Source organism: Rhizobium sp. S152 (assembly GCF_030380735.1).
Taxonomy (GTDB): Bacteria; Pseudomonadota; Alphaproteobacteria; order Rhizobiales; family Rhizobiaceae; genus Rhizobium.
Map to the genome: position 1 here is coordinate 1 of NZ_JAUDRZ010000012.1, position 45,477 is coordinate 45,477.

Annotated in this window: 41 protein-coding genes; 26 read left to right on the top strand and 15 right to left on the bottom strand. The window is 63.9% G+C overall.

All coding sequences use genetic code 11. The annotated features are described in order from the left end of the window. Positions 1 to 259 precede the first annotated feature (259 nt). Entirely contained in the window at positions 260 to 1,177 is a 918-nt protein-coding gene (locus QTL95_RS15625) for a DMT family transporter (RefSeq protein WP_289720873.1), read from the bottom strand. 190 nt (positions 1,178 to 1,367) lie between these two features. Here QTL95_RS15625 and gcvA point away from each other — a divergent pair, with 190 nt between their 5' ends. Then, on the top strand, positions 1,368 to 2,252 hold the full coding sequence (gcvA, locus tag QTL95_RS15630; protein ID WP_289720874.1) for a transcriptional regulator GcvA: 885 nt from the start codon (positions 1,368 to 1,370) through the stop codon (positions 2,250 to 2,252). A gap of 61 nt (positions 2,253 to 2,313) precedes the next feature. Here gcvA and QTL95_RS15635 read toward each other — a convergent pair whose 3' ends face one another. The 5 genes from QTL95_RS15635 to mutM form a co-directional block, all read right to left on the bottom strand. Further along, positions 2,314 to 3,396 (bottom strand): saccharopine dehydrogenase family protein, encoded by a 1,083-nt coding sequence (locus QTL95_RS15635; RefSeq protein WP_289720875.1) that lies wholly within the window; start codon positions 3,394 to 3,396, stop codon positions 2,314 to 2,316. Positions 3,397 to 3,582: 186 nt separating this feature from the next. Then, positions 3,583 to 5,133 (bottom strand): chromosomal replication initiator protein DnaA, encoded by a 1,551-nt coding sequence (gene dnaA, locus QTL95_RS15640; RefSeq protein ID WP_289720876.1) that lies wholly within the window; start codon positions 5,131 to 5,133, stop codon positions 3,583 to 3,585. Between the two features lie 842 nt (positions 5,134 to 5,975). After that, positions 5,976 to 6,254 carry a 30S ribosomal protein S20 gene (gene rpsT, locus QTL95_RS15645; RefSeq protein WP_037188004.1) on the bottom strand — a complete coding sequence of 93 codons (279 nt, stop codon included), beginning with the start codon at positions 6,252 to 6,254 and terminating at the stop codon, positions 5,976 to 5,978. Positions 6,255 to 6,455: 201 nt separating this feature from the next. Continuing rightward, entirely contained in the window at positions 6,456 to 7,229 is a 774-nt protein-coding gene (locus QTL95_RS15650) for an enoyl-CoA hydratase (protein ID WP_289720877.1), read from the bottom strand. 62 nt (positions 7,230 to 7,291) lie between these two features. Continuing rightward, the gene (gene mutM / locus QTL95_RS15655) at positions 7,292 to 8,197 is read right to left on the bottom strand and encodes a bifunctional DNA-formamidopyrimidine glycosylase/DNA-(apurinic or apyrimidinic site) lyase (RefSeq protein WP_289720878.1); all 906 of its coding nucleotides are present in this window, start codon (positions 8,195 to 8,197) and stop codon (positions 7,292 to 7,294) included. A 151-nt stretch (positions 8,198 to 8,348) separates the two neighbouring features. Between mutM and ubiE the strand changes: the two genes are divergently transcribed. From ubiE to QTL95_RS15690, 7 genes are all read left to right on the top strand, one after another. Then, positions 8,349 to 9,125: a bifunctional demethylmenaquinone methyltransferase/2-methoxy-6-polyprenyl-1,4-benzoquinol methylase UbiE gene (gene ubiE / locus QTL95_RS15660; protein ID WP_289720879.1), complete on the top strand. Its 777-nt coding sequence runs from the start codon at positions 8,349 to 8,351 to the stop codon at positions 9,123 to 9,125. A 47-nt stretch (positions 9,126 to 9,172) separates the two neighbouring features. Beyond that, positions 9,173 to 10,747 carry a 2-polyprenylphenol 6-hydroxylase gene (gene ubiB / locus QTL95_RS15665; protein WP_289720880.1) on the top strand — a complete coding sequence of 525 codons (1,575 nt, stop codon included), beginning with the start codon at positions 9,173 to 9,175 and terminating at the stop codon, positions 10,745 to 10,747. A 95-nt stretch (positions 10,748 to 10,842) separates the two neighbouring features. Next, a complete protein-coding gene (locus tag QTL95_RS15670) occupies positions 10,843 to 12,426 on the top strand; it encodes an aromatic amino acid lyase (RefSeq protein WP_289720881.1) in 1,584 nt (527 codons plus the stop codon). A 24-nt stretch (positions 12,427 to 12,450) separates the two neighbouring features. Then, positions 12,451 to 13,833 carry a dihydroorotase gene (locus tag QTL95_RS15675; protein ID WP_289720882.1) on the top strand — a complete coding sequence of 461 codons (1,383 nt, stop codon included), beginning with the start codon at positions 12,451 to 12,453 and terminating at the stop codon, positions 13,831 to 13,833. Next, positions 13,830 to 15,092 carry a Zn-dependent hydrolase gene (locus QTL95_RS15680; protein ID WP_289720883.1) on the top strand — a complete coding sequence of 421 codons (1,263 nt, stop codon included), beginning with the start codon at positions 13,830 to 13,832 and terminating at the stop codon, positions 15,090 to 15,092. The genes QTL95_RS15675 and QTL95_RS15680 overlap by 4 nt, the downstream gene beginning before the upstream one ends. Further along, on the top strand, positions 15,092 to 16,189 hold the full coding sequence (locus tag QTL95_RS15685; RefSeq protein WP_289720884.1) for a DUF917 domain-containing protein: 1,098 nt from the start codon (positions 15,092 to 15,094) through the stop codon (positions 16,187 to 16,189). Before QTL95_RS15680 ends, QTL95_RS15685 begins: the two co-directional genes overlap by 1 nt. 207 nt (positions 16,190 to 16,396) lie before the next feature. Beyond that, positions 16,397 to 18,058, top strand: a complete 1,662-nt coding sequence (locus tag QTL95_RS15690; RefSeq protein ID WP_289720885.1) for a urocanate hydratase — start codon at positions 16,397 to 16,399, stop codon at positions 18,056 to 18,058. 24 nt (positions 18,059 to 18,082) lie between these two features. On the opposite strand, the gene QTL95_RS15695 is transcribed toward QTL95_RS15690, so the two are convergent. Further along, positions 18,083 to 18,469, bottom strand: coding sequence for an ester cyclase (locus QTL95_RS15695; protein WP_289720886.1), 387 nt, complete (start codon positions 18,467 to 18,469; stop codon positions 18,083 to 18,085). A gap of 206 nt (positions 18,470 to 18,675) precedes the next feature. Between QTL95_RS15695 and QTL95_RS15700 the strand changes: the two genes are divergently transcribed. Further along, positions 18,676 to 19,554: a DMT family transporter gene (locus tag QTL95_RS15700; RefSeq protein WP_289720887.1), complete on the top strand. Its 879-nt coding sequence runs from the start codon at positions 18,676 to 18,678 to the stop codon at positions 19,552 to 19,554. A 1-nt stretch (position 19,555) separates the two neighbouring features. Here the strand turns inward: QTL95_RS15700 and QTL95_RS15705 are convergent, their stop codons facing one another. Further along, complete coding sequence (locus tag QTL95_RS15705) at positions 19,556 to 20,854, bottom strand: MFS transporter (RefSeq protein ID WP_289720888.1); 1,299 nt, start codon at positions 20,852 to 20,854, stop codon at positions 19,556 to 19,558. 95 nt (positions 20,855 to 20,949) lie between these two features. Between QTL95_RS15705 and QTL95_RS15710 the strand changes: the two genes are divergently transcribed. Then, positions 20,950 to 21,822: a LysR family transcriptional regulator gene (locus tag QTL95_RS15710; protein WP_289720889.1), complete on the top strand. Its 873-nt coding sequence runs from the start codon at positions 20,950 to 20,952 to the stop codon at positions 21,820 to 21,822. Between the two features lie 4 nt (positions 21,823 to 21,826). On the opposite strand, the gene QTL95_RS15715 is transcribed toward QTL95_RS15710, so the two are convergent. Next, on the bottom strand, positions 21,827 to 22,732 hold the full coding sequence (locus QTL95_RS15715) for a LysR family transcriptional regulator (RefSeq protein WP_289720890.1): 906 nt from the start codon (positions 22,730 to 22,732) through the stop codon (positions 21,827 to 21,829). Between the two features lie 124 nt (positions 22,733 to 22,856). Between QTL95_RS15715 and QTL95_RS15720 the strand changes: the two genes are divergently transcribed. The 3 genes from QTL95_RS15720 (at position 22,857) to coaBC (ending at position 25,878) form a co-directional block, all read left to right on the top strand. Beyond that, positions 22,857 to 23,621, top strand: a complete 765-nt coding sequence (locus QTL95_RS15720; RefSeq protein WP_289720891.1) for an SDR family oxidoreductase — start codon at positions 22,857 to 22,859, stop codon at positions 23,619 to 23,621. A 128-nt stretch (positions 23,622 to 23,749) separates the two neighbouring features. Beyond that, the gene (locus QTL95_RS15725; protein ID WP_289720892.1) at positions 23,750 to 24,499 is read left to right on the top strand and encodes an SDR family oxidoreductase; all 750 of its coding nucleotides are present in this window, start codon (positions 23,750 to 23,752) and stop codon (positions 24,497 to 24,499) included. Positions 24,500 to 24,666: 167 nt separating this feature from the next. Beyond that, positions 24,667 to 25,878 (top strand): bifunctional phosphopantothenoylcysteine decarboxylase/phosphopantothenate--cysteine ligase CoaBC, encoded by a 1,212-nt coding sequence (gene coaBC / locus QTL95_RS15730; RefSeq protein ID WP_289720893.1) that lies wholly within the window; start codon positions 24,667 to 24,669, stop codon positions 25,876 to 25,878. Here the strand turns inward: coaBC and QTL95_RS15735 are convergent. Next, entirely contained in the window at positions 25,865 to 26,674 is an 810-nt protein-coding gene (locus tag QTL95_RS15735; protein WP_289720894.1) for a class II glutamine amidotransferase, read from the bottom strand. The genes coaBC and QTL95_RS15735 overlap by 14 nt on opposite strands. 826 nt (positions 26,675 to 27,500) lie before the next feature. Here QTL95_RS15735 and QTL95_RS15740 point away from each other — a divergent pair. The 7 genes from QTL95_RS15740 to QTL95_RS15770 all read left to right on the top strand — a co-directional run bounded on the left by QTL95_RS15740 (position 27,501) and on the right by QTL95_RS15770 (position 35,275). Next, positions 27,501 to 28,178 (top strand): FadR/GntR family transcriptional regulator, encoded by a 678-nt coding sequence (locus tag QTL95_RS15740; protein WP_289720895.1) that lies wholly within the window; start codon positions 27,501 to 27,503, stop codon positions 28,176 to 28,178. Then, positions 28,175 to 29,467: a CynX/NimT family MFS transporter gene (locus tag QTL95_RS15745; protein WP_289720896.1), complete on the top strand. Its 1,293-nt coding sequence runs from the start codon at positions 28,175 to 28,177 to the stop codon at positions 29,465 to 29,467. The genes QTL95_RS15740 and QTL95_RS15745 overlap by 4 nt, the downstream gene beginning before the upstream one ends. A 79-nt stretch (positions 29,468 to 29,546) precedes the next feature. Next, a complete protein-coding gene (locus tag QTL95_RS15750) occupies positions 29,547 to 31,043 on the top strand; it encodes a S10 family peptidase (protein WP_289720897.1) in 1,497 nt (498 codons plus the stop codon). Positions 31,044 to 31,145: 102 nt separating this feature from the next. Next, positions 31,146 to 31,943, top strand: coding sequence for a trehalose-phosphatase (gene otsB, locus QTL95_RS15755; protein ID WP_289720898.1), 798 nt, complete (start codon positions 31,146 to 31,148; stop codon positions 31,941 to 31,943). Positions 31,944 to 31,982: 39 nt separating this feature from the next. After that, positions 31,983 to 33,356: an alpha,alpha-trehalose-phosphate synthase (UDP-forming) gene (otsA, locus tag QTL95_RS15760; RefSeq protein WP_289720899.1), complete on the top strand. Its 1,374-nt coding sequence runs from the start codon at positions 31,983 to 31,985 to the stop codon at positions 33,354 to 33,356. Positions 33,357 to 33,493: 137 nt separating this feature from the next. After that, positions 33,494 to 35,008 (top strand): choline-sulfatase, encoded by a 1,515-nt coding sequence (gene betC / locus QTL95_RS15765; protein ID WP_289720900.1) that lies wholly within the window; start codon positions 33,494 to 33,496, stop codon positions 35,006 to 35,008. A 57-nt stretch (positions 35,009 to 35,065) separates the two neighbouring features. Further along, complete coding sequence (locus QTL95_RS15770; RefSeq protein ID WP_018898137.1) at positions 35,066 to 35,275, top strand: TOBE domain-containing protein; 210 nt, start codon at positions 35,066 to 35,068, stop codon at positions 35,273 to 35,275. Here the strand turns inward: QTL95_RS15770 and tsaA are convergent, their stop codons facing one another. Continuing rightward, positions 35,276 to 35,800, bottom strand: coding sequence for a tRNA (N6-threonylcarbamoyladenosine(37)-N6)-methyltransferase TrmO (gene tsaA / locus QTL95_RS15775; protein WP_289720901.1), 525 nt, complete (start codon positions 35,798 to 35,800; stop codon positions 35,276 to 35,278). Between the two features lie 54 nt (positions 35,801 to 35,854). Beyond that, a complete protein-coding gene (locus QTL95_RS15780; protein ID WP_289720902.1) occupies positions 35,855 to 37,438 on the bottom strand; it encodes a peptide chain release factor 3 in 1,584 nt (527 codons plus the stop codon). Positions 37,439 to 37,528: 90 nt separating this feature from the next. On the opposite strand from QTL95_RS15780, the gene dut reads away from it, so the two are divergent. Together dut and QTL95_RS15790 are read left to right on the top strand one after the other, a co-directional pair. Then, complete coding sequence (gene dut, locus QTL95_RS15785) at positions 37,529 to 37,999, top strand: dUTP diphosphatase (RefSeq protein WP_289720903.1); 471 nt, start codon at positions 37,529 to 37,531, stop codon at positions 37,997 to 37,999. Next, positions 37,999 to 38,898 carry a GNAT family N-acetyltransferase gene (locus QTL95_RS15790; protein ID WP_289720904.1) on the top strand — a complete coding sequence of 300 codons (900 nt, stop codon included), beginning with the start codon at positions 37,999 to 38,001 and terminating at the stop codon, positions 38,896 to 38,898. The genes dut and QTL95_RS15790 overlap by 1 nt, the downstream gene beginning before the upstream one ends. 4 nt (positions 38,899 to 38,902) lie before the next feature. On the opposite strand, the gene QTL95_RS15795 is transcribed toward QTL95_RS15790, so the two are convergent. Continuing rightward, positions 38,903 to 39,361: an Lrp/AsnC family transcriptional regulator gene (locus QTL95_RS15795; protein ID WP_112945211.1), complete on the bottom strand. Its 459-nt coding sequence runs from the start codon at positions 39,359 to 39,361 to the stop codon at positions 38,903 to 38,905. A gap of 102 nt (positions 39,362 to 39,463) precedes the next feature. Between QTL95_RS15795 and QTL95_RS15800 the strand changes: the two genes are divergently transcribed. Next, positions 39,464 to 40,369: a DMT family transporter gene (locus QTL95_RS15800; RefSeq protein ID WP_289720905.1), complete on the top strand. Its 906-nt coding sequence runs from the start codon at positions 39,464 to 39,466 to the stop codon at positions 40,367 to 40,369. Between the two features lie 9 nt (positions 40,370 to 40,378). On the opposite strand, the gene QTL95_RS15805 is transcribed toward QTL95_RS15800, so the two are convergent. Next, positions 40,379 to 40,894, bottom strand: a complete 516-nt coding sequence (locus QTL95_RS15805; RefSeq protein ID WP_112535764.1) for a Dps family protein — start codon at positions 40,892 to 40,894, stop codon at positions 40,379 to 40,381. A gap of 256 nt (positions 40,895 to 41,150) precedes the next feature. Here QTL95_RS15805 and QTL95_RS15810 point away from each other — a divergent pair, with 256 nt between their 5' ends. The 3 genes from QTL95_RS15810 to QTL95_RS15820 all read left to right on the top strand — a co-directional run bounded on the left by QTL95_RS15810 (position 41,151) and on the right by QTL95_RS15820 (position 43,284). Continuing rightward, positions 41,151 to 41,768, top strand: a complete 618-nt coding sequence (locus tag QTL95_RS15810) for a LysE family translocator (protein WP_112535763.1) — start codon at positions 41,151 to 41,153, stop codon at positions 41,766 to 41,768. A 132-nt stretch (positions 41,769 to 41,900) separates the two neighbouring features. Further along, positions 41,901 to 42,863 carry a cysteine synthase A gene (cysK, locus tag QTL95_RS15815; protein WP_289720906.1) on the top strand — a complete coding sequence of 321 codons (963 nt, stop codon included), beginning with the start codon at positions 41,901 to 41,903 and terminating at the stop codon, positions 42,861 to 42,863. Positions 42,864 to 42,984: 121 nt separating this feature from the next. Next, positions 42,985 to 43,284: a putative quinol monooxygenase gene (locus tag QTL95_RS15820; protein WP_289720907.1), complete on the top strand. Its 300-nt coding sequence runs from the start codon at positions 42,985 to 42,987 to the stop codon at positions 43,282 to 43,284. 48 nt (positions 43,285 to 43,332) lie between these two features. On the opposite strand, the gene QTL95_RS15825 is transcribed toward QTL95_RS15820, so the two are convergent. Further along, complete coding sequence (locus QTL95_RS15825; RefSeq protein ID WP_289720908.1) at positions 43,333 to 44,862, bottom strand: YifB family Mg chelatase-like AAA ATPase; 1,530 nt, start codon at positions 44,860 to 44,862, stop codon at positions 43,333 to 43,335. Positions 44,863 to 45,477: the final 615 nt, after the last annotated feature.

The following is a 45,477-nucleotide window of genomic DNA, read 5'->3' on the forward strand; positions in this document are numbered from 1 at the left end:
CCGTCGCCCGCAAACTCATCATTCTCGCCAATGCCATCCTCATCCGCAAAGCCGAATGGACGCCGGAATATTGCAGAGAATGAGACATGGTTGCTCCCCGTTGGGGAGAAGAGACCTAGGAGTAGGCCCCTCGTTCCAACCTCCCCTTCTCCCCAACGGGGAGAAGGTGGCCCGAAGGGTTCAGGTGCAACTAGTTGCACCGGGGATGAGGGGGCTCCGGGCTCTATGCTATCCTCTTTTTTCTGAATAACTCCCGCACTCAAACTTCCCTCCTCCGCACCCGCGCAAACAACCGCCCGTCGATCGCAGCCAACCCGATCGCGATCATCGCCATGCCGATTAGGTGCTTGGCCTGCAGCTGCTCGCCGAGGATGGCGGCGCCCAAGAGGATGGCGCTGACGGGGATGAGAAAGGTGACGAGCATGAGGTTGGTGGCGCCTGACGTGGCGAGGATGCGGAAGAAGAGGACGTAGGCGACCGCCGTCGACAGCAGCGCCAGGCCGAGGAGCGCCATCCAGGTCTCGGCCGAGGGGGCAGCGAGCGTCCAGGGCTGGTCGACGATGAGGGCGATCGGGAGCATCAGGATGGTGGAGGCGGTGACCTGGCCGGCGGCGGGGATCAGCGGCGCCATGCCCATCTGGCGAAAGCGGCGGCCGAAGATGCCGGCGAAGGAATAGGAGAGTGCGGCGCCGAGAACGGCGAGCTGCGCCAGCACGTTGGCGCCGAGATCGCGCAGCACGTCGAAGCCGATCATGTAGGCGACGCCTGCGAAGCCTACCAGGACGCCGAGCAGGCGGTTGCCGGTCATCTTTTCATCCGCCGTCAACAGATGCGCGACGACGACGCCGAAGAGCGGCGTGGTGGCATTGAGGATCGAGGCGAGGCCGCTGGCGATATGGGTCTGGCCCCAGACGATCAGGCAGAACGGGATCATGTTGTTGAGCAGGCCCATGCCGAAGAAGGCTGCCCAAGCCTTGCCATCGCGCGGCATGGCGTGGCCGGTGGCGCGGACGATAAGGTTGAGCGCGACGGCGGCGATCAGGACGCGGCCGGTGACGATGGTAAACGGCGGCAGGCTCTTGACCAGGATGCCGTTGAAGAGGAAGGAGCCTCCCCACAGGAGCGAGAGCACCAGCAGCATTCCCCATTCGGCAAGGCCCATCTGTTTCTGTTGCACGGTCTTCCTCCTATCAACACCACCTGCCTAGAGCGTCCCGCGCGGTGCAGCCACCCGATCCTTGCGCAGCCGTTCAACTTTCGCAAAGCGAAGGATGCTTATCCCTCCGGCTTTCACGATTGATATTATTTCGATATCATCACCTCATCAAACGAGCATTTTTCGATGTATGCTTTAGCTGGACTAAATCATGAGCGATTATCTTCCCTCGCTTTCGGCACTGCGCGCCTTCGAGGCGGCGGCACGGCATCTCAGCATGACACTGGCGGCCCACGAGCTCAACGTGACGCCGGGCGCAGTCAGCCTGCAAATCCGCGACCTCGAGGCCACGCTTGGCGTGCAGCTCTTTGAACGCAAGACGCGGGCGCTGGCTCTGACCCTTGAGGGAGCGGACTATTTTACCACGATGCGATCGGCGTTCCGCCAGATGCGGGACGCGACGGCGGCGTTGACGGCGCGAGCGCGCGGCTCGGTGTTGAACGTGACCTGCACGGCGGGTTTCGCCACCTACTGGCTGGTGCCGCGGCTCAGCCGCTTCGAGGCGCTGCATCCGGAGATCGACGTCCGGATCAGCGCATCGCATCGCGTCCTCGATTTCCAGCGCGACGGCATCGATCTCGCCATCCGCCACGGGCTCGGCGGCTATGACGGCCTCGTCAGCGAACGGCTGCTCGATGACGAACTGCTGCCCGTCTGCATACCGAAGATATCGGCAGCACTTGGCGACAACCCCTTACCCGATGCGTTGGCCGGCCTGCAGCTGATCCATGACGTCTATCGCGTCGATTGGCAGCTCTGGCTGGAAGCCGCGGGTGCGACCGGCGTGGATGCGGCGCGCGGGCCGATCTTCATGCATGGCAACGGCGCGTATGACGCGATGAAATCAGGGCTCGGCGTGGCGCTGATGCGCCGCTCCTTCGTCGAGGCAGAGCTTCGGGAGGGGACCGTCGTCGCCCCCTTCCCGATGGGTGTGGCAAGCCGCCTCGCCTTCCACCTCGTTTATCCCGGAGCCGCGCTCGACCGGCCGGCGGCGGCTGCCTTCCGCCGCTGGCTAATCCTGGAGGCTAAGGGTTAGAGCCTTCTATTTTCACGCAATTCCGGACGGAAAACCGCTTCGCACTTTTCCTGGAATTGCTCTAGGCGCGCCGCGCCGAGCCTTGCTTGAAGAGGCTGCCGGTCGGCGTGCTCAGGAACATGTCCAGCGGGATATGCTCCTGGTGCAGGAAGCCGGTGGATGGAAGCAGGCCGTCGCGGACCATTTCGATAACGGCGACGACGGAGGCCGAGGTGGTCCAGGCGATCGCGGTACGGCGTTCGCCTGATATCTCGATCGGATAATAGGCGCGGACGAATTCCTTGCGGTGCAGCCTGCCGTTGCCGGTGCCTTCGGCCGCGACGTGGACGTAGACGACATCATCGTCGACGGGCGGCTTGGCGTCCGTCAGGATCTCGCCGGCGAGCTTGCGCTTGTCGCGCATCAGGAGTTCGTGGAAGAAGAAGTTCATCAGGTCCATGTGGCCGGGATAGCGCATGGTCTTGTAGTCGAGGTTCTCGACCTTGCCGAGCAACGTATCGCACATGGTGCCGAGGCCGCCCGAGGTGGTGAAGGCTTCGAGCTTGACGCCTTCGACATAGATCGTCTCCAGCCACTCCATCGGCGACACCAGCTTGCGGATACCGCCCTCGATGACCTCGCAATCGTTGAGGTACTCGTTGACGACGCCTTCCGGCGACCAGTTGAAGGCGTAGCCGAGCAGGCCGGTCGGGTTCTGCGGCAGGGCGCCGACGCGCATGCGGATCGAGCGGCAGCGGTCGAAACCATCGGCGAGGCTGGCGCCGACGATGCCGACGAAGCCGGGCGCAAGCCCGCATTGCGGGGCCATCAGGCCGCGCGCCGTCTTCGACAGGTCGATGATGAAATTGGTGGTCGGCACGTCCTCGGTGAGGTCGAAATAATGGATGCCGGCGGCATGGGCGGCGCGGGCGAGCCCGATATTGAGGTGATAGGGCAGGCACGACAGGACGGCTTCGACGCTGCCGAGCAGTTCGCGAACGAATGCCGGATCGGCGATATCGCCGGTGCGCGTCTGGAACGGCACGCCGCCCACAGGTAGTTGCGCGTCGACGCCCGTGACCTCGAAGCCGCCCTCGTGCAAAAGCGTTGCCGCCAGCCGTCCGACCTTTCCCAGGCCGATGACGGCGATTTTATTGAAGCTCATTCATTTCCTCCTTTTGAGAGCGATTCCGGACGGAAAACCGTTTCCACTTTTCCTGGAATTGCTCCTGCGCCGCCGTTTCCTCCCGTGGCGCAAACCATTCATGCGGGTTCTATAAAATAGAAATACCTGAAAAGAAAACGGCCGGAATCGCTTCCGGCCGTCTATTTCATGCTCGGCAGGTGCCGACTATTCGTTGATCAGCCGCTTCAGCAACTCGATTTCGTGCGAAAGCTTGGTGTCGCCTGATATCAGTTCCTCGATCTTGCGAACGGCGTGCAGGACCGTCGTGTGATCGCGTCCGCCGAAGCGACGGCCGATCTCCGGGAAGGAGCGCGGCGTGAGCGTCTTCGCCAGATACATGGCGATCTGGCGCGGCTTGACGATGACGCGGGTGCGGCGGTTGGACACCAGTTCCTGACGCGACACGTTGTAGTGACGTGCGACGATGCGCTGGATGTCTTCGATACGCACGCGGCGCGGCTCGCCGGAGCCGACGAGATGGGCCAGAAGCTCATCGACGCGCTCGACCGTGAGGTTCGGCTCGAAGGAGCGGCGGAAGAGCAGCTGGTTGAAGGCGCCTTCCAGTTCGCGACCGCTCGCCGTGATGTTGCGGGCCACATGGTTCAGAAGCTCGGGCGACATCTCCAGCGACGGATCTTCCGTGCGGGCGACAGCGAGGCGACGCTTGAGGATTTCGAGACGCATCTCGTAATCCGGCGCGTCGAGTTCGATCGCCACGCCACCCTGCAGACGCGAACGAACGCGGGGATCGAGCGATTCCAGCTCCCAAGGCGCACGATCGGCTGCGACGACGACCTGCTTGGCGCTGTCGAGCAGCATGTTCAGGAGATGGCAGAACTCGTGCTGGATCATCTTGCCCTGCAGGAACTGCATGTCGTCGATGATCAGGAGATCGATGTTCCGCAGCGAGTCCTTCAAGGTCAGGGCGTCATTATCGCGGATCGCGGTTGCGAAACGCCACATGAAATATTCCGCCGTGAGATAGACGACGCGGAGCGCGCGCGGGTTCTGCACGCCGGCATTGGCGATCGCCTGCAGAAGGTGAGACTTACCGAGACCGACGCTGGAGTGAATGAACAGCGGGTTGAAGCGCACGGCGCCCTGGCCGGCTTCGGCGATCGTCTTGGCGGCCGCCAGCGCGACACGGTTCGAGCTGCCTTCCACGAAGGTGTCGAAGGTGAAGCGCGAGTCCAGCGGCGAGCCGAAAAGCGGCTGGCCGGAGGTTGCCGGACGCGCCTGGGCGGCGAGCGATACGGTCTGCTGGACGATCTGGCCGGCCTGCTGGGCGACCGGACGGCGCGCCTGCGGCGCCGCCGAGGCGACTTCCGGAACGACGACGTCCTCGACCGGCTTGATGGCGCCGCGGGTGGCGGTGCGCACCAGGATCTCGACCTTCAGAATTTCGGTATCTTCGGCCTGGAACAGGCCGGTGATCAGGTCGAGGTATCGGTTGTTGATCCAGGACTTGAGAAAGGTTGTCGGTACCGTGAGCCTTACGACGCTCTTGGAGACCGAATGAAGCTTCAGCCGGGCAAACCAGCTTGCATAGACATCAGGTCCAACCTGAGCCCGAAGTCGCGCGCTGACACGTTCAAAAAGCACACCATCTTTCATGTCTCCCTTTTCCCCTGCCGCTTCGGCACTAATAGAGCCAAAATTCCGCGGAGCGCTGTCCCCACTGCCCAAGACATCCGCCGCCATTGAATTCATCCGCATTATGCCGCCTTCCAAATTCGACCGGCCGACGTTTTTTCGCCCGGATTATTTCCCCGCTATGACCGGACAGCGGCACCCTCATGAGCCACTCTCCAGCCGGTTCACTCAAATACCGTCCCACACACGAAACGCCTCCGGGGATTTCGAGAACCGCCTCATGCGGCTTCGTCGTCGTCCCGGGGTTGGCCGCCGCTTCCTCGCAGCAACGTCGGCCAGCCTGTTTACTTCGTGACTCCCCTACAGCCGACCGCTCGCTCAACGTGCAGTCGAAAACACACAAAACATCTACGCTCCGCGACAGCCACGCCGCGGCTCAAAACACTCAAGTGCGTGAAAATCCGGAGATACCTAATCCCCGCAGCAAGAGACACAGAACGACCATCCTGCCGACGTGGCAGTTGTTTAGACCAAGCCTTTTCAGGTGATGTCCGGGCCCCTTGTTGACCGGCATTTAGGCAGGATCGAATGCGGGAATCAACGATGAATTTTCAGCAAAACCGGCGGGGGGCCGTTGACTCTGGCGGCAGTTTTTGGGCGTCACACTCACGTCAAAAAAGAATCGCTTTTGAATCAAGGAGATTCAGGATTCACGCATTTTCGACACGCATAAAAAGAAAAAAAGAAAAAAGATTCTTGACTCAGGCCAGACCCAAGATTGTAGGCCCCGAGTCGAGCGCCGCTGAAGCATCCTGTCGCAAGCATTTGATTTTGCTTGCTTTTTCGTGTCACACGCTCGACATCAAGCTATCGCCAAATTAACCGCGAGGCAGTCAATCGGCGGAATCGAAAAAGCCCGACAAAGTTGCCGGGCTAATCATAACGATGAGATCGTTAAAGAAATATTATGCGGTCGCGCCGACCGACAGAGCCTTCACACGAGCTGCCAAGCGCGAGACCTTGCGGGATGCCGTGTTGGCGTGCAGGACGCCCTTGCTTGCTGCGCGGGCCAGTTCCGGCTGCGCGGCGAGGAAAGCTTCCTTGGCCTTGGCAGCATCACCGGATGCGAGTGCTTCTTCGACCTGACGAACGAACGTGCGAACGCGCGAGCGACGAGCCTTGTTGACGTCGGTACGGCGGGCGATCTTGCGGGTCGCTTTTTTCGCCGAAGTTGTATTGGCCATGGATGCCTCTCTCAAGAATTCGAACAAACTCCGCTATCGCCGCGGGCCTTGCGGCCAATTCCTACACAGCAATGCGGGAGCATTATCGGAAAACCGGAGTGGCTTCCCGAACCTTGGGCGGGCATATAACCCTAAAGCTGAGCGTCGTCAACGCGCATTTTCAAGGAAACGCCGCCTTTTCTCCCCGGGATCACCTCGCGATCAACGGTTCTGGAAAGCGGGTTTACGCTTCTCGATGAAGGCCGTCATCCCTTCCTTCTGATCCTCGGTGCCAAAAAGACTATGGAACAGGCGGCGCTCGAAACGCAGGCCCTCCTCCAGCGTGGTCTCCAGCGCCCGGTTGACGGCCTCCTTGGCCATCAGCACAGAGGGGCGCGACAGCGAGGCGATCCTGGCGGCCGCTTCCAGGGCTTCGTCGAGCAGACGATCGGGTGCGACCACACGCGATACGAGTCCTGCCCGCTCTGCTTCGGCCGCGTCCATCATCCGGCCGGTCAGCACCATGTCCATGGCTTTGGCCTTGCCGACGGCGCGCGTCAGGCGCTGCGAGCCACCCATGCCGGGGATGACGCCAAGGGTGATTTCCGGCTGGCCGAATTTGGCGGTCTCGGAGGCGATGATGAAGTCGCACATCATCGCGAGCTCGCAGCCGCCGCCGAGTGCGAAGCCGCTGACGGCCGCGATGACGGGTTTGCGTACTCTTGCAACATCGTCCCATCTGCCGAGGAAATTGCGGCGGTAGACATCGGCGAAATCGAGCGGCTGCATTTCCTTGATATCGGCGCCGGCGGCAAACGCGCGCTCGGACCCCGTCAGCACGATGGCGCCGATGGTGTCGTCACCCTCGAACGCGGCATAGGCCTGCAGCAATTCCTTCAGCACCGCCGAGTTCAGCGCGTTCAGCGCCTGCGGACGATTGAGTGTGACCAGCCCCACGTTGCCGCGGGTTTCGACGATCAGCGTTTCGTAAGACATGCATTCCTCCCGGTCGGACCAATGGTCAGGCACTTATCGCCCGCGCTACTTCTGGCAGACAGCTATTTCTGACAGGTTGGGCAATAGAAGGTCGAACGCCCGGCCTGAACGATGCGACCGATGGTACCGCCGCAATCGGGCGTACGGCAAGGCTGCCCTTCGCGATCGTAGACGGAGAAGGAATGCTGGAAGTAGCCGAGCGAGCCGTCCGTCTGGATATGATCGCGCAGCGACGAGCCGCCGGCCTTGATCGCATCGGCGATGACCTCGCGGATCGAGGTGACAAGCAGATCCATCTGCCTGGTGGGCTTGCCGGTCCTGGTTACCAGGGTAGCGGCGGCGCGGGTCGGCTTCAGGTGCGAGCGCCACAGCGCCTCGCACACATATATATTGCCGAGGCCGGCGATGTTCTTCTGGTCGAGCAGCGCGCTCTTCAGCGGCTGCGCCTTGCCCTTGAAGCGTTCGGCGAGATAGGCGGCGCTCAGCGCATTGCCCGTCGGTTCGGGTCCGAGGCCGTAGAGAAATGGATTGATCTCGAGCGCCGTGCGCTCGGCCACGTCCATGAAGCCGAAGCGGCGCGGGTCATTATAGATGACGCGGCTGACGCCCGCCGGGCTTTCCAGATGAAAGATCGCGTGGTCGTGCTTCTCGTCCTTGGAGCGCGGACGGTGGAACTCGCCCGGGATATCGGAGATGGGCGTCTCGGCGATCGGGCCGGTCTCAATGCGGAAGGAACCCGACATGCCGAGATGGGCGATGATGGTGGCGCCGTCATCGAGATCGATCAGCAGATACTTGGCGCGGCGGCCGAGCGAAACGATGGTGCGGCCGGTTGCCCTTGCTTCCATTCCCTCGGGAAAAGGGAAGCGCAGATCCTTGCGCCTGAGCTCCAACCGGACGATGCGCGCGCCCTCCATTGTGGGGGCGAGGCCGCGTCTGACGGTTTCGACTTCTGGCAATTCCGGCATCTTAACCCATCTATATCTAACATGTTTAAACCGCCGGCGATGTGCGCTATAGCGCCAAGGTGTCGCGGATCGGACCGTGGCCCACAGATAGCGCCGACGAACCGGTTTCGCTATGGTCGCCGCATTGATTTAAGAGATATGGAGTCATTCGATGTCAGATAGCCGTACCTCCGCCGAAGGCGGCATGGAAACATCCTACGGCTTCCGAGAGGTCGCGAATGGCGAGAAGCAGGGCCTCGTCAACGACGTGTTCCACAAGGTCGCCAAGCGCTACGACATCATGAACGACGTGATGTCCGTCGGCATGCATCGCGTCTGGAAGGATGCGATGATCGCGGCGCTGAACCCGCGCAAGGAACCCGGTTACCGGACGCTCGACGTGGCCGGCGGCACCGGCGATATCGCATTCCGCATCATCGAAGCCTCAGGCCGGATGGCGCACTCCACCGTGCTCGACATCAACGGCTCGATGCTCGCGGTCGGCGCCGAGCGCGCGGCGAAGAAGAAGCTCTCCGAAAACCTGACCTTCGTCGAGGCGAACGCCGAGGACCTGCCGTTCGAGCCGAACAGCTTCGACGCCTATACGATCGCCTTCGGCATCCGCAACGTGCCGCGCATCGATGTCGCGCTCAGCGAAGCCTACCGGGTGCTGAAGCGCGGCGGCCGGCTCTTGGTGCTCGAGTTCTCCGAAGTCGACATGCCGGTGCTCGACCGCGTCTATGAAAGCTGGTCGTTCAACGCCATTCCGAAGTTCGGCAAGGCGATCACCGGCGATGCCGAGCCCTATCAATATCTGGTCGAATCCATCCGCAAGTTCCCGAACCAGGAAAACTTCGCCGCGATGATCCGCAATGCCGGCTTCTCGCGCGTCAGCTACACCAATTACACCGGCGGCATCGCGGCCCTTCACTCCGGCTGGAAGATCTGATCGGGCATGGGCGATCTGATCGTTTCTCTCTTCACGGCAGCAGGCGCATGAGCACGGTTTCCGCATATTTCCAGCTGGTGCGCGTCGGCTGGATCCTGGTGCGCGAGGGCGTGGTCTCCGCCCTGCCCTCCGACGACCTGCCGCCGGCGATCCGCTTCGCGAAGTCCTTCGTGGGGATTTTCGCGCGCAATCGCGCCAAGTCGAAGAAGCGCAGCGACCGGTTGGCCAAGGCCGTCGAGCGGCTCGGTCCCTCCTATGTGAAGATCGGCCAGTTCCTGGCCACGCGCCCCGACGTCGTCGGCGTCGAATTCGCCGACGATCTCTCGCAGCTCCAGGACCAGATGGCGTTCTTCCCGGAAGCGGCGGCGAAGGCGAGTATCGCCGGTTCGCTCGGCCGCCCGGTCGATGAACTCTACGCGAGCTTCGGCGCGCCGATCGCGGCCGCCTCGATCGCGCAGGTGCATCCGGCGGAAATCCGCACGCCCGAAGGACGCAGGAAGGTTGCCGTCAAGGTGGTGCGTCCCGGCGTTCGCCAGCGCTTTGCCCATGACATCGAGGCGATGTACCTCGTCGCCCATCTGCAGGAACGCTTCCTGCGGTCGCACCGGCGCCTGCGGCCGGTCGAGGTGACGAAGACGCTGGAGCAGACGACCAAGGTCGAGATGGACCTCAGGCTCGAAGCCGCGGCGCTGTCAGAGATCGCCGAGAACACGCAGAACGATCCGGGCTTCCGTGTTCCGACCGTCGACTGGGAACGCACCGGCCGCGACGTCATCACCATGGAGTGGATCGACGGCGTCAAGATGTCGGATGTGGAGGGCCTGAAGGCTGCCGGCCACGATCTCAATGCGTTGGCCGACACGCTGATCCAGTCCTTCCTGCGCCATACGCTGCGCGACGGTTTCTTCCATGCCGACATGCATCCCGGCAACCTTTTCGTCGACCCCAAGGGCATGATCGTTGCCGTCGACATGGGCATCGTCGGGCGGCTCGGAAAGAAGGAACGTCGTTTCCTCGCCGAAATCCTCTACGGCTTCATCACCCGCGACTACATCCGTGTAGCAGAAGTGCATTTCGAGGCGGGCTATGTGCCCGGCCATCACAATGTCGAGAGCTTCGCGCAGGCGATCCGGGCGATCGGCGAGCCGATCCACGGGCAGCCGGCCGAGACGATCTCGATGGGCAAGCTGCTGACGCTGCTTTTCGAAGTAACCGAACTTTTCGACATGGAGACACGGCCGGAGCTGGTGATGCTGCAGAAGACGATGGTCGTCGTCGAAGGCGTATCGCGCATTCTCAACCCGCGCTTCAACATGTGGAAAGCCTCGGAACCCGTTGTCGGCGAGTGGATCCGCAACAATCTCGGTCCGAAGCGTATCGCCACCGATCTGAAGGACGGCTTCAAGGCGGCGCTTAAGCTCGCGGAAGCTGCCCCCGAGATCGCCGCGAAGACCGAACAGTTCCATCACCAGCTGATGCAGATGAGCGAGAACGGCCTGCGGTTCGACGCGGAAACGGCGGATGCGATCGGCAAGGCCGAGGCACGCCACAACCGCTCCGGCCGGTTCGCCCTCTGGATTATTGCGCTGACGCTTCTTTATATAGCCTGGGCGGTGACCTGATCTTTCTTCATGCAAAGGCATGGAGTGTTCGATATTTGGGATATCCCGTCGCCTGACGCCGTCGCATAGTCTCGCTTTTCAAGGAGATACGGCAGATGAAGCATGAACGCCCCGGCATCGAACTTTCCGGTCAGCCGCTGAGCTTTGCCGAAATGGCGAGGATCGGCGCAGGCAAGGTGGGGCTGTCGGCTTCGGCCAGCGGCATGACCCGCGTCGGGCTGGCGCGGGCGATCGTCGAGGACGCGATCTCGATCGGAACGCCGGTCTACGGATCGACCACAGGCGTCGGCGCTATGAAGGACGTCGAGTGGTCGCCCGAGGATCTCGACGCATTCAATCTCGGCCTGGTGCGCGCCCACCACTTTGGCACAGGCACTCCGTTTTCCTGCGAAATCGTCCGCAACGCCATGGCGATCCGTATCAACACGGCGCTGACCGGCCAGGTCGGCTGCACGCCGGAATTGATCGACGCCTATATGCGCATGCTGAATGCCGACCTCATTCCTGTTGTCAGGCGCACCGGTTCGATCGGTTGCGCCGACATCGGCCTCATGGGGCAGATCGGCGCGGTGCTGACCGGCGTCGGCGAGGCAGTTTATCGCGGGAAACGCATGCAGGCGGCCGAAGCCTTCGCAGCCGCCGGGCTGCAGCCGGTGATGATGGCACCGCGCGACAGCCTGGCCTCGCTCAGCGTCAACGCCGTCTCCTTCGCCGCCGCCGCCAATGCGACACGCAGCGCCGCCGCCTCGATCCGGGTGCTGCTGGCAACAGGCATGATGGCCTCGGGCGCGCTCGGGGCCTCGCGAGACCCGTGGCGGGCCGTACGCCATGTCGGCACCTCGAGCGAGGCGCTGATCGGCTCCTGGCTGTGCAATGCTTCCGATGCCTGGGACTGGCCCGTCACCACGCATGTGCAGGACCCGCTCAGCCTCCGGATGATCGCCCAGGTGTTCGGCGCCGTCATCGAGAACCTCCTGACGACAGGGCACAAGATCCTGGCGGCGACCGGCCGCTCCGACGACAATCCCGTGGTGGTCGAGGGACGGGTGATGACCTCGGGTGGCTCGCTGCCGCTCGACGTGACGATCCTGCTGGAATCGGCGGCACTCTGCATGGCGCATGCAGCGAGGAACGCCTTCAACCGCTGCGTCATCCTCGGCAACGGCCAGCGGCGCGACCTGCCGGTCAACCTCGTGCCGCCAGGGCGGATCGCCACCGGCTTCGGCCCGATCATCAAGCTTGCCGGAGAAATCTTCTCGCGCGTGCTCTCCATGTCGAGCCCCGTCTCGGCGCAGTCGCTCGTCGTCGCCGCAGGCCTCGAGGACGAGGCGGCCTTCCTGCCGCTGGTCATCGAGCGCTTCGAACGGCAGATGCAGGCACTCAGGCGCCTTGCGGCGCTGGAAGCGCTGCTCTCGGCTCAGGCGGTGGACATTCTGGGCGACCGGCCGCGCGATGTCGCGGGCATGATCTACGACGTGGTGCGCAAACATGCGGACTTCTACACGGTCGACCGGCCGCTCTCTTCCGAAGTCGAGGCGATCGAGGAAGAGCTGGGGTCCGACGAATTCATCTCGAAGCTGATCGACAACGTGCCGATCGCTTCCTTCGACGATTTCTTCGCGCTCGGCTCGCTGGAACGCGTCGAGCAGAGGCTGACCAGCGAAGCGGTCGTCATCTGATCCCTTATCTCAGGAGAATGCGACATGGCTGATTTCGATCTCGTTCTGCAAGGCACCGTCGTTCTGCCCGAGCGCATTGTGGAGCAAGGCTATGTGGCAGTGCGCGACGGCAAGATCGCCGAGGTCGGCATCGGCGTGCCGCCTGCTGCCGCCGAGCGGCATCTGCTCGGCAAGGCGTTGATCCTGCCGGGCGCGATCGATGCGCAGACCCATTCGCTGTCGCAGAAGGATCAGGAGGATTTCATCTGGTCGACCCGCTCGGCGGCTGCAGGCGGCGTCACGACGATCGTCGACATGCCCTATGACGAGGGCAATCTCGTCTGCTCGGCCGAAGCGGTGAAGAAGAAGATCGACCATGCGAGCCCGCAGGCCCGCGTCGATTTCGCGCTCTACGGCACCGTCGATCCCGAGGAGGGTCCGGCACGCATCCGTGAGATGGTCGATGCCGGCGTCGCGGCCTTCAAGTTCTCGACCTTTGGGACCGACCCCAAGCGCTTCCCGCGCATTCCCCCTGCCCTGCTCGATGACTGTTTCGCGGCCATCGCGCCCACCGGGCTGACGGCCGGCGTCCACAACGAGGACGACGAGGCGGTGCGCTCCTATATCGAGAAGGTGAAGGCTGATGGCATCACCGACTATCGCGCGCACGGCCTGTCGCGCCCGCCGATCACCGAACTGCTCGCCATGCACACGATCTTCGAGACCGGCGCCAACACCGGTTGCCCCTCGCATGTCGTGCACTGCTCGCTCGGCCGCGGCTACGACATTGCCCGCGCCTACCGCCGCGACGGCTTCGAGGCGACGGTCGAGTGCTGCATCCACTATCTCGTGCTCGACGAGGAGAACGACGTCAAGCGGCTGGGCGGCAAGGCCAAGATCAACCCGCCGATCCGCCCGCGCGCCGAGGTGGAGACGCTGTGGCGCAAGGTGGCCGAAGGCGATGTCTGGCTGGTCTCGACCGACCATGTGAGCTGGTCGGAAAACCGCAAGACCAACCCGGATATGCTGGCGAACGCTTCCGGCGTGCCGGGGCTGGAGGTCATGGTGCCGCTCTTCGTGAAAGGTGCGCTGGAGCGCGGCGTGCCGCTGACCTGGGCGGCGAAGCTGATGGCCGAGAACCCGGCCAGGCATTTCCGGCTCGATCACGTCAAGGGCGCGCTGACGCCGGGCAAGGACGCGGATATCGTGGTTCTGGAACCGCGGGGGGCCATTTACGACGCCGCCGCCAGCGGCAACAACGTGGTGGGATGGAGCCCCTATAACGGCATCCGCCTGCCCTGGACCGTCTCGGCCACCTATCTGCGCGGCAGGGAGATAGCCCGCGGTTCGAGTGTTTCGGCGCAACCGGGCACCGGGCGTTTCGTACGGCCGTTGTCGCGGCAGGTGCTTTCGGGAGACGGTGCATGAGCCGCAACCTGCCTGTCAACGCCGACCGGATCGCCGAGGATATCGCGGCGCTGGCAGGGATCACCGAGCCGGGCCATCCCTGGACTCGCCGCGCCTTCTCGCCGCTGTTCATGAAAGGCCGCGAGTACATCGAGGCGCAGATGAAGGCGGCGGGGCTCCAGCCCCGGATCGATGCCGCGGGAAACCTGATCGGGCGGCGGCCGGGAACAAAACCGGGCTCCGGCACGATCATGCTCGGCTCGCATTCCGACACGGTGCCCGACGGCGGCCGCTTCGACGGCATCGCCGGCGTGGTCGCGGCACTCGAAGTGGCGCGCGCGCTTGCTGACCAAAACATAGCGCTCGACCATGATCTCGAGATCATCGACTTTCTCGCTGAAGAAGTGAGTATCTTCGGCGTGTCCTGCATCGGCAGCCGTGGCATGACCGGGCAATTGCCGGAGGCCTGGCTTTCGCGCAGCAGCGACGGGCGTGACCTGGCAGAGGCAATCGCCGAAGTCGGCGGCCGGCCGGGTGTGCTGTTGCAGGAGAACCGGCCCGATATTTCAGGCTTTCTCGAACTTCATATCGAGCAGGGACCGGTGCTGGAAAACGGCAAGACCGATATCGGCGTGGTGACGGCGATCGCGGGCATCACGCGCATCGAGATCACCGTCGAGGGCCGCGCCGACCATGCCGGGACGACGCCGATGGACAGCCGCGCCGACGCGCTGGTGGCTGCGGCACAGCTCGTCGTCGACATACGCGACGCGGCGGCCGAGCGCGCCAGGCGGCCGGGCCATTTCGCCGCGACCGTCGGCGAGTTCAGGATCGAACCCAACGCCGCCAATGTGGTGCCCTCGAAGGTCGTGCTGCTGATCGACGCGCGGGCCGAAATCCGCAACGACATGGATGCGTTCTGCGAGTGGCTGGATGCACATGTGATCAAGCTCGCCATTTCGCAAGGCGCGTCGATCCGCAGCCCGGTCCGCGTCTCCGACAATTTCCCTACGCCCGGCGACGCCGGCCTGCTGAAGACGCTGGAGCGGGCCTGCGACAGCGTCGGCGCCACGCACCGGCGCATGGCCTCTGGTGCCGGGCACGATACCGCCTGGATCGCCAAGGTGGCGCCGGCGGCAATGATCTTCGTGCCCTGCAAGGAAGGGCGCAGCCATTCGGCCGACGAGTGGGCCGAGAACGACGATATCGCGCTCGGCGCCGCCGTGCTGTTCGAGGCGGTGCGCGAGATGGACCGGAATTTGAACGAGGAGAAGGCTTGATGGGACGCATACTCGTTGAGAAGGACGTCGAGGCCGCGGTCAAGGGCGGTTCGGTCTATGCCGCCGGCGGCGGTGGATGGGCCGACCACGGCCGGATGCTCGGCTACGCGGCCGTCAATGTCGGCAAGCCGGAGCTCGTCTCGATCGAGGAACTCAAGGACGACGACTGGATCGCCACCGCTGCGGCGATTGGCGCGCCCGCCTCCACGACGCCCTGGGAGATGCAGGGCATCGACTATGTGAAGGCCGTACAGCTGCTGCAGGACGCGCTCGGCGAAAAGCTCTCCGGGCTGATCATCGGCCAGAACGGCAAATCCTCGACGCTGAACGGCTGGCTGCCTTCGGCGATCCTGGGAACGAAGGTGGTGGACGCCGTCGGCGATATCCGCGCGCACCCGACCGGCGACATGGGCTCGATCGGCATGGCCGGCTCGCCGGAGCAGATGATCCAGACGGCGGTCGGCGGAAACCGGGCCGAGAACCGCTATATCGAGCTCGTCGTGAAGGGCGCGACCGCGAAGATCTCGCCGGTGCTGCGCGCCGCCGCCGACCAGTCCGGCGGCTTCATCGCCTCTTGCCGCAATCCGCTACGGGCCTCCTACGTGCGCGGTCACGCGGCGCTGGGCGGCATCTCCATGGCGCTTTCGCTGGGCGAAGCGATCATCGCGGCGGAGAAGATCGGCGGCACGGCGGTGATCGACGCGATCTGCAAGACGACAGGCGGCCATATCCTCGCCGAAGGCATCATCACCAAGAAGGACGTCGTCTACACAAAGGAAGCCTTCGACATCGGGACGATCGTGGTCGGCGCCGGCGACAAGGCGGTGACCATGCACGTGATGAACGAATACATGGCCGTCGACGACGCGGAGGGCAAACGGGTGGCGACCTTCCCGTCTGTCATCACGACGCTTTCCCCCGACGGGGAGCCCCTGTCGGTCGGCCAGCTCAAGGGCGGCATGCACGTCTTCATCCTGCATGTGCCGATGGGCATCATCCCGCTTTCGGCCAGCGTGCTCGACCCGACCGTCTACCCAAGCGTGGAGAAGGCGATGGGCATCGAGATCGCGCGCTATGCGTTGGCGGCGAAGGCGTAAGCGAGGAAATCCCTTCTCCCCGGCGGGGAGAAGATGTCCGTCAGGACAGATGAGGGGGTGAGCGCCTTGGGCGCGAACGGCCGCGCGCAGGCGAGGTCGAGCATCTGCCCCCTCACCCCCGGTGCAACTCGTTGCACCTGAACCCTTCGGGGCCACCTTCTCCCCGAGGGCCGAAGGGAAGTCGAAACCACTGCGAGGAACCACACCATGCCGAAGGCCAATCCACGTCATCCGAAATTTCCCATTCCCGGCGGACCGGAGCTGCGCGCCAAGGGCTGGCGGCAGGAAGCGTTGCTGCGGTTGCTCGAAAACGTGCTCTCCGTGGGCGAGGATCCCGACAATCTCATCGTCTATGCCGCGCTTGGCAAGGCGGCGCGGAACTGGGCGGCGCACAAGGGCATCGTCAAGGCGCTGACCGAGATGGAGGAGGACCAGACGCTGCTGATCCAATCTGGCAAGCCGATCGGGCTGGTGAAGACGCACGCCAAGGCGCCGCTCGTCATCATGGCGAACTGCAATATCGTCGGGCAATGGGCAAAGGCCGAGGTGTTCTACGAACTGCAGCGCAAGGAGTTGATCTGCTGGGGCGGGCTGACGGCCGGCGCCTGGCAGTATATCGGCAGCCAGGGTGTGATCCAGGGCACATACGAGATCTTCATGCGGATCGCCGAACGACGTTTCGGCGGCGATCTCCTCGGGCGCTTCGTGCTGACGGCCGGGCTTGGCGGCATGGGCGGGGCACAGCCGCTGGCGGGGCGCATGGCGGGAGCCGCGATCCTCTGCGTCGACATCGACGCCGAACGGGCGAGGAAGCGTCAGGCGATCGGCTATCTTCAGGAGATCGCGCCCGATCTCGACACGGCGCTTGAGATGATCGATGCGGCGGTGAAGGAGAAGCGGGCGCTGTCGGTCGGCCTTGTCGGCAACGCGGCGGAAATCTATCCCGAGATCGCGCGGCGCGGCATCGTGCCCGATATCGTCACCGACCAGACCTCGGCGCATGATCTCGTCTACGGCTATGTGCCGAAGGGCATGAGCCTAGAGCAGGTGAAGGCGCTGCGCGACGACGGCCAGGGCCAGCTGATGGCGGCGAGCCGCGCCTCGATCGTCCAGCACGTGACCGCCATGCTCGACTTCCAGAAAAAGGGCTCCGAGGTCTTCGACAACGGAAACCTGATCCGCACGCAGGCGAAGGAGGGCGGCGTCCAGAACGCCTTCGACATTCCGATCTTCACCGAGGCCTATCTGCGGCCGCTATTCGCCCGCGCCATCGGCCCCTTCCGCTGGATGGCGCTCTCTGGCGACGAGAGCGATATCGCCCGCATCGACGACCTGCTGCTTGAGATGTTTCCCGACAACAAGATCATCACCAACTGGATCCGGCTGGCGCGCGAGCATGTGCCCTTCGAGGGGCTGCCGGCGCGCATCGCCTGGCTCGGGCATGGCGAGCGCACGGATCTGGCGCGGCGCGTCAACGAGCTCGTGGCAAGCGGCGAGCTCAAGGGCCCGGTCGCCTTCTCGCGCGACCACCTCGACGCCGGCGCCATGGCGCATCCCAACATCATGACCGAGCGGATGAAGGACGGCTCGGACGCCATCGCCGACTGGCCGCTGATCGATGCGATGATGCTCTGCTCATCAATGGCCGATCTCGTGGTCGTTCACTCCGGCGGCGGCGGCTATGCCGGCTACATGACGAGCTGCGGCGTGACCGTGGTCGCCGACGGCACCGACGATGCCGACGAACGGCTGAACCACGCGCTGACCAACGACACCGCGCTCGGCGTCATGCGCTACGCCGACGCCGGCTACGAGGAGGCGCTGGACGAGGTGACGAAGAAGGACGTGCCGTATATACGGCTGGGGTGAGCGGGCAGGCCGCGACATCGGCGGCTAGAGCTGCGCCTCGATGGCGGCCTTGTCGATGACCGACCATACGGCGATGATCCTACCTTCGGCAAACTCGTAGAAGACGTTCTCGGTGAAGGCGACGCGCCTGCCGTTGACCGGAAAACCGAAGAGCTGGCCTTTGGGCGTGCAATCGAAAAGCAGGCGGCTACCCAATCTCGGGCCATCGGCCACGATGAAATCGATGGTGAAGGACAGACCCGGGATCGCCTCGAAATCTCGAACGAGCATGTCGCGATAGCCCGATAGCCCGACACGCTGACCATTGTAGCTGACGTTGTCATCGACGAAGCGGCCAAGGCTCGGCCAGTCCTGCTTGTTCAGGCAGTCGATATAGCCTCGGTAGATCTCGGCGAGTGTGGATGTCGACATGGCTGCCCGGTGCGTTGAAGGGATTGCAGGATTATCTAGCGAGCCCCGACGCGGCGGCAAGCCGGGCGCCCTGCCCTCTTGTTCGCGCTTCAGCATGGCCGATGAAACCGCGCCATGACATGGCGCAGCCGGATGGGTCCTGAACCTCTCATATCTGATAGATATCGAATCACGGTCGATACCGACCGTCACCGAATGGACCCCTCATGCAGCCTCGCACCTACGGCATGCTTCTCGTCTTCATCGCGACGATCATCTGGAGCACTGCGGGGCTCTTCGTGCGCGGGCTGGATCTCGATATCTGGACCGTGCTCGGCTGGCGCTCGCTGTTCGGCGGGCTGACGCTTGCGATCATCGTTTTCGCCAAGCAGCGGATCAGCGCCGTGCCCGGCCGGGTGCCGTTCTATTTCTATCCGCTGTTCGGGCTGATGGCGGCGATATCGATGTATGGCTATGTCGGCGCGCTGAAGCTGACGACGGTGGCGAATGTTCTGGCGATCTATGCCACCGTTCCCTTCGTCGCCGCGGGAATCTCCTATGTGTGGCTGAAGGAGGCGATCAGCCAGCGGGTGCTGATCGCCAGCCTGATCGCCTTTGTCGGCGTCCTGATCGTCGCCGGCTTCGGGGCGCGACCGGAGGACGTGGCAGGCAATGCGCTGGCTTTCCTGATGACGGTGACGTTCAGCGTTCTGCTGGTGGCGGCGCGGCGTTATCCGGCGCTGCGGCTGGCACCCGTCAATGCGCTGGGCGCCGGCTTCTGCGTGCTGCTCTGTCTGCCCTTGATGTCGCACACGCTGCCGAGCCTCTCCGAAATCCTGATCCTTGCCGCCTTCGGTTCCACCACCTCGGGGATCGCCTATCTGCTGTTCATGACCGGCGGCCGCTACATTCCCTCTGGCGAAGCCGGACTGATCGGCCTGCTCGACGTCGTGCTCGGGCCGCTGTGGGTGTGGCTTGCCTTCTCCGAAACGCCGAGCACCGCGACCATTGCGGGCGCGGCGATCATTCTCGTGGCGGTGGCCTGGTATCTATGGAGCGGCCTGCGCGGGCCGAGGGAACCTCGGCGTACGCTGAAGAGCGTCTAGCCTAGCGCCGCGACAGCCTTGCCGCGGCCAGCGCCGCGACCATGCCGACCGCCAAGAGTGTCAGCGTGAAGATAACGACCGCGTTCCAGCCATCGGCGCCCCAGAAATAGCCGCCGACGGAACCGGCGACGCTGGAGCCGATGTAATAGGACAAGAGATAGAGCGACGAGGCGTGGCCCTTGGTGCCCTTGGCCAGCCGGCCGACCAGCGCGCTGGCCACGGAGTGGGCGACGAAGAAGCCCGAGGTCAGGAGCACGATGCCCAAAATGATGAGCGGCAGCGAGGCGGAGAGCGTCAGCGCCACGCCGATCGCCGACAGCGCGATGCCGGCAGGGAGCACGACGAAGTGGCCGAAGCGGTCTCCGAGCAGGCCGGCGATCCAGGATGCGGCGATGCCGAAGATGTAGACCGTGAAGATCAGGCCGAGCTCGGTCTGGTTCAGATTATACGGGGCCTCGACGAGGCGGAAGCCGATATAGTTATAGACCGTGACGAATGTGCCCATGGCGAGGAAGCCGATGGCGAACAGGAAGGGCAGCGCCGGGCTCCTGATATGGCCGGCCCAGGCGCCGAGGTGGAAACGGGCGTTGAAGCCCTTGCGCGGCGTGAAATTGCGCGAGGCGGGCAACAGCAGGAAGAAGCCGATGGCAGCCGCAAGGCCGATTGCGCCCAGCGTGCCGAGCGCGATGCGCCAGGAGAAGAATTCGGCCAGCGTGCCGGTGACGACGCGCCCGGCCATGCCGCCGAAGGCATTGCCGGCGATATAGAGACCCATGGCCGCGCCGAGACCACGCGGGTCCATCTCTTCCGACAAGTAGGCCATGGCGACGGCGGGAACGCCGCCGAGCAGCAGACCCTCAAGCGCGCGAATGACCAGGAGCGCATGCCAGCTTGGGACCAGCGCGCAGGCGATCGTGCACAAGGCCGCGCCCAGCAGCGAGGCGAACATAAGGCTACGGCGGCGGAAGCTTTCGGAGACGGCGGCGGCGCAGAAGATGGCGAAGGCGAGGAGGCCCGTCGACAGTGACAGGGAGAGTGAGCTTGCCGCAGGACTGATGCCGAAATCGCTGGCGAAGATGGGCATCAGCGGCTGGACGCAATAGAGCAGCGAAAAGGTGGCGAAGCCCGAGAGGAACAGCGCGATGCTGGCGCGCCTGTAGGCCAGAGTGCCGCGCAGGAGGAACTGCTTTTCCTGCGCTTCGCTTCCCTGCTGCTGGGGGGCGACATTCTCGATGACGGTGAGATGGGGACGGGAGGGAATTTCCGACGGGATGGACTGCTTGTCTGCGGCGCGTGGCATTGGGGACCAACCTTTCACGCCCTTTGATCTAGCCAAGTCATCGTTATTTGTCCAATATATGAAACTGGCATTCTTGATAGGTTTAGGAGATACCGATGGAGCTTCGCCATATCCGCTATTTCCTTGCCGTGGCCGAGGAACGGAATTTCACCCGCGCCGCCGCCAAGCTCGGCATCGGCCAGCCACCGCTCAGCCAGCAGATCCGCGACCTCGAAAACGAGATCGGCGCGGCGCTGTTTCACCGCGTGCCGCATGGCGCGGAGCTGACGGAAGCGGGATCGGCGTTTCTGCCTGAGGCGCAGGCGGCGATTGCCTCCGCCGAGAAGGCGAAGCTTGCCGCCCAGCGCGCGACGCGCGGCGAGACCGGGCGGCTGGCGCTCGGCTTCACCGCGTCGTCCGCCTTCAACACCGCCGTCAGCGGCACGATCCGCCGGTTTCGCGGGCAATGGCCGGATGTGAGCCTGTCGCTTACCGAGATGAACAGCAACGGGCTGATGGAAAAACTGCTGCGGCAGGAAATCGACGCCGCCTTCATCCGGCCCGGCCTTGAAGACCCCAAAGACGTCCATCTCAAGCGCCTTCCGGACGAGCCGATGCTGATCGCGCTGCCAGCGCATCATCCATTGGCGGCGCGGGAGACCGTGCCGCTCTTGGCGCTTGCCGGTGAACCCTTCATCCTCTTTCCGCGCACGGTTGGTCTCAGCCTCTATGACGATATCCTGCGCGGTTGCCGGGATGCGGGGTTCGAACTCGTCGTGACGCAGGAGGCGCCGCAAATTCCTTCCGTCATCAACCTCGTCGCCGCTGATCTCGGCGTGTCGATCGTGCCCGCCTCGCTGGCGCATCTGAAGCTCGACGGCGCCGTCTACCGGCCGATCGAGGGACCGCCGCTGGTGGCGCGGCTGGCGCTGGCGATGCTGAAGGCGCAACGGTCGCGGGTGGTCGGCAATCTGATGAGCCTGATCTGAGAATTCACCCGGCCGGATCCCAGTAGGGCGGATCGCCGAAGGTCTTGCGCAGATGATCGGCGACGGCGCGCAGCTTGGCCGATGGATTGCGGCCCTCGGGATGGGCCATGTAGATGAACTCGGCTTCCGGCCTGTAGCCGACGTCGATCTCGGTGAGCAGCCCGTCGCGGATCGCCGGACCGGCGATGAAGGTGGGCAGCAGTGCAATGCCGAGACCGGCAACCGCCGCGTCGCGGATCATGTCTCCATTGTTCACACCCAGCGCCTGGCTGGCGCGCACGACGATGGCGCCATCGGGCGTCTGGAACCGCCAGTCGGAAACGCCGCGATTGGTGTAGAAAATACCCTTGTGGCGATCGAGATCACCGAGCGTTTTCGGCGTGCCGTGTCGCTCGAGATAGCCGGGGGCGGCGACGAGAAGGCGGCGGCTGTGGCTGAGCTTCCAGACGACCAAACGGGAATCGACGATCGGCCCGTGGCGAACGACGGCGTCATACCCTTCCGAGGCGACGTCGACGCGGCGATCGTCGATATCGAGCACCAGTTCGATCTCGGGATGTTCGGCCAGGAAGGGATAGAGCGCCGGGCCGAGATGCATGCGGCCGAAGGTGACGGGTGCGGCGATCCTGAGCGGGCCCGACAGCGTGCCGCGCCGCTCGGCCATTTCGGCCGCGGCCTCCCCGATCTCCTGGACGATGCGCGAGGCGCGCTCCAGAAAGGCGGCGCCGTCTTCCGTCAGCGTCAGCTTGCGGGTGGTGCGATGCAGGAGCACGCCGCCCAGCGAACGCTCCAGCTCGGCCAATCGCTCACTGACCACGGATTTCGACAGGCGAAGCCGTCGCGCCGCCTCGCTGACCGAGCCTGACTCCACCACCGACACGAATGCCGTTATTCCCTCGATCCTGATCATCGTTCGGCATTTCCGAATTCGAGTTCCGTTATCTGGAGACTAATCCGAACGAAAGGAAAATGCCATCTTCCACTCATCGAACGGGGCGGCAAACGCTGCCCCACCCCAAAAAGGAGATGGAAGAATGAACCGCTTGAATGGAAAAGTCGCCATCGTCACCGGCGCCAGCGCCGGCATCGGCCGCGCAACAGCCAAGCTCTTTGCATCAGAAGGCGCCAAGGTCGTGGTCGGCGCCCGCCGCCAGGCCGAGCTCGACAGCCTGGTCGAGGAAATCAAGGCTGCCGGTGGAGACGCGGTTGCCGTAGCCGGCGACGTACGCTCGGAAGACTATCACAAGGCGCTGGTCGCCACATCAGTCGAACGCTACGGCAAGCTCGACATCGCCTTCAACAATGCCGGCATCCTCGGCGAGGCCGGCCCGAGCACCGGCGTTTCCGAAGCCGGATTCACCGAAGCCGTGACCATCAACCTGACGGCCTCCTTCCTTGCCGCCAAGCACCAGATCGGCCAGATGGAACAGAACGGCGGCGGCTCGGTGATCTTCACCTCGACCTTCGTCGGCTACAGCTTCGCCTTCCCGGGTGTGGCAGCCTATGCCGCCAGCAAGGCAGGGCTGATTGGCCTAACGCAGGCGCTGGCCGCCGAATACGGCCCGCAGAATATCCGCGTCAACGCGGTCCTGCCGGGCGCCGTCGACACCGACATGTACCGCGAAATGAACGATACGCCGGACAAGCAGGGCTTCATCACCAACCTGCATGCGCTGAAGCGCGTGGCAACGCCGGATGAACTGGCCCGCTCGGTGCTCTACCTCGCCTCCGACGATTCCAGCTTCGTGACCGGCACGGCCTCATTGGTCGATGGCGGTGCCTCGATCACCCGGACCTGATCCCATACCTGCTCGATCACCTTCGCCTTTCGGAGGGGGTGATCGCAACAGCACGGCAAGGCATTCTGCCGACGCCCCCCCAACAACACATCATGGGCAAGCAACCCGCCCTACAAGGACACACATCCATGTCACGCCTTCAGAACAAGACTGCCCTCATCACTGGCGGCACCAGCGGCATCGGCCTCGAAACCGCCCGCCAGTTCATCGCCGAAGGCGCCCGCGTCGCCATCACAGGCAGCAGCGCCAACAGTGTCGCCGCCGCCCGCGCCGAACTCGGCGACAAGGCCCTCGTCATCCAGGCCGATGCCGGCAATGTCGCCGGGCAGCAGGTCGTCGCAGAAGCCATAAAAGATGCCTTCGGCCATCTCGACATTCTCTTCGTCAATGCCGGCGTGGCGGAATTCGGCCCGCTCGAACAATGGAGCGAAGCCGCCTTCGACAAGTCGATCGCGATCAACGTCAAGGGCCCGTTCTTCCTGATCCAGGCGCTGCTGCCGATCTTCTCCAAGCAGGCCGCGATCGTGCTCAACACCTCGATCAACGCGCATATCGGCATGCCGAACTCCAGCGTCTATTCGCTGACCAAGGGCGCGCTCTTGACGCTCGCCAAGACGCTGTCTGGCGAACTGATCGGCCGCGGCATCCGCGTCAACGCCGTCAGCCCCGGGCCGATCGCCACGCCGCTCTACAGCAAGCTCGGCGCATCGGAAGCGGATTCGAAGGCGATGGCCGAACACATCCAGTCGCAGATCCCGGTCGGCCGGTTCGGCGACGCCGCCGAGGTCGCCAAGACCGTCATCTTCCTCGCCTCGGACGAGGCGGCTTACATTGTCGGCAGCGAGCTGGTGATCGATGGCGGGATGAGCAATCTCTGAAGAAAGCAGAGTATTATGTGCGGCGACGGCTTCATGCCTTCGCCGCACAGTCGCGTCGGAAGCGGGGTGGCCAAACCTCAGGGGCGCGCTATATGGATGAGCCGATTGCTTATTATTCGCCAAAGGCTTAGGGTCTTTCTCGGTCATTTACACGACGGACAGGCGTCATGGTTTTCAGCGGCAAACGCATCCTCCTCATCATCTCGGGCGGCATCGCGGCCTATAAGAGCCTGGACCTGATCCGGCGACTGCGCGAGCGCGGTGCTTCGGTGCGGCCGGTGATGACGTCGGGTGCGCAGGAGTTCGTGACGCCACTCGCCGTCGGCGCGCTCTCCGCCGATCACGTCTTCACCGATCTCTTCTCGCGCCAGGACGAGCAGGATGTCGGCCATATCCGCCTGGCGCGCGACTGTGATCTCGTGCTGGTCGCGCCTGCCACTGCGGACCTGATGGCGAAAATGGCGAACGGGCTTGCCGACGATCTGGCTTCGACGGTGCTGCTTGCCACCGACAAGCCGGTACTGATCGCGCCCGCCATGAACCCGCATATGTGGAACCACGCGGCCACCAAGAGGAATGTCGCAACGCTTCGAGCCGACGGCATCCGTTTCGTCGGACCGATGGCGGGCGAAATGGCGGAAAGCCGGGAAGCTGGTGTCGGCCGCATGGCCGAGCCGCTGGAGATCGTGGCGGCCGCGGAAGTACTCCTCGACACCAGCCCCAAGCCGCTCGCCGGTCGCAAGGCGATCGTGACCTCGGGCCCGACGCATGAGCCGATCGATCCGGTTCGCTATATCGCCAACCGCTCCTCCGGCCGGCAGGGGCACGCCATCGCGGCGGCACTGGCAAGGCTCGGCGCCGATGTGACGCTGGTCTCGGGGCCGGTGACGATCGCCGATCCTACCGGCGTCAGGACCATTCATGTCGAGCGTGCGGAAGAGATGCGCGACGCGGTGCTCACCGCACTTCCCGCCGACATCGCGGTGATGGTCGCGGCCGTCGCCGACTGGCGCGTCGCCTCGGCCTCCGACCAGAAGATCAAGAAGCATCCGGGAGAGTCCATTCCGACGCTGGCATTGACCGAAAACCCCGACATACTGAAGACCATCGGTCATCACACGATGCGTCCGAAGCTGGTGATCGGCTTCGCGGCAGAAACCCAGGACGTTGACAGCAACGCCAAGGCAAAATTGGAACGCAAGGGCGCCGACATGATCGTCGCCAACGACGTCTCGCCTTCGACGGGCATCATGGGCGGTGCACGCAATCGCGTGAAGATCGTCAGCCGTGGCGGGATCGAACAGTGGCCCGACATGGCCAAGGACGACGTCGCCGCCAAGCTGGCGGAACTGATCGCCGTACGGCTCAGGCAGGGATAGCGACCGGCTCAACCTTTGCTACCGATGCCATTGGCTGGAATGGCATGACCTCAAGGCCGCTGTCGCTCAGCGTGACCGCGCTGCCATCGGGAATCTCCGCCCAGGCATCAACGTCGTCGTTGAGTGGCTCGGAGACGAGGCAGTGGCCCTTGCCCATCGGCGAGGCGTAAAGCGTCGGCGCCTTGCGATCCGTCGCGTAGCGGATGGCGTAGAGCGACTTGCCGTCGGAGAAAGCGGCCGTATAGCGCACCAGCGCGGAACCGAGAATGTTCTCCGACAGGCCTTCAACGAAACGGATCATCTCCGCCATGGCCGCGATCGGGGTCCGGCGCAGGCCGAACTGCAGGGCGAGCAGGAACATGAGTTCGGAATCGGTCGTGCCGCCGCGCGCGTCGAAGAGGTCGTCATCGAGCATCGCCTCCATCGGCCGGCGCAAGCGCTCGAAACCTGCGATCTGGCCGTTGTGCATGAACGACCAGTTGGCGAAAACGAAGGGATGACAATTGTCACGCCGCGTGCCTCCGCCGGTGGCCGCGCGGACATGGGCGAGAAACAGTGGCGAGCTGATCTGTCGCGCGATGCTTTTCAGATTGCAATCCGACCAGGCGGGGAGCGTATCGCGATAACGGCCGGGCTCGGGGTGATCGCCATACCAGGCGACGCCGAAACCATCGCCATTGGTGGCAGTCTTGGCGCGGGTGGCGCAGTGGGATTGTTCGATCAGGGAGTGCGCGGGCGAGGATACCAGCTCCTCAAGGTAGAGGGGTTTTCCGCGATAGGCTGCCCAGCGACACATGCTCTCTTCACTCCGCACCCGCGATCGGAAGCGGGATAATGCTTTGAACGCACCGACGATTGTCGAATCGGATGGTTAACAAAAACGAAACAGCATTAGCGCTTGCAAGCGGAAGATGACCTTTTTCCGGTGTTGCGCCGATCAACTTGCGTGAACGGGACGAGTTGTTCCGAGACGATAGCGTCGCAAAAATGCCTGCCGGACGACCGTCTTGATGGAAATGCGGGAATGGCTTATATTTCAGGAGTAGGAGGCAGGTTGATGCCTGCCTCCCATTTGCTTAGGTAAAGAAGTTAACCCGGACCTCTAGCGTCCAGCTGGTCCGGGTTTTTCTTACTCTAAGCGTGATGCCAAGTGGAAACCACATAGCTCACCTCCCTGTGGGACGGCGAGGCCGATCGCCGCGGTCGGGGTTGCCCATCTTCCCCGATCCCGCCGGCTGGCGCGGCGGACGTTGCTTTCCCTTCCCACGGCCTCACCGATATCACGCGAGAGTTGTAAATTCCACAGATGCCGAATTAGGCCTTGCATCCGGCGGAAATCATCTTACCTTTTCTTTATCGACAACAGAACGAAAGGAAGGTGATCCAATGTCTAATGAGATTTCGGACCTCGTAACGGGCTTGGAAGTGGTGATGAAGGCGAGGCAGCCCTCGCTCTAAAACCCGCCTTCCTGGGATCGCCTTGAAGCGGTCCGGCCGGTTACTGGCCAAAACTCAGTTAAGGGTCGCCTCGGGCGGCCCTTTTCATTTTCGTACTTCAAGATTGACGCAGATGCGCATTCGGCATATTCACCAAGTCATCAGATGACTTGGTGAATATGCCGGTGAAACCGATCAGTCGAACAAACCTCGCCGATACCGCGATCGAAGCCATCCGCGGCGAAATCCTCGGCAAGCGCTGGGCCGTTGGCGAGAAGCTGCCGAACGAGGCGGAGCTGTCATCGATGCTCTCCGTCAGCCGCGGCACCATTCGCGAAGCCGTGCGCGCGCTGGTTTCGCAGGGACTGCTGGAGACCCGCCAAGGCTCAGGCACCTATGTGCTTTCCACGACCGACGCCTCCACGCCGCTAACCATGGCGCGGCGCGCCAGCCTGCGCGACCAGTTTCAGGCGCGCTGTGCGCTCGATGTCGAAGCGGCGCGACTTGCCGCTACACGGCAGACGCCGGAGATCATCGCCGGGCTGCGAGAGCTGCTCGCGGCGCGAGGCAACTATGCCGGCGGCGACAAGTCGGGCTTCATTGCCCGCGACCTTGCCTTTCACAAGGCGGTCATTGCCGCGTCCGCCAACCGCGCGATGATCGAGATATACGATTTCTTTTCCTCCACGATCGCCGAGACGATCGAGGCGACGCTCGGCGAGGAAGTGCCCGAACCCGACATGCAGGCGCATGCCGCCATCATCGATGCCATCGCAAGCGGCGACCCCCAGCAGGCCGACGCGGCCGTTCGCCGTTTCATGGCTCCCGTTATCAGTGCCCTCGATAGAATGATCCTTTCATGACCGCTTCCCTAAACACATCCGCGTCTGCCTATACGCTGGCCGACGAGCAGTTGATCGATGCCGAGGCCGACAGCCTGCCGGCGCCGCAGCCAAGCCCCGGCGGCAGTACCGCCGCGCGCATCCTGCTTGGCGCCAGCCTGGTGCTGATTGCCTTCAACCTCCGCCCCGTCTTTTCCAGCGCCTCGACGCTCCTGCCGGAAATCCGCAGCGAGCTTGGCCTTTCCGCTTTCGGCGCCAGCCTGCTGACGACATTGCCGGTCGTCTGCCTGGGCGCATTCTCGCCGCTTGCGCCACGGCTGGCGCAGCGCATCGGGGCGGAGCATACGCTTCTCGGCGTGCTGTTCCTGCTCGCGCTCGGTACCGCCCTGCGTGGGCTGTCCTCGCTGCCGCTGCTGTTTCTCGGTACCGCCCTCGCCGGCGCCTGCATCGCGGTCGGAAACGTTCTGCTCCCGGGTCTGGTCAAGCGCGACTTCGCCGATCGCGCCGCGCTGATGACCGGCTTCTACACCATGGCGCTCTGCGCGGGTGCCGCGAGTGCGGCCGGCTTCACGCTGCCGATCGAACGCGCGCTTGGCGGCTCGATGCCGGGGGCGCTGGCGATCTGGGCGTTGCCGGCGCTGATCGTCGGGCTGATATGGCTGCCGCAGGTCCTGGCAACCAAGACGCAGGTCAAGCGCAGCGGCTTTTCCGTCGAGGGTCTCTGGCGCGATCGGCTTGCCTGGCAGGTGACGCTGTTCATGGGGCTGCAGTCGGCGCTTGCCTATTGCGTCTTCGGGTGGCTGGTGCCGATCCTGCGTGAACGCGGGATGGATGGCGTCACGGCGGGCGCGATCGTCTCGGTATCGGTCATGGTGCAGGCCGCCGCCTGCCTGGTGGCGCCGCAGATCGCGGTCAGGGGCAAGGACCAGCGGCTGATCAATTCCTCGCTCTGCGGCCTCGCCGTCATTGCCCTGCTCGGGCTGCTCTTCGCGCCGCTCTCGACCGTCTGGATCTGGGCGGTGCTGCAAGGGATCGGCCAGGGAGGGCTGATTGCGGTTGCAATGACGACGATCGTGCTCCGGTCACGCGACCCGCATGTCGCGGCACATCTTTCGGGAATGGCGCAATGCGTGGGCTACCTTCTGGCCGCAATCGGCCCGCTGGTTGTGGGGCTGATCCGCAGCTGGACGGGAAACTTTGCCTGGTGTGCCGTGCTCTTCGTGGCACTCGGCCTCGGTGCTGCGATCAACGGCTGGAGCGCCGGCCGGGCGCTGCATGTCAATGCGCGCACGATCGAGAAGAAGGGCTGAGCCTCACCATCTCTTGATCGCTCCTCTTGCGGTTCCGATGCTAGGCTCGCGCAACGAATGCACAGCCGGAGGAAAAGCATTGCGGTTACGATCCCTCGCTCTGTTGATGGCGCTTGCGCTCGTCGCGCCGAATGTTTCTCAGGCGCAAGACAGTGCTCCTCCGGTCCGAGAAGGCGTGCTGAAGCTGCTGCCTGGCGATTCCGTCACCGACCACGAAATGACATTAGGCGGCAAGAAGATCGGTTTCACTGCCACCGCCGGCACGCTCGATCTCTTCGGGCCGGACGGGGCGCAGACCGGCGCGATGTTCTACACCGCCTATGTGAAGAAGGACGGCGGGCCGGATCGGCCGCTGACCTTTGCCTTCAACGGCGGCCCGGGTGCCGCCTCTGCCTTTCTGCATCTCGGCCTCGTCGGCCCACGCATCCTCGATTTCGGCCCCAAGGGCGATGACGGCGCGGACGCGAAGCTCGTCGATAACGAGCAGAGCTGGCTCGACTTTACCGATCTCGTTCTCATCGACCCGATCGGCACCGGCTGGAGCCGCACCGCGAAGCCCGACGACGCCGGCAAATATTACAGCGTCGGCGCCGATGCGGAGAGCATCGCCAAGGCAATCGCGCTCTATGTCGCCCACAACGACCGTGCCGGCGCGCCGAAATACCTGCTCGGCGAAAGCTATGGCGGGTTCCGCGCCGCAAAGGTCGCCGGCGCGCTGAAGGACAGCCAGGGGATCATCATATCAGGCGCGATCATGCTATCGCCGCTGCTGGAGGGGCAGCTGATGTTCAATGCCGACCAGTTCGCGCTGGGCGCCGCACTGGAACTCCCCTCGCTTGCCGCCGCCGAAATGGACCGGCACAACGCCTTCGACGAGGGCAAGCAGCGGGATGCGGAAAGGTTCGCGCTCGGCGATTACCTGACGACGCTTGCCGGGCCGGCACCGACAGGGGATACGGCGAAAGCTTTCTATGGCAAGCTCGCCACGATGACGGGCATCTCGATCGACCTCGTCGAGAGAAATCGCGGTTTCCTCGGCGGCGCCTTCTCCAAACAGGCCGGAGGACAGGTGATGAGCCCCTATGACGCCGCCTTCGCGACGCCAGACCCCTATCCCGAGGCGGCCTACGACCGCAGCGATGACGCCATCCTCGACGGCTTCACGCGAGCCTATGGCGGCGCCTTCGCCAGCTACGCGCGCAACGAACTCGGTTTCAAGACGGATATGACCTATTCGCTGCTCGACAGCGACATCAACCGGAAATGGGAGTGGGGCGGCCGGAGCGGCGGCGGGCGCCTGCAGGCGAGCGTGACCGACGATATCAGGCAGCTGCTGGCGTCCAATCCGAAGTTCCACCTGCTGATCGCCCATGGCTATAGCGACATGGTCACGCCCTATGGCGTCAGCCGCTACGTGGTCGATCACCTGCCGGCTTCGCTTGCTGGTGATCGCGTGGCACTCAACGTCTACCGCGGCGGCCACATGTTCTACACGCGGGCGGACCAGCGCGCCGCCTTTACGGCCGACGTCAAGACATTCTACGCCGCGCGGCCGGGCGCATCGCCCGCCGATTGAAGGCGTTATGCGGGCACGCGGCGGTTGCCTTGATCTTGCGCTGCACCATTTAGAGCGGCAATTGGGGTTGCCGCCGGCTGGCCGCGCCATAGTTATAGCGACATGTCATACACAGATCAGCCAGTACCCACCCCGAAACCGCTGCCGGTTCCGGGGGAATCGCAGTTGCTTTCAGCCCTCCGCGACCATCCCGATGACTACGCGCTCTTTCTAGACATCGATGGAACCCTGCTCGATCTCGCCGAGGTGCCCGACGCGATCGTCGTGCCGCCTTCGCTGCCCGCGGAACTCGATGCGCTGTCGCAAAAGCTCGGCGGCGCGCTGGCGTTGGTGACGGGACGCGGGCTCGAATACGCCAGCGCGCTTTTCGCGCCCTTCCCCTTTCCCATTGCCGGGCTGCATGGCGCGGAGCTGCGTTGGCCCGGCGGCGACATCACCCGGGCCGAGGCGACGCCGGCTTTCGAGCAACTGAAGCGCGACCTGCGCGATGCGACGAAGGATCTTGTGGGCGTCCTGATCGAGGACAAGGGCGCGGCGGTTGCCGCGCATTATCGCCTTGCACCAGAGAAGCAGACGGAACTCGAGCCGGTGATGCAGGCGTTTCTCGCGGCCGCCGGGCCGAACTGGACCCTGCAGCGCGGCAAGATGGTGCTCGAAATCCGCCCGGCCAGCGCCGACAAGGGCCGAGCTGTCGAAGCCTTTCTTGCAAGGCCCCCCTTTTCCGGCCGGCGCCCGATCACCATCGGCGACGACGTGACCGACGAGGCGATGTTTCGCGTCGCCAACCAACGCGGAGGCCATTCGATCCGGGTCGGCCAGCCGCATCAGGAAACTGAAGCCTCGATGATTTTACCGGCCGCTTCGGCCCTGCGGGAACTGATCGCGCGGCTCGCCGTTTGATCCACGCATTACGTGCCCGCCATAATGAAAGGAATTTCCGTGAGTCGACTTGTCATCGTATCCAATCGCGTGCCTGCCGCGAAAAAAGGCGGAGCGGCAGCGGGAGGACTTGCCGTTGCGCTTGAAGCCGCGTTGCAGAAGCGTGGAGGCATCTGGATGGGCTGGTCCGGGAATTCGAGCGGCGAAAACGAGCCGGGACAATTGTCGCTGCAGGAAGACGGCAAGATCACCTATGCCCTGACGGACCTGACAGAAAAGGACGTGGAGGAATATTATTTCGGCTTCGCGAACCGCGTGCTCTGGCCGATCTGTCACTACCGCCTCGACCTCGCGGAATATGGCCGCAAGGAGATGGCCGGCTATTTCCGCGTCAACCGCTTCTTCGCGCACCGCCTGGCGCCGCTGCTGGAGCCCGACGACACGATCTGGATCCACGACTACCATCTGATCCCGCTTGCCGCGGAGCTGAGGCAGATGGGCATCAAGAACAGGATCGGCTTCTTCCACCATATTCCCTGGCCGCCTGCCGACGTGCTGGCCACCATGCCTGTTCACGAGGAGATCATGCGCGGGCTTGCCGCTTACGACCTCGTCGGCTTCCAGACCGATTACGACCTTGAAAACTTCGCCGGCTGCCTGCGGCGCGAGGAGATGGGTGATGCGATCGGCGACGGCAAGTTCACCGCCGGCGACAAGGTCTTCAAGGGCGGTGCCTACGGCATCGGCATCGAGACCGAGGCCTTCGCGGAGTTCGCGCGCAAGGCGGTCAGCCACGCCATGGTGCACAAGGCGCGCCAGAGCATCGAGGGGCGCGAACTGATCATCGGCGTCGACCGTCTCGACTATTCCAAGGGGCTGACGCAGCGCATCGACGCCTTCGAACGCTTCGTGAAGACCAATCCCGCGCATCAAAGCAACGTCACCTATCTGCAGGTGACGCCGAAATCCCGCTCGGAGGTGCCGGAATACGAACAGATGCAGCGCACGGTGGCCGAGCAGGCCGGTCGCGTCAACGGCGCGCTCGGAACCGTTGACTGGGTGCCGATCCGCTACATCAACCGGTCGCTGAGCCGGCCGATCCTCGCCGGCCTCTACCGGCTCGCCAAGGTCGGGCTGGTGACGCCACTCAGGGATGGGATGAACCTGGTTGCCAAGGAATATGTCGCCGCCCAGGACCCCGAAGATCCCGGCGTTCTGGTGCTGTCGCGCTTCGCCGGCGCCGCCCGCGAACTGAAGGGGGCGCTGCTGGTCAATCCCTACGATATAGAGGGCACGGCCAATGCGATTGCACGGGCACTCAACATGCCGCTCGAGGAGCGCCAGGAGCGCTGGCGCAGGATGATGGACTACCTCCTTGTCCACGACGTATCGCAGTGGTGCGACGACTTCCTGCAGGATCTGAAGGCCGCCTGAAACGGCCGTCGCAAATAATAGGTTGAACAGCGCAACCGTTCTCGTCTTGCACTGCGGCTTGCCTTAAAAGAAACGAAGCATCCGGATGCCGGGCGCTTCGAGCGCGCCGGCATCGCTTCTTTCGCAAGGACCCACGCATGGCGCGCCCGAATTTCCTCATCCTGATGGTCGACCAGTATAACGGGACGCTGTTTCCCGACGGGCCGGCCGAGTTTCTACACGCGCCGCATCTGAAAGCCCTCGCGAAGCGCTCCGTTCGCTTTGCCAACACCTATACGGCAAGCCCGCTCTGCGCGCCGGCGCGGGCCTCCTTCATGTCCGGCCAGCTGCCGAGCCGTACCCGCGTCTACGACAACGCCGCAGAATTCGCCTCCGACATCCCGACATTTGCACATCATCTCAGAGCAGCCGGCTATCACACAGCGCTTTCGGGCAAGATGCACTTCGTCGGCCCAGACCAGCTGCACGGGTTCGAGGAGCGGCTGACAACGGATATCTACCCGGCCGATTTCGGCTGGACGCCCGACTACACCAAGCCCGGCGAGCGCATCGACTGGTGGTACCACAATCTCGGCTCGGTGACCGGCGCCGGTGTCGCCGAGATCACCAACCAGATGGAATATGACGACGAGGTCGCCTACAACGCGACCCGCAAGCTCTATGACCTCTCGCGCCGGCAGGACGATCGTCCCTGGTGCCTGACGGTGAGCTTCACGCATCCGCACGATCCCTATGTGGCGCGCCGCAAGTTCTGGGACCTCTATGAAGATTGCCATCATCTTGATCCTGAGGTCGGCACGATCCCGTTCGAGGAGCAGGACGAGCATTCGCAGCGGCTCTTGAAGGCCTGCGACTACGACGCCTTCGAGATCACCCGCGAGCAGGTGCGCAATGCGCGGCGCGGCTACTTCGCCAATATCTCCTATATCGACGAGAAGGTCGGCGAATTGCTCGATGTGCTGGAGCGCGGGCGCATGGCCGAGGATACCGTCATCCTTTTCGTCTCCGACCATGGCGACATGCTGGGCGAGCGCGGGCTGTGGTTCAAGATGTGCTTCTTTGACGGTTCGGCACGGGTGCCGCTTTCGATATCGGTACCCGGCTGGGAGCCCAAGCTGATCAGCCAGCCGGTGTCGACGCTGGACGTCACGCCGACGCTGGCCGCGCTTGCGGGCATCGATATCGCCAAGCTGAAACCCTGGACCGACGGCGAGGATCTGACGCCGCTTGCAACAGGTACGGGCGGACGCGGCCCGGTGCCGATGGAATACGCGGCCGAGGGTTCGATCGCGCCGCTGGTCGGGCTGCGCGACGGCAAGTACAAGCTGACGCTCTGCGATGCCGACGCGCCGATGCTGTTCGATCTCGACGCCGATCCGAAGGAATTGAAAAACCTCGCTGCTGATCCCGCCTATGCCGAGACGCTGGCACATCTGACGGCACAGGCAAACGCGCGCTGGAACCTGAAGACCTTCGACGCAGCCGTGCGCGAAAGCCAGGCGCGACGCTGGGTGGTCTATGAGGCGCTGCGCAACGGCGCCTACTATCCCTGGGATTACCAGCCGCTGCAGAAGGCTTCGGAGCGCTACATGCGCAACCACATGGATTTGAACGTGCTGGAGGAAAACCAGCGCTATCCGCGCGGCGAGTGAGATTGCCGTTTCGGTGGCGAGACGCTAAGTTCCGCCATCGAAACAGGGAGAAAACTCATGAAAATCAGCGCTCGCAACCGCCTCAAGGGCAAGGTCGTCGAGATCACGCTCGGCGCCACGACGGCGCATGTGCGCATCGATATTGGCGGCGGCTCGATCGTGACGTCGTCGATCACTAACGAGGCGGTCAAGGAACTCGGGCTGACCGTCGGCTCCGACGCTTATGCCGTGGTCAAGGCCTCCGACGTGATGGTCGCCGTCGACTGATCACGCCTTCTGGCAATAATGGGTCGTGCCGTCGTCGCCCGTCTGGAAATCGCCAGGCTGCGGCGGCGCGATCGGTTTGAACAGAGTGCGATCCGGCTTCAGGTCGAGCAACGGCGTGCCGTCGAGGCAATCCATACCGCGCACCAGAAGCGTCGATCCCTCCACGGCCTCCAGCTTGACGATCGATGTGCCGATCGGATTAGGGCGGACGGGGGAACGGAGCGAGAAGGTGCCGTGGACCTTGCCCGAATTGGCCGGGCTCTGGAGCACGAGGTCGCGGCGGGAGCGATCCAGCCAGTATAGGATTTCCAACCGCTCGAAGGCCTCGACGCCCTGCAGCGCCTGCGTCCAGGGTTCGAATATCTCGATCCGGCAGATCGGCCCGTCGTGGCGGCCCTGACGTGGCGTCTCTCCGCGCTGGCGCCAGGGTGTATGGACACGGCCGATGAAGACCAGGCCGGCGTCGGTCGGCGCCGGAGCATTCACCGCCACTTCGTTTTTCCGGATTTCGTTTTCCCTGACCATGCGGCACTCCTGTTTGGGAGAGCAGTATTGCATGGCGTTATATCCGATGAAATATCACGCCGCCTTGGCGACGTGATATTCCTTGATGGCGACCATCTTGATCGCCGGGAAGCGTTCGGATTCGTAGCGCAGCGAGAAGCTGTCCTGCGCCAGGAAGACCGGGTCGCCGTCGAGGTCGCGGGCGATGTCGCCGCGCTTGACGTTCAGGAACTTGTCGAGCTCGGCCGGCTGGTCGGACGAGATCCAGCGGCAGACGGAGAAGCGCGACATTTCGAACGAGACCGGCAGCGTGTATTCGGCCGACAGGCGTTCCTTCAGAACGTCGAGCTGCAGCGCACCGACGACACCAACGATAGCCGGCGAACCATCTTCCGGGGAAAAGAGCTGAACGACGCCCTCTTCGGCCATCTGCTGCAGGGCTTCCTTGAGCTTCTTCGCCTTCATCGCGTCTTCCAGGCGCACGCGGCGCAGGATTTCCGGCGAGAAGTTCGGCACGCCCTGGAACACCAGCGCCTCGCCTTCGGTCAGCGTATCGCCGATCCTGAGCGTTCCGTGGTTCGGGATGCCGACGACGTCGCCGGCGAAGGCGGTGTCGGCCAGCTGACGCTGCGAGGCGAAGAAGAACTGCGGCGCCGTGAGGCCGAGCTGCTTGCCGGTGCGGGCGAGACGCGCCTTCATGCCGCGCTCCAGCTTGCCTGAGCAGATGCGGGCAAAGGCGATGCGGTCGCGGTGGTTGGGGTCCATGTTGGCCTGGATCTTGAAGACGAAGGCCGTCATCTTGTCTTCGGCGGCATGCACGGTCCTGACATCGGCAATCTGGTCGCGCGGCGGCGGCGCGAACTCGCCGAGCGCGTTGATGAGATCGCGAACACCGAAATTGCGCAGCGCCGAGCCGAAGAAAACAGGCGTCAGGTGGCCTTCGAGGAAAGCCTTGCGGTCGAACGGGCGGCAGGCCTCGATCGCCAGTTCCGTCTCGTCGACGAAGGCCGAGCGCTCGTTTTCCGGCAGGCGGTCGGCAACGGCCTGCGGGCCGTTAACCTTGGTGGGCGTCACTTCGGTATCGGAGCCGCGCACCGTGTTGTCGGCAAGGTGATAGGAACCGCAGAAGGTCTTGGAGCGGCCGATCGGCCAGGTGACCGGGGCGGTGTCCAGCGCCAGCTTCTCCTCGACCTCATCCAGGATCTCGAAGGGATCGCGGCTTTCGCGGTCCATCTTGTTGATGAAGGTGATGATCGGGATGTCGCGCATGCGGCAGACTTCGAAGAGCTTCAGCGTTCTGGGCTCGATACCCTTGGCGGCGTCGATGACCATGACGGCGGCATCGACAGCCGTCAGCGTGCGGTAGGTGTCGTCCGCGAAGTCTTCGTGACCGGGCGTATCGAGAATGTTGAAGACATTGCCTTCGTACTCGAAGGTCATCACCGAGGTGACGACCGAGATGCCGCGCTCGCGCTCGATCTTCATCCAGTCCGACCGGGTCTGGATGCGATCCTTCTTCGCCTTGACTTCGCCGGCGAGCTGAATGGCGCCGCCGAACAGCAGCAGCTTTTCGGTGAGCGTCGTCTTGCCCGCGTCCGGGTGGGCGATAATAGCGAATGTGCGGCGGCGGGAAACCGCCTCTGCGAGACTTTCGGCCATGCTATGAATCCTGTGGAGTTGCGGCGTATCTAGCGATTTAGGCGCCGCTTTGCAATTGACCTTGGCCTTGCGGGGGCAAAGTAATGGCGCATGACCATTCACACCGACACCCGCCCGACCCTCAATCTCCTGCGTCTCACCCATGGCGAAGGCATCGAGCTGCCCGCCTATGAAACCAAGGGTGCCGCCGGCATGGACCTGCGCGCCGCCGTAGACGACGGTGCGCCGATGGTGCTTGCATCAGGCAAGCGCGCGCTGGTGCCGACCGGGCTGATCTTCGAGATACCCGAGGGCTTCGAGGGCCAGATCCGCCCGCGCTCCGGCCTCGCCTTCAAGAACGGCATCACCTGCCTCAACACGCCAGGCACGATCGACAGCGATTATCGCGGCGAAGTGAAGGTGTTGCTGATCAATCTCGGTGAGGAGCCGTTCGAGATCACCCGCGGCATGCGGATCGCCCAGATGGTGATCGCTCCGGTCACTCAGGCACGTGTGGCAGAGATCACCGAGGCGAGCACGACGGCGCGCGGTGCCGGCGGCTTCGGCTCTACGGGCATGTGATGGACAAGGCGACCGATAGCTCCGGCCTCATCTTCCGGCAGGACTATTTCGCCGACGACAAGGCCTGGGCGGCGCTGGTGTCGCTTCTCGCTGACACATTCGGCATCGATCTCGACCCGCTGAAGCGCCTCGGCGGTGCCGATCCCTCCAGCATGCCCTTTGGCTGGTTCGACGAGAGCGGCCTTCTGGCCGCCAATCTCTCGGCCTTCGCCATGCCGATCGTCATCAGCGGCCGCAAAGTCAACGCTGCCGGCCTGCAATCGGGCGCCGTGCGGCCGCCATGGCGTGGGCGCGGGCTTTATCGCGACGTGACCCACAAGGCGCTCGACTGGTGCGCGGTCGAGGGTTTCGAGGCGATCGTGCTCTACACGGACAAGCCTGATCTCTACACGCCCTATGGCTTCCGCTCGCTGCCGATGCATCTCTATGCCGGCGCGGCGCCGGAGCCCGCGATGGGCGCCATGCCGGCGCGGACGCTCGACCCATGGAAGCCCGAGGATCTTGCGCTGCTGCAGCGGGCGCTGAAATCCCGCACGCCGGTGTCAGATGCTCTCGCGGTTTGCGAGAGCGCGGCGATGTTCCTGATCAACACGCAGTTCGATCCGGATGTGAAGCTGAGCTGGCTTGAAGACCGGCAGGCGGTGATCGCCTGGAAGGTGGGGGACGACAACACGTTCGTGCTGTCGGATATCATCGCTTCGACCATCCCGACGCTTGAGACCATTCTCGGAGGCCTCGGCATCGCGCCGCTAGCGGTCGAGGTTCTGTTTTCGCCTGATAAGCTCGGCTGGCAGGGCGAGGCGCGGGCGCTTGACGGCGGCACTGAGTTCATGATCCGCACCGATCTCGACATCAGCCTTGAGCGGCCGGCGATGCTTTCGCCGATGGCGGATTTCTGAGCTTTCAGCTCAGCGGCGGCAGGCGGCGCTTTACCGGCGAGGCCTTCACCATCGACGTGCTGGTCTCGGCCTTTTCCGCGACCTTGTCCAAAATCGTGTCCAGCTGCGCCATGGAGCGAACGACGAGGCGGGCGACGAAGCAATCATCGCCGGTGACCTTATCGCATTCGACGAACTCCGGCGTCTCCTGGATGATGCGCTCCACCACATGCAGCTGCCCCGGCAGCGGCCGGACGCGGACGATCGCCTGCAGGGGATAGCCGAGGGCCGTGGGATCGATATCCACGGTGAAAGCGGAAATGACGCCGCGCTCCTCCAGCCGGCGCAGGCGCTCGCCGGCGCTTGGCGAAGAGAGGCCGGCTGCCTGCGCAAGCTCCTTCAGCGACATGCGCGCATCGGCGGCCAGCGCCTCGAGAATGCGACGGTCGATATCGTCGAGATCATTGTTAGGTTGAACGCTCATTTCGCCTCACAATGAAAGAGGAAAGCCGCCATTCGGCGCTTCAAGATTATATAAATGGCGCGTGGGCCGCAATATTCTCGCTCTCATTAACGGGAGGCAGGAATGCGACAGGATATACGCAACGGCAGCATGCAGATGACCGCGGCGATGCTGATTTCGGGGACGATCGGCTGGTTCGTCGTGATGTCGGGGCAACCCGTCAGCGGCGTCGTCTTCTGGCGCTGCCTGTTCGGGGCGATCAGCCTGCTCGTCGTCTGCGCGGCGATGGGATTGCTGAAGCCCGGGACGATCGGGCTGCGGGCCTTTGCGATCGCCGTGTTCGGCGGCATCGCGATCGTGCTCAACTGGCTGCTGCTCTTCGGCGCCTATGGCCATACCTCCATCTCGGTCGCGACCACCGTCTACAACACGCAGCCCTTCATGTTGCTCGGGCTCGGCGCCCTGTTTCTCGGCGACAGGATCACAGCGGCGAAGCTGTTCTGGCTGGTGCTGGCATTCATCGGCATGATAGGGATTGTCGAGGACAAGCCGCAGGTGGCGGGCGCCGGCGGCGGCTATGCCACCGGCATTGCCATGGCGCTAGGCGCGGCCTTCTTCTATGCGCTGGCGGCGCTGGCCGCGAAATGGCTGAAGGGCACGCCGCCGCATCTGATCGCGCTGATCCAGGTTTCGACCGGTGTCGTGATGCTGGCACCGATCACCGACTTTTCCGCCCTGCCCGGTGAAACCCAAACATGGTCGCTGCTGGTGACGCTGGGCGTGGTGCATACGGGGCTGATGTATGTACTGCTTTACAGCGCAATCCAGAAGCTTCCGATCTACCTGACCGGTGCGCTATCCTTCCTCTACCCGATCGCGGCGATCGTGGTCGACCGGGTCGCCTTCGGCCATGCGCTGCAGCCGCTGCAGATCGCCGGCGCCGCCATCATTCTTCTGGCGGCGGCGGGCATGAACCTTGGCTGGACGCCCGCGCGGCTGAAAGGTGTGCTGCGGGGCGTCCGGGCCTGAGGGCTGCGATCACTTCGCCTGGCGGGTGATCTCGAAGAGGAACCAGTGGCGGCGCTCCGCCTCGTCGATCCAGTTTTCAAGAAGGCTGGTCGTGGCGACGTCGTTGTGTTCGGAGCAGACGTCGTGGGTCTCGCGCATCAGCGAGATCAGCTGGCGGTTATCGTCACGCAGTTCGGCCAGCATGTCCTCCGGCGTCACGTAATCGGCATCGTTGTCGGCGAGGCGCTGTAGGCGGCCGATGTGGCCGATGGAGCGCAGCGTCGTGCCGCCGATCTTGCGGGCGCGCTCCGCGATATCGTCGGTGATGGCGAAAATCTGGTCCGCGTGCTCGTCGAGCAGCAGGTGGTAATCGCGGAAATGCGGGCCGGACATGTGCCAGTGGAAATTCTTGGTCTTGAGATAAAGCGCGAAGGTATCGGCCAGAAGTGCCGCCAGCGCGCCGGAGATATCCTGGATTGCGTTGCTCTTCAGATCGGTCGGTGTTGCGAGCGCGGCAGTCTTGCGCTTCTCGACGGGTGTAGACATGAAGTATTCTCCTTCGCCAGATCGGCGTGATACGGGTGCCGGAACGGGTTTTCCTCCCCCAATGCGGTCGACGATGCTGACTCCGGCTACGGCCAGATCTCCGCCACAACCGAGAACTAGCACCGCGATCCGAGGCGTCAATAGCAGGCGACTGTGACAGATTGTGCGCGCCGCTTGTCGGCAAGATCAACCGAGCCACACCCCGTTGAAACGGCCGATCAACAGGCGTAGAAGACAGGCGATTGGGAGGGTCACCATGTCGTTCACCGCACTCTTTGCCTATGCCGCGGCGCTGTTTATCGCCGCCGCCATTCCAGGCCCCGGCATTACCGCCATCGTGGCGCGCGCGCTGGGCTCGAATTTCCGCGAGACCTTCTTCATGGGGCTCGGGCTGGTGCTCGGCGACATGACCTATCTGACCGCCGTGATCCTCGGCCTGGCCTTCGTGGCGCAGACCTTCACCGAGGTGTTCATCGTCATCAAGATTCTCGGCGCGCTTTACCTCGGCTATATCGCCTACAAGCTCTGGACCGCCGGGCTGTTGTCGCAGGATATCGCCGCCAAGAAATCCAGCAATATCGGCATGAGCTTCCTCTCCGGCCTTTTGGTGACGCTGGGCAACCCGAAGACCATGCTGTTCTACGTGGCGCTGGTGCCGACGCTGATCGACATCAACAGCATCGGCCTCAGGGAATACGGCATCCTGCTGGCGACCACATTCGCGGTGCTGCTGGTGGTGCTGATCCCCTACATGATGCTCGCTTCGAGCGCACGTACCCTGCTCAAGCGCCCCAGGGCGCTGCAGGTGCTGAACCGCGTGGCCGCGAGCGTGCTGGCCGGCACGGCGGCCTTCATCGCGACGCGCGCCGCCTGAAAAAATCATCCGGTAAAGCCGCGTTTTCAAAGGCTTTTTTCCCGGATGCACGGCATACCGGGATAAAGCCGCTCTGGCCGCGGCCCGGCTTAGACCCTATTCTCTGAACATATTTCATCAAGGGAGCCTATCATGTCGAAGAAACCGGGCCGCGGCCGCATCTATTCCTCGATCACCGAGACCATCGGCGATACGCCGATCGTGCGGCTCGACAAGCTGGCCAAGGCAAAGGGCGTGAAGGCGAACCTGCTCGCCAAGCTGGAGTTCTTCAACCCGATCGCCTCCGTAAAGGACCGTATCGGCGTGGCGATGATCGAATCTCTCGAGGCGCAGGGCAAGATTTCGCCCGGCCGCACGACGCTGGTCGAGCCGACATCGGGCAATACGGGCATCGCGCTGGCCTTCGCCGCCGCCGCCAAGGGCTACAAGCTGATCCTCACCATGCCGGAAACCATGTCGATCGAGCGCCGCAAGATGCTGGCGCTGCTCGGCGCCGAGCTGGTGCTGACCGAGGGGCCAAAGGGCATGAAGGGCGCGATCGCCAAGGCGGAAGAACTGGCTGCGACGCTGCCCGACGCGATCATCCCGCAGCAGTTCGAAAACCCCGCCAATCCCGAAATCCACCGCAAGACGACGGCCGAGGAAATCTGGAACGACACGGATGGCGCGGTCGATATCCTCGTCTCCGGCATCGGCACCGGCGGCACGATCACCGGCGCCGGCCAGGTTCTGAAGTCGAAGAAGCCTGGCCTCAAGGTCATAGCGGTGGAGCCGGCGGAATCGCCCGTGCTATCGGGTGGCCAGCCGGGTCCACACAAGATCCAAGGCATCGGCGCCGGCTTCGCGCCCGCCATTCTCGACACGCATATCTACGACGAGATCGTCACCATCAGCAGCCCGGAAGCGCTGGAACAGGCGCGCGAAGTGGCCAAGCTTGAAGGCGTGCCTGTTGGCATCTCCTCCGGTGCAGCGCTGGCCGCCGCGATCAAGATCGGCAGCCGCGAGGAAAATGCCGGCAAGACCATCGTCGTCATCATCCCGTCATTCGCCGAGCGCTACCTCTCGACGGCGCTGTTCGACGGCCTCGGCAACTGATTGGAGCGACCCGAAGCGGTCACCTGAACGGAAAAGGTCCGGACGGGAAGACCACCAAACAGGCACAAGGGCGCTTCGGCGCCCTTCATGCTGCCTGCCTCATGATGAAAGCAAGGCACTCATGCTGCTGATCGTCGGAACCATACGCCTGCCACCGGATAGGCTTGACGGCGCGCGCCCGGTGATGCGGCGGATGGTGGAAGGAAGTCGCGCCGAGGACGGCTGCCTTGCCTATTCCTATGCCGAGGACGTGCTGGAACCCGGGCTCATCCACGTCAAGGAACTCTGGCAGGATCAACCCTCGCTCGACCGCCACTTCCAATCCCGGCATCTCGCGGACTGGCGCGCCGCATGGCCCGAGCTTGGCATCCACGACCGCAGGCTCGTTTCCTACGAGGTCGGCGCGCCGCGGGAGACGTGAGCAGCCCGACGATCTTGCCCCACCATAGCGGCGGTTTTTCGCCCCGCCCTATGCCACCGCCGTCAGCCGCTCGCCGGCCATGCGGTAGGAGATCGCCTCGGCAAGGTGGATGCGACCGACGCTGTCCTTGCCATCCAGATCGGCAAGCGTGCGGGCAACCTTCAGCACCCGATGATAGCCGCGCGCGGAAAACTTCATCTTCTCGGCAGCATCGCGCAGCAATTGCAGGCCGCTCGGGTCGGGCGCGGCGAAGGTCTCGATCAGCGCTGTCGAGCAGCGGGCGTTGGTGCCGCCGGCAGGCCCGAGCGAGGCATAGCGATCACGCTGAATCTCGCGGGCGCGGGCGACGCGACGGGCGATATCGGCGCTGGCTTCCGCCGGTGCCGGGCGGATGAGATCGATGGCCGAGACCGCCGGAACGTCGATCCTGATGTCGATGCGGTCCATCAACGGGCCGGAGATGCGCGCCTGGTAGTCGGAGGCGCAGCGCGGGCCGCGGGCGCAGCTGTGGCCGGGCTCGCCGGCCATGCCGCAGCGGCAGGGATTCATGGCGGCGACGAGCTGGATATTGGCGGGGTAACTGACACGGTGGTTGGCGCGGGCGATGATGCATTCGCCGGTTTCGAGCGGCTGGCGCAGCGCATCCAGCGACTGCGGCGAGAACTCGGGGAACTCGTCGAGAAACAGCACACCGTGATGCGAGAGCGAGGCTTCGCCGGGCCGGGCCCTGAGGCCGCCACCGACAAGCGCGGCCATGGTCGCCGAATGATGCGGGGTGCGGAACGGGCGGCGATCGGAGAGCTTGCCGCCGGCAAGCTGGCCGGCGATGGAATGGATCATCGATACCTCCAGCAGCTCGGCGGCCGACAGCGGCGGCAGGATCGAGGGCAGCCTTGCGGCGAGCATGGACTTTCCCGATCCAGGCGGCCCGACCATCAAGAGGTTATGCCCGCCGGCGGCGGCCACTTCCAGCGCCCGCTTGGCGCTTTCCTGGCCCTTGATGTCGGCGAGATCGGGCAGATTGGCGGCATTGGCGCGGATCGACGGCTCGGGGCGCGACAGGACCTGCGTGCCGCGGAAATGATTGACGAGCGCGATCAGGCTGCGCGGCGCCAGGATATCGAGCCCACTGCCGGCCCAGGCGGCTTCCGGGCCGCTGTCCGCCGGGCATATGAGGCCCTTGCCGAGCGCATTGGCGCCGATCGCGGCCGGCAGCGCGCCGGCGACGGGCGCGATCGTGCCGTCGAGATTGAGTTCGCCGATGACGACATAGTCGGCCAGCGCATCGGCTGGAATGGCGCCGAGAGCGGCCATCAGTCCGAGCGCGATCGGAAGATCGAAATGCGACCCTTCTTTCGGCAGATCGGCCGGCGCCAGATTGACGGTAACCCGCTTGGCGGGTAGCGCCAAGCCCGAGGCATGCAGCGCCGCATGCACCCGCTCGCGGCTTTCGGCCACCGCCTTGTCAGGCAAGCCGACGATCTGGGTGACGAATTTCCCGGGCGCCACCATGACCTGGACTTCGACCGGGACGCCCTCAATGCCCTGAAATGCAACCGTGCTTATGCGTGCGACCATGCCCAACCCCCTGCGCCGCAACCGTTTACACCTGTTTCAGCGACCCCTCATGGCCGCGAATTGCAATCTGGCATAGAAAACGGAATGAAACAAGAACAATAAATGAACAATTGCGCGTCATCGCTGTGATGAAGTTGTGTTAGGTTGTACGGGTGGAACAAAGGTGGAGAAAAAGGATCGCGGTGGTCACCGCAGCGCTTTGGGTGAAGGAGCCGGCGTTGCGCAGGTGATCCAGGCATGTCGAGCAAGTTGGGGCCGGCAGATTTTCGGGACCATGCTGAGCATGAGGCCGGAGGGTGCAGCGACCGTCGCCTCTCGCAACGAGATGTTGGCGCTAAGCGATTGAAGAGGAAAGGCTTTCCTCACTCGCGGCGTCATCCTCGGGCTCGTCCCGAGGATCTAAGCACATCACCACGGATGCAAGGGTGCAGGTGGGTCTCGCTTTCAGCCACCGTGGCGCAAGCTGTCCACTCGCGTCGAGCAAGTTGGTCGCTCAGCAGATCCTCGAGACGAGCCCACTGCTGTCCGGTTTAAATTGCGGCCCATTGGAATTCCATCTGGTTGCGGCTTTTGAGCTTGTTCGGCGGTGGTTTGAGAAGCTGGTCTGTGGCCCGT

Excerpts from the sequence above, each read along its gene's own strand:
- gcvA (WP_289720874.1), top strand. The coding sequence starts at position 1,368 with ATGAGCGATTATCTTCCCTCGCTTTCGGCACTGCGCGCCTTCGAGGCG.
- QTL95_RS15635 (WP_289720875.1), bottom strand. The coding sequence starts at position 3,396 with ATGAGCTTCAATAAAATCGCCGTCATCGGCCTGGGAAAGGTCGGACGG.
- dnaA (WP_289720876.1), bottom strand. The coding sequence starts at position 5,133 with ATGCGGATGAATTCAATGGCGGCGGATGTCTTGGGCAGTGGGGACAGC.
- rpsT (WP_037188004.1), bottom strand. The coding sequence starts at position 6,254 with ATGGCCAATACAACTTCGGCGAAAAAAGCGACCCGCAAGATCGCCCGC.
- QTL95_RS15650 (WP_289720877.1), bottom strand. The coding sequence starts at position 7,229 with ATGTCTTACGAAACGCTGATCGTCGAAACCCGCGGCAACGTGGGGCTG.
- mutM (WP_289720878.1), bottom strand. The coding sequence starts at position 8,197 with ATGCCGGAATTGCCAGAAGTCGAAACCGTCAGACGCGGCCTCGCCCCC.
- ubiE (WP_289720879.1), top strand. The coding sequence starts at position 8,349 with ATGTCAGATAGCCGTACCTCCGCCGAAGGCGGCATGGAAACATCCTAC.
- ubiB (WP_289720880.1), top strand. The coding sequence starts at position 9,173 with ATGAGCACGGTTTCCGCATATTTCCAGCTGGTGCGCGTCGGCTGGATC.
- QTL95_RS15670 (WP_289720881.1), top strand. The coding sequence starts at position 10,843 with ATGAAGCATGAACGCCCCGGCATCGAACTTTCCGGTCAGCCGCTGAGC.
- QTL95_RS15675 (WP_289720882.1), top strand. The coding sequence starts at position 12,451 with ATGGCTGATTTCGATCTCGTTCTGCAAGGCACCGTCGTTCTGCCCGAG.
- QTL95_RS15680 (WP_289720883.1), top strand. The coding sequence starts at position 13,830 with ATGAGCCGCAACCTGCCTGTCAACGCCGACCGGATCGCCGAGGATATC.
- QTL95_RS15685 (WP_289720884.1), top strand. The coding sequence starts at position 15,092 with ATGGGACGCATACTCGTTGAGAAGGACGTCGAGGCCGCGGTCAAGGGC.
- QTL95_RS15690 (WP_289720885.1), top strand. The coding sequence starts at position 16,397 with ATGCCGAAGGCCAATCCACGTCATCCGAAATTTCCCATTCCCGGCGGA.
- QTL95_RS15695 (WP_289720886.1), bottom strand. The coding sequence starts at position 18,469 with ATGTCGACATCCACACTCGCCGAGATCTACCGAGGCTATATCGACTGC.
- QTL95_RS15700 (WP_289720887.1), top strand. The coding sequence starts at position 18,676 with ATGCAGCCTCGCACCTACGGCATGCTTCTCGTCTTCATCGCGACGATC.
- QTL95_RS15705 (WP_289720888.1), bottom strand. The coding sequence starts at position 20,854 with ATGCCACGCGCCGCAGACAAGCAGTCCATCCCGTCGGAAATTCCCTCC.
- QTL95_RS15710 (WP_289720889.1), top strand. The coding sequence starts at position 20,950 with ATGGAGCTTCGCCATATCCGCTATTTCCTTGCCGTGGCCGAGGAACGG.
- QTL95_RS15715 (WP_289720890.1), bottom strand. The coding sequence starts at position 22,732 with ATGATCAGGATCGAGGGAATAACGGCATTCGTGTCGGTGGTGGAGTCA.
- QTL95_RS15720 (WP_289720891.1), top strand. The coding sequence starts at position 22,857 with ATGAACCGCTTGAATGGAAAAGTCGCCATCGTCACCGGCGCCAGCGCC.
- QTL95_RS15725 (WP_289720892.1), top strand. The coding sequence starts at position 23,750 with ATGTCACGCCTTCAGAACAAGACTGCCCTCATCACTGGCGGCACCAGC.
- coaBC (WP_289720893.1), top strand. The coding sequence starts at position 24,667 with ATGGTTTTCAGCGGCAAACGCATCCTCCTCATCATCTCGGGCGGCATC.
- QTL95_RS15735 (WP_289720894.1), bottom strand. The coding sequence starts at position 26,674 with ATGTGTCGCTGGGCAGCCTATCGCGGAAAACCCCTCTACCTTGAGGAG.
- QTL95_RS15745 (WP_289720896.1), top strand. The coding sequence starts at position 28,175 with ATGACCGCTTCCCTAAACACATCCGCGTCTGCCTATACGCTGGCCGAC.
- otsB (WP_289720898.1), top strand. The coding sequence starts at position 31,146 with ATGTCATACACAGATCAGCCAGTACCCACCCCGAAACCGCTGCCGGTT.
- betC (WP_289720900.1), top strand. The coding sequence starts at position 33,494 with ATGGCGCGCCCGAATTTCCTCATCCTGATGGTCGACCAGTATAACGGG.
- QTL95_RS15770 (WP_018898137.1), top strand. The coding sequence starts at position 35,066 with ATGAAAATCAGCGCTCGCAACCGCCTCAAGGGCAAGGTCGTCGAGATC.
- tsaA (WP_289720901.1), bottom strand. The coding sequence starts at position 35,800 with ATGGTCAGGGAAAACGAAATCCGGAAAAACGAAGTGGCGGTGAATGCT.
- QTL95_RS15780 (WP_289720902.1), bottom strand. The coding sequence starts at position 37,438 with ATGGCCGAAAGTCTCGCAGAGGCGGTTTCCCGCCGCCGCACATTCGCT.
- dut (WP_289720903.1), top strand. The coding sequence starts at position 37,529 with ATGACCATTCACACCGACACCCGCCCGACCCTCAATCTCCTGCGTCTC.
- QTL95_RS15790 (WP_289720904.1), top strand. The coding sequence starts at position 37,999 with ATGGACAAGGCGACCGATAGCTCCGGCCTCATCTTCCGGCAGGACTAT.
- QTL95_RS15795 (WP_112945211.1), bottom strand. The coding sequence starts at position 39,361 with ATGAGCGTTCAACCTAACAATGATCTCGACGATATCGACCGTCGCATT.
- QTL95_RS15800 (WP_289720905.1), top strand. The coding sequence starts at position 39,464 with ATGCGACAGGATATACGCAACGGCAGCATGCAGATGACCGCGGCGATG.
- QTL95_RS15805 (WP_112535764.1), bottom strand. The coding sequence starts at position 40,894 with ATGTCTACACCCGTCGAGAAGCGCAAGACTGCCGCGCTCGCAACACCG.
- QTL95_RS15810 (WP_112535763.1), top strand. The coding sequence starts at position 41,151 with ATGTCGTTCACCGCACTCTTTGCCTATGCCGCGGCGCTGTTTATCGCC.
- cysK (WP_289720906.1), top strand. The coding sequence starts at position 41,901 with ATGTCGAAGAAACCGGGCCGCGGCCGCATCTATTCCTCGATCACCGAG.
- QTL95_RS15820 (WP_289720907.1), top strand. The coding sequence starts at position 42,985 with ATGCTGCTGATCGTCGGAACCATACGCCTGCCACCGGATAGGCTTGAC.
- QTL95_RS15825 (WP_289720908.1), bottom strand. The coding sequence starts at position 44,862 with ATGGTCGCACGCATAAGCACGGTTGCATTTCAGGGCATTGAGGGCGTC.